The sequence below is a fragment of the Cupriavidus sp. 10L43_2 genome, from assembly GCF_056395265.1.
In genome coordinates this window covers 399,144-455,271 of the sequence record NZ_JBFTJE010000001.1, presented here as the reverse complement: position 1 = coordinate 455,271, position 56,128 = coordinate 399,144, and the positions used below count along the sequence as shown (strand labels likewise).

Genomic DNA, 56,128 nt, shown 5'->3' with positions numbered 1-56,128 from the left:
GCGCTGGAAGACATGGTGACCATGCTCGAGGGCGGCTATCGCACGCGGCTGTTTCCCTCGGGGCTGGCCGCTGCCGCGATGACCATCCTAGCCTACGTGCGGCCGGGACAACATGTGTTGCTGCCCGATTGCGTCTACGAGCCCGTGCGCAACCTGGCCAACGGCTTCCTCCGCCAGCACGGCATCGCCACTGATTTCTATGCGGCGGATGGGTCCGATCTCGACGCGAAGCTGCGGCCCGAAACGCGACTGGTCTATGTGGAAGCGCCCGGCTCGCTGGTCTATGAGATGTGCGACCTGCCGGCACTGGCCGCCCGTGCCCACGCCCATGGGGCGCTGGTTGCGGCGGACAACACCTGGGGTTCTGGCCTGCTGTACCGGCCGCTGGAACTCGGCGCCGATATCTCGCTGATGGCGGCCACCAAATATCTCGGCGGCCATTCCGACGTGATGATGGGCACCGTCTGCACCACCGAGGCGGCGTGGCCGGAACTGGCGACGATGGCCGATGCGTTCGGCATCACGGTGAGCCCGGACGACGCGTATCTGGTGCAACGCGGCATCCGCACGCTCGGCGCCCGTCTGGCACAGCATCAGCAGAGTGCCCTCGCAGTGGCCCACTGGCTGCTCGATCGCCCCGAAGTGGCCGACGTCTTCTGCCCTGCCCTGCCGCACGATCCCAACCATGCCCTCTGGCAACGCGACTGCCACGGCACCAACGGCCTGCTGTCGTTCACGTTGCGCTCGCAGGCACCGGTGGCGCCGGAGCGGTTTGTCGACAGTCTCAAGCTGTTCGGCATCGGCGCCTCGTGGGGCGGCTTCGAGAGCCTGGCCGTGCTGGCCGACATGCGCCGCGCGCGCAGCGTCACGGACTGGGCCGCCCATGGCACCGTGATCCGCCTGCACATCGGCCTGGAAGGCGTGCCCGACCTGCTGGCCGACCTCGACCAGGCCTTCGCCGCGATTGCCGATATAGCCGATCTACCCCTCACACATCAGGAGTCTTCCCATGCCCATCATCGGTGACTGGCTGCGCCAGCAATCCGGCCCGGCCCGCACCAGCGGGCAACTTCCCGTTGGCTCGATGGCCTCGGGGATGTCCGTCACGCTGCCCTATGTCGCGGTGCGCGGCGCACAACCGGGCCGCACGCTATGGCTGCACGGCCAGGTGCATGGCGACGAAATCAATGGCATGGTGGCCGCGCTGCGCTTCGCGCGCAGCCTCGATCCCGCCACCCTGCGCGGCAATGTCGTGGTGACGCCCACGGGCAATCCGCAAGCGCTGGACGCGCGCCGCAAGCGCAATCCCTACGACGAACTCGATCTCGACCAGACATATCCGGGTAACGCCGGTGGACTCGTCTCGGAACGTCTCGCCCATGCCCTGATGAGCGAAATCCGTGGCGTGGCGGACGTGCTGATCAACCTCCATACGATGAACCCGCTGTTCGACGCGCGGCCCTACACGGTCTACAAGGTGCATCCGGACAGCCGCGTCACCGAGGCCGATGTACTGGCCGCAATGGCGCCGTTTCATCCGCATGTTGCCTGCCAGCAGGACGTCGGCGGCAAGGGCGAACTTCCCGGCAATATCGCTGGCGCGCTCGACTATCAGTGCCTGGCCGCGGGCGTCTGCGCGTTCATGCTCGAACTGGGCAGCGGCAGCCGCTTCGAGGCCGACAACATCGCAGTGGCGGAAACCGGCTTCCACACACTGGCCGTGCAGATGGGCATCCTCGATGCCACGCCGGACAGACCGGCCAAGCCGGCTGCCACCAGCCTGCGACGCGTCAAGCGGCGCGGCTGGATCACGGCCGACGAAGGGGGCCTGTTCCTCCCGGCGGCGCGCGCGGGCGATCTGGTGCCGGAAGGCGCATCGATTGGCGACACGCTGAAGCTCGACGCGTCGCTCACACCCGTGAAGCCGCTATCACGCGATGGCGTGCTGATCGGCCTGCGTAGCGATCCCGTCGTCCATACCGGCGAGCGCCTGGCGTTCGTGGCCTGGGAATGGGACACGGTGTCGATTTCCTGACTTGCAGCGTCCCGCCATGCGGCGAAGTGAAGTTTTACTGGTTGACCGGAGTTTGATCATGTTTGCACGCGCGTTGCGCCTTCTCGTTCCCTTCCTTGCCGTCACCGCGCCGCTCGCCGCCCATGCGGCCTGGCCCGATGCATCGAAGCCAATCCGCGTAGTGGTGGGCTTCCCGCCGGGCGGCGGCGCCGATGCGCTCGCGCGCGCCATTGCGCCCGCGCTGTCGGAGCACCTCAAAGCCAATGTCATCATCGACAACCGTCCCGGCGCGGGCGGACTGATCGCCACGGATCTGGTCGCGAAGTCCGCGCCGGACGGCTATACGCTGTACGTCGCCACGCCGGGCTCGTTCACGATCTGGCCGAACCTGCGCAAGCTGAACTACGACCCGCAGAAGGACTTCGCACCGATCAGCGTGCTGGTCACGATGCCCAATGTGCTGGTCACAGGCGCCGATGCGCCCTACAAGGACGTACACGGCATGCTCGCGGCCCTGCGCAGCGCCAATGGCAAGTTCTCGTACGCGTCGGGTGGCAACGGCACCATCGGCCAGATCGCGGCCGAGCAGTTCAAGATGCTGACGGGGCTGCAGATGCAGCATGTGCCGTACAAGGGCACCACGCCCGCGCTGACCGATGTGATGGGTGGCATCGTGCCGATCACGTTCTCGGATCCCTCGGCAAAGCCGCTGATCGCCTCGGGAAAGCTGCGTGCGCTGGCCGTGACCACCGCCACGCGCTCGCCGCAGTTCCCCGGCGTGCCGACCGTCGCGGAATCGGGCGTTCCCGGTTATGACGTCACCAACTGGTACGGGCTGGTGGCGCCCGCCGGCACGCCGGCCGAGGTCATCGCGCAGTTGAACAAGGCACTCGTGAAAGTGATGGCCGATCCGGACATCCGACAGCGTCTGGCGGTTTCCGGCATGGACGCCACGTCGGACACGCCGCAGCAGTTCGCCAAGCTGCTGAATACGGAGCGCGCCAAATGGGGCGACCTGATCCGCAAGGCTGGCATCCAGGGCGATTGAGACCGTGACGATTCGCCGCTACCCGCAACTGGCGCATTGGGGCGCCTTCACGGCAGTCGTGGAAGACGGCCGGTTGATCCGCTGCGAGCCATTCGCGGCGGATCCCAACCCCTCGCCGTTGCTCGAATCGATCGCGCCGATGGTCTACTCGCCCACCCGCATTCGCACGCCGATGGTGCGGCGCGGCTGGCTCGACAAGCGCGAGGCTGCCGATGGCCACGCACGCGGACGCGATGATTTCGTCGAAGTGTCGTGGGATGTGGCGCTCGATCTCGTCGCCAGCGAGATTACGCGGGTCCGCGACGCCCATGGTCCGTCCGGCGTGTTCGGTGGATCGTACGGCTGGTCGTCGGCAGGCCGGCTGCACCATGCGCGTTCACTGATCCGCCGGTTTCATTTCAGCGGCGGCGGCTGTGTCGATCAGGTCGGCAACTACAGCTGGGGCACGGCGCAGTTCCTGTTACCGCATGTGATTGGCACTGACCGCCCGCTGACCGGCCGCGTGACCGCATGGCCCAGCCTGATCGCGAACACCGAGATCTTCATCGCCTTTGGCGGGCTGGCGCTCAAGAATGGCCAGGTCTCATCCGGCGGCGCGGCCGAGCACACGCAGGAAGGCTGGCTGCGCAAGCTGGCTGCCAGTGGCGCCACGGTCATCAACATCAGCCCCACCCGCGACGACTGCCCCGACTTTCTTGGCGCCGAATGGATTCCGATTCGCCCGAACACCGATGTTGCGCTGATGCTCGCGCTGGCCTACGAGTTGCGCCGCGCCGATGCGCACGACACGGCGTTCCTGCAGACGCACTGCAGCGGCTGGGCTGAACTCGAAGGCTATCTGCTCGGACACAGCGACGGCTCGCCAAAGACACCGGCCTGGGCCGCTGCCATCACTGGCATTCGCGCGGAGCGCATCGAACAACTGGCGACGCAGCTCGCGGGCAAGCGTAGCTACATCACCTGCAGCTTTGCCGTGCAACGCCAGCACCGCGGCGAGCAGCCGTACTGGATGGCCATTGCGCTGGCGGCCATGCTCGGCCAGATCGGCCTGCCCGGCGGCGGCTTCGGCTTCGGCCATGGGTCCATGAACGGCGTCGGCAATCCGCGCGTGGCCACACCGGGGCCGGAGATGCCGGTCGGGCGCAACCCGGCCCAGCTGGACATTCCCTGCGCGCGGCTCTCGGACATGCTGCTCCATCCGGGCACCCCCTATCGCTTCCGCGGCGAAACCCGCCACTACCCCGACGTGAAGCTGATTCACTGGGCCGGCGGCAATCCGTTTCATCATCACCAGCAGCTGTCGCGGCTGCGTGAGGCGTGGGCGCGGCCACAGACCGTCATCGTCCAGGACATCTGCTGGACTGCCACGGCGCGCCATGCGGACATCGTGCTGCCCGTCACCACGGCGCTCGAGCGCAACGACATTGGCGGATCGTCGCGCGATCGATACGTGCTGGCGATGCATCAGGCCATTGCGCCGCTGCATCAGGCGCGCAGCGATCTCGACATCTTTACCGATCTGTCGGACCGGCTGGGGTACCGCGAAGCCTTCACCGAGAACCGCGACGAGAACGGTTGGCTCGCCGCCATCTACGCGCGATGCCGGGACGCCCAAGCGCAGGCCGGCATCGATCTCCCGGAATTCGAGCAATTCTGGCGCACCGGCCACGTCGCGCTGCCGCCGCCGACGGAGGACTTCGTGCTGTTCGACGATTTCCGTCACGACCCCGCCGCGCATCCCTTGCGCACGCCGAGCGGCCGCATCGAACTCGCCAGCCCGACCCTCGGGACCCTGTCGGACGATTGCGGCACGCATCCGAACTGGCAACCGCCCGTGGAATGGCTTGGCGCCCCGGCGGCCGACACGTATCCGCTGCATCTCGTTTCCGTCCAGCCCGCCGATCGGCTGCACAGCCAGCTCGATCCTGCGCCGCTGGCGCAAGCCGGGAAGATTGCGGGGGCGGAGCGGATTACGCTCCATCCCGGGGATGCGGCGGCGCGCGGATTGCATCCCGGCATGCGGGTGCGCGTGCACAACGCGCGGGGCGCGCTTTCCGCCGGACTGGCGATCAGCGACGGCGTCACGCGCGGCGTGGCCGTGATGGCCACCGGCGCCTGGTACGACCCCGATCCGGATGGCGTGGACCGCGCCGGCGCCGCAAATACCCTCACGCTGGACATCGGCACATCAGACCTGACGCAGGGACCCAATGCCATGAGCTGCCTGGTGGAGGTGTCGCGGGATAGCTGAAGCGGCGGCGCCTCGTCAGTCCTGGATACTTCGTTGCCGTCGGCATTCCAGGCCCCCAGTTGTCGTTGACCGTCAATTCCTTGTCGGCCGAGTCGACGACGAACACAGCCAGCAGCTTCGCGGGCTTTGTCTTGCTTGCATTGCGGCTTACCGGATGACGTGAACCCGGCGTCTCGAAGAAGCTCTCCCCCGCCTTGTACACACGTTCCGGCTCGTCATTCACCTTGCTCGCAATGCTGCCCGAGACGACATATGCATAGATGAACGACGACTTGGCGTGGCGCAAGGCCGGTCGCCGCACAGGCGCGTTCGGTCGAGACGGCCTGGACGAGCCCTTGATCGTGGCGGCGCTGGACGCGCTGACCAGGGTGTGGGGCTAGCATCGGCGCACTGTTGCGGGATGCATTTCGCATCATGTGCTGCCGCGCGGCACGACCTCGAAGCCCAGGTCTTCCGTCATCGGTTGCGCGCGCTCGTCCTCCTGCCGGGACACGATCAGCTCCGCGCTACGGACGCCGATGCGATAACGAGGAAAACGCACCGTTGTGATGGGCGGCACCATATGTTGCATGAGGTCGTTGTCGTCCGACCCCGCGATGGCAATATCCCCCGGCACGCGCAAACCTCGGCGCGTGCACTCGAGGATGGCGCCGGCCGCAAGCACGTCACCGGCCAGGAACAGGGCCTGTACCGAGGTGTCCCGGCGCATAAGTTCCGCTAGTGCATGGCTGCCGTTTTCCAGGCCCTCGCCCACTTCCAGCACCATCGCCGGATCGACCTCGATGCCCGCCGCGCGCAGTCCGTCGAAAAAGCCGTCGCGCCGCTCGCGCAAGCGCTCGTTATCGCTGATGGGAAGACTGGCAAATCCAAACCTGCGATATCCCCGCGATAGCAGATGGTTCGCCATGGCCCGCCCCGCTTCCCGATTCGAGTAACTGACGGCCATATCGATCGGCTGCGTCGTCAGGTTGCCGGTTTCCACGCAGGGCACGCCGGCATCCTGGAGCAGGTGGCGGGCCGCTTCCGTATGCGTGGTGTTGTGCAGGATGAGGCCACATGGCCGCTGGGACAGGTAGGCCGAGATCAACGCTTCCTCGCGCTCCAGCGAATACCCGCTGTCCGAAATCATCAGGTGCAGGCCGTGGCGCTGCAGGACATCGGAGATGCCCTGGATCGTTTCCGCATACAGCGCGTTCCTGAGGCTGGGAACGATCAACCCGACCAGGCTGGTGCGCCGCGAAGCCAGGCTGCCGGCCACGCGATTGGGTACATAACGCACCGCGCGGATGACGGACTGCACCTGCTCGAGGGTCTCGGGCTTCACGAGGTGCGGCGCGCTGAGGACACGCGAGACGGTCATCGGCGAGACGCCGGCCAGGCGTGCCACCTCCTTCATGGAGAGTTGCCCCGTCGGCTGGGGCTGCGTTGGGTCAACTGGGGCAGACATTGAGATAGTGGACGTTAGACCGCTTGCGGCTTTCGCAGTGTAGCAGCAAGGTTTATCGGGAAATCACTTATATGGTAGCGCTACCAACTCTTCCTATGATAGCGCTACCATTCCCTATACACCGGAGCTTTCCATGAGTCGCAACCAGCGCTTCCGAGCCTTGTTCCAGGCCGGCGACCCCTTTGTCTGCATGGGTGCCTACGACGCGGTTACCGCGAAACTGGCCGAAGCGGCCGGCGCCAAGGCGTTGTTTGTCAGCGGCTTCGTCGCGTGTGGCGTCGAGGCTGGCGAACCGGATATGGGGGCGCTGTCCCAGCGCGACATGTTCGAGCACATCCGCCGTGTTTGCCGTGCCACCACCCTCCCCGTCTTTGCCGACGCCGACACCGGTTATGGCGGCATGCTCGATGTGCAGCGCACCATCCGGCTCTGGGAGGAGGCCGGCGCCTCTTGCCTGCACCTGGAAGACCAGTCGCTCCCGAAGAAATGTGGCCACTTCGCGGGCAAACAGCTCATCAGCCGTCACGAGATGGTGCAGAAGCTGCGCGCCATGGTCGATGCACGGCAGGATCCCGATTTCTTCATCGTCGGGCGGACCGACGCCATCGCGGTCAATGGCCTGGATGACGCCATCGCGCGCCTGATCGCCTATGCGGAGGCCGGGGCAGACGGACTCTATGCCGATGCGGTCGAAAGCACGGAGCAGATGCGGGAGATCAGCCGCCAGCTCAAGCCGCTTGGCAAGCCGCTGTTGTTCAACATGGTCACGTCGGGCAAGAGCCCTCGTCTCACGCTGAAACAGATTGGGGAACTCGGCTTCGGGTTCGCACTGTGTCCCGTCGAGCCGCTGCTGGCGATGCACAAGGCCGTGAAGGACATGATGGAAACGTTCCTGCGCAGCGGCGGCGACGTGAGCGCCATCGCCCACATGCTCACGCCATTCGAGGAATACAACGATTTTGTTGGCTTGCACGAGGCAATCGCGCAAGAAGCTCGCTACACCGAGGGCTAAAGCCCCATCGACCGAGGAGACAATGTATGAAGAATGCCCTGATGCCAGCCGTGCTCGCGGGCGCGATGCTCGTCAACTTTGCTCCCGGCGTTGCGGCCCAGGAGTGGCAACCCACGAAGCCCATCCGGATGGTGATTCCGTCCACCCCCGGCGGTGGCACAGACTTTATCGGACGCACCCTCAGCGCCAGGCTATCCGAAGTCCCTGGGTGGCGGGTGGTGCCCGAAAACCGCCCGGGCGCGGCCGGCACCCTTGGGTTGGCCGAGGCCGCGCGCGCGCAGCCGGACGGATATGAGCTGGTCATTGGCCAGACCGCCAACGTCGCGCTGGCGCCCTGGTTGATGAAGCTGACGTTCGACCCGGTAAAAGACCTGACGCCGATCGCCTTTGCCGTGGAAGCGCCGATGGTGCTGCTCGTCAACGCTTCGTCGCCGTACAAGACCTGGGCCGAGCTTGCGGCTGCCGCGAAAGCAAGCGGCAAGCCAGTTTCCTTCGCGACATCCGGCACCGGCAGCGTAGCGCACGTGGCCGGGGTGATGTTGCAGAACACGGCGGGCATCAAGCTTCAGCACGTGCCGTACAAGGGCTCGTCACCCGCCATTGCCGACCTGATGGGCGGGCATGTCGACCTCGCGGGAACGTCGGTGGCATCGGCCATCAGCCTTGTCCAGTCCGGCAAGGTGCGCGCGCTCGCCGTGACATCGCAGAAACGCAGCCAGGTCCTGCCAAACGTGCCGGCGCTGGCCGAACTCGGCTACCCGAATTTCCATCAGGTCGAGTGGTACGGCGTGTTCGCGCCACCAAACCTGCCGCCGGCGATTGCGGAACGCCTCAACAAGGAGATCAACAGGGTGCTGCAGGACCCGGACGTGCGCAACACCATTGTGGTCCAGGGCCAGGAACCGCGAACGGAAACCCGCGCGGCATTCGGCGCGTTGGTGCGGAACGACAGTACGAAAGCGAAGGAGATCGTCTCGCAAGCCGGCATCAAACTCGAATGAACACGGCACTGCCGTGGCCGCGCCCAGGCTTGGATCCGTTCATCGTGATGAACGGCGCAGGTAACACTACGAGCGGCCGTCCGGTCAATCCCTGCAGTAGCCTTCGCCCTGGCGAACCGTCAGACAGTTCTTCTTCCCGGCGAGCCATTTCATGCCAGTCCCGGCGCCGTTGGTGGCGCGAATGATCTCTTTGGTCCCGTCGCGCTCGAATTCGATCGCGCCGTCGGCATACCGGCCCTCGAACTGGCGCGGGCCATCGAGGTTCTGCACGGTGACGTCGTACTTGCCATGGCCGCCGGCAAGCTCGAGTAACGTGCCTTCGGGGCCGGTCCACTTGCCGAGCCATTCATCGGTGCGCGGTGCGCTGGCCGTAGCTGGCGTGTCTGCCGTCTTCTGTGAAGACGCGTTGCGGTCCGAGCATCCTGCCACGGACACGATGGCGATCAGCAATGCGGCGAGGGATAGATGGGTTGTCTTCATCAGTCGATTGACGTGGGAATGCATGCGCGAATTCTCGCACGGCTGAAAACGAGATGATGCGCGTCTACCACTTGCGGGCGAGCCATCTGACACTGTATATTTATACAGTAGTCACGACACCCCGGAAAACTGGCCGCCCAAGCCCAGCCCGAGCGTCGTCTCCGCTTTCCCCCCACATCGAAAGGCAATCATGTTCGTGGACCGCACCGAAATCATCAACGCCGCCAAGACACTGCGCGCCAGCCAGGAAGAATCCAGGTACAGCAAGCTCGTCGCGCTCGCGAACAAGCAGCTCAAGGCTATGCAGGCAGCGATCCAGAAGGGCAAGGAAGAATTCGAGACCACTCTGGTACTCGATATCAACGAAGACAATCCGCAGGCAGTGGTGGAACCACGCGCGCAACGGCTGGCCGACGACCTCCGGGCACAGGGCTACACCGCAATGGTTACCACGTTTGCGGACGCCAGCACCGACCGCAAGGACTGGATGCCCAATATCACGATCGTCATCGGCCTGGGCGACATGGGCGCCGAAGCCGATAACGCGATCGCCGAAAGCACGGTGACCGAGGAAACCGAAGCAATGTCCTGACAGTTGCCGGGCGATGCAGGATGCCTGTTCCCTGCTGCTTCGATCCCAGTTCTTACGCCTGCATGCCTCCTGCTCTTCTCGGCTTGACGGGATAAAAAACGGCGCCAATCGATGGCGCCGTGAGTACTGCATGGTTCTGCGATTATCGGATCAGAACCGATGACGCATGCCGAGAAACACCCCAACGCTGTCGTCATGTCCGCCGTACGGGCCGTTCATGCTCGCGCTGACCTTGTTGTAGGTCGCCGCGAGGTAGGTGTCGGTCCGTTTGGAGAAGAAGTAGTCGCCAACGAGGAATGCGGACAGCTTGTGGCCGCTCCCTCCCGCCGCGTTGACGTTGTTGGCGGCATCGTAGATTGCGGCCGCCTTCACGACCACGGCTTGCGTGACCTGGTACGTGGTGCCGAACTGGAACACGTGGTCCGTTCTTGCGGCCGTGCCAGTGCCGATGTTGGTGATACCCGGGTTGGCGTAGAACTGCGCATTGGTGCCGTAGGTCGGCGCGAAGTCCTGGCTGGCGGATGGGGCGAACGCTGCATCCCGCCGCGTGTAAAGGTAGTAGCTGTGGAGCGTAACGGGACCCATCACGTATGACGCGCCAACGCCGGCGTTGGTCTGCTTGTTCCTGGCGGGATCTCGCGCCTGCTGGCCCACCAGACCCAGACCGAGCGGCCCGCGGGTATAGCCCACGCCCGCCGCATAGGTCGAACCCGCCGATGCACCGCCTGCAAGTTCGCCAGCCGAGTAGGCCGCCTCCACCTTCAGCGGTCCCACGACCTGCTGATATTTGAGCGAGTTGTCGAGCCGCGAGCCTTCCAGCAACTGCACCCAGACATCACTCGCGCCGGTATTGCCCCAGCCAATGGTGTCGAACGGGAGCAGGATATCGAACGGCACGCTGTACTGGCGGCCGAGCGTGATCTGCCCGTAGTCTGCATTGAGCCCGACCCAGGCCTGACGGCCGAACAACCGCCCGCCCTGCAGCGACACCCCGGCGTCCGGGCTAAACCCCGACTCCAGCCTGAAGACCGCAGAAGTACCGCCCCCAAGGTCCTCGCTGCCCAGAATCCCCCAACGCGATCCGTTGAAGAAGCCCGGCACGACGCCCACAGCGCCGCCACTGCCCGTGGCGCGCCCCGCCGCGTTCGTCGCAGCCACCTGATGCGATTGATAGGCAATCGCCGTATCGATCAGTCCGTATAGCGTGACCGATGTCTGAGCATGCGCGGCGCCCGCAACCGTCAGCATGATGCCAAATGTGGAAATCTTCTTCATGACGTCAGCCCACCCGTCGTGCTGGCCTTTGTCATGGCTCCCTTGCCGTCCATTCCGTCTCCTCCTCTTGTTTTACCGCCCTTGAATTGGTTTCCAATGTAAATTACATGATGGACATCGTCAACTATATGGGCGTGGCAATCTGTCGCTTGCCGTGGACAATGCAGTTAGAATCGTTGACAGATTCAACTAACGGGAGCCTTCGCCAATGAGCGCAACGAAACGCAACGCCGGTGCCGCGCCGCGGATCATTACCGACCTGCTTTCCTCACGTCTGCACAACCTGGCAGGCCTCTCCGCCGCGAGCGCATCGTTGCGCGTGCAGCGCAAGTTCGGGCTGACACTGCTGGAATGGCGATCGATTGGCATGCTCGGCGCGCACGCACCGCTTTCCTTGAAGGAGCTCGCACGACGCGCCGCATTGGACAAGAGCTATGCCAGCCGCACCGTATCGGGTCTAATCGAGCGCGGACTGATCGTCAGCGAGCGTAGCGATACCGATGCCCGCGCGGTGCTGCTGAGCCTGACCAAGGCCGGCGATGCGCTCTACCGAAAGGTGATCGTTGACGCCAACGCGCGTAACGAGCGGCTGCTGAGTCCGCTCAGCGCCGAGCAGCGCAAACAGTTGATGGAAATGCTGTCGATGCTCACCACCAGCGCGCGCGACGTGCTGGATGAAGAGCGGCGGGCCGCTGCGGGAGAGGCCATCGACGAAGCGGAGACCCCGGCGCCGGCGGCTGACGCCGCCACGGAACAGGGTGGCGGCGCCGACCTCGATCTCGCCGAAATCCGCTCGCTGGTATCGCGCCTCAACCGGCTCGTGGGTGGCTCAGGCGGCGTGTAATACGGCGCGTAGCGGGTTCAGGCCGCTACGCAACACCCGGCTGTGCAACGGTCGACCGAGCACGGCTTCGCATTGCTTCGCAACCGCCAGCATGCCGTCCAGATCGATGCCGGTTCGGACGCCCATCGCGTCAAGCAGCGCCACCCAGTCCTCGGTGCACACGTTTCCGGTATGTCCGCCCCCGTACTGTACCTTGGCGGGATGACCGCCCACGCCGCCCATCGCGCAATCGAAGTGAGTCACCCCGGCTTCCAGCGCGGCAACATAGTTGACCAGGCCAGTGCCACGTGTGTCATGGAAATGCGCAATCGGGGTAACGTCCGGGAAGGCCTTCCGCATGGCGCGGAACAACGCACGCACGGTTAGGGGCGTCGCCATGCCGGTCGTGTCGCCGAGCGTCACGAACCTGACACCGGCATCGCGAAACCGCCCCACATCGCGCAGGACTTCCTGCGGATCGACATGGCCCTCGAACGGGCAGCCGAACGCGACCGAGATCGTGCCGATCATGCGGAAGCGCCCGCGCGCCGCATCTGCCATCGCGCGAATGTTCAACCACTGATCGTCCCGGCTGCGCTTGAGGTTGCGCTCCGAGTGCGACGACGAGGCCGACACCAGCAGGCTCACCTCGGTGGCCCCGAAACCGGCCTCCAGGTCCGCGAGCGCGCGTTGCACCGCGTGGCCGTTAGCGCATGTCGCCTTGTACATCACGCCTTCTCGGCGTGGCAGCGTACGCAGTAGCTCGGTAGCATCCGCAAACTGCGGCACGACCTTCGGATTCGAGTACGAGGTGGCCTCCACGCGGGGAAAGCCGATGGCCGCAAATCGATCGACGAGGGCCACCTTGGTTTCGGTGGACACAAAATCGGGCTCATGCTGCAACCCATCGCGGGCAAAGCACTCACAGAGGACGACTTCGGCAGTCATGGATGTCTCCGGCGCGGGATTCATGGGTTCGACGGGTGAAACAACGCGATGGCGTGCTCGCGCAGCTTGTTCTTCTGCACCTTGCCGCTGGCGGTCATGCCGATGCGCTCGAAGTCCGTCACGATGGCGGCGTAGCGCGGGGTACGGAAATTTGCCATGCGCGGCCTGGCCCATGCCAGCAACGTCTCGGCATCCAGCGTCGCGCCGGCCTTGAGCGTGACGAACGCGGCCGGCACTTCGCCCAGCCTCGCGTCGGGCACCCCCACCACCTGGGCTGAAGCCACGGCGGGATGGGACAGCAGGGCCTGTTCCACTTCGGCAGGCGCCACGTTCTCACCGCCGACACGGAACACGTCCTTGAGCCGGCCGACCAGCCGCAGGCGTCCATCGGTGCGCAACGCCCCAAGATCACCGGTGCGCAGCCAGCCGTCCGCGGTGAATACCTTGGCGTTCGCCTCGGGCTGGTTGTAGTAGCCCCGCATGACGCCCCAGCCCTTGACCTGGATCTCGCCCACCTCGTCGACGCCACAGACGACGCCCGACGCCTCATCGATGATCCGCACCGCCACGCCTTCATGCGGGAGCGCGAACCCACCCACGCGAAGCGCTGCATCGTCGCGCCAGTCATTGATCACGACGTTGGGCGACGCCTCCGACAGCCCATACGCCCAGCAAATCGTCTCGATGCCCATCTCGTCGATGATGCGCTGCATCGTGTCGGCGCCTGCCGCGGCCCATCCACCGCGCAGATGCAAACGCGAGCGGTCGAACGACGGGTGGGAGATCAGCATCTGGAACAACGTCTCATTGCCCGAGATGAACGTGCAGCGCTCCCGCTCCATCATCGCCAGCGCGGCGCCGGCATCGAACGTCGGCAGGGTGGCGATGCTCGCGCCCGCGCACAGCGCGCAAAGGAGCGACAGCGTGGAGCCGGCCACATGAAAGAACGGCCGACAGTTGAAATAGCAATCCGATGCTTCGATGCCAAGCCGCTGCCCGACAGCCGAGGCGTTGCGCAGCATATTGTCGTGCGTGAGCATCACGCCCTTCGGGTACGCCGTGGTGCCCGACGTGAACTGGATCAGCAGCAGGTCATCCGGCGTCACGGCGCGCATGGCATCCGCGAGCGCTTCATCGCTCAGGGCATCGCCGGCGGCGAGAAATGCCTCCCAGCCGATCCCAGCGTGCGGCACATCGTTGCCGACCACCACCACGTCGCCGAGCAGTGGCAGCGCCTGCCCCGGCAGTTCATGGTCGACAGCGGGTTCCACCTCGCGGAGGAAACCCATGAAATCGATCTTCAGGAAGCGGTCCGCCAGGATCAGCAGCCGCACATCGGACTGGCGCAGGCAGTACTCGATTTCCGCAGCCTTGAAGCGGGTGTTGACCGGCACGGTCACGGCACCGATCAGCGCTGCGCCGTAGAAGCTCGCCACCCAATTCACATCGTTACCGCACAGCAGGCCGACGAATTCTCCGCGCTTCACGCCGCGCGCCAGCAGCGCCTTGGCAACGCGGCGCGATTGCCCTTCGAGGTCGCGCCACGTGGCGGCCCCGTCAGGCGTGACCAACGCGCGCCGCGCCCCACCCAAGCTGGCCTGCTGCGCCAACACTGCTGCCAATGTGCGAGGTTCCCACGTCATGCTCTACCTCCAAATCCACCAATTCCCGCCCGCCAGTCGGAGCGGGCCAGGTTCTCTTCGATTGCCAGAAGTTCTTCCGCCAGCGCACCGCGCGGGCCCAGCTCGATGCCGCGATCGATGCAGCGTTTGGCCAGGCGCATGCCCAGCGGCGGTGCCTTGGCGATGCTTGCCGCCATGGCGGCCACTTCGGCGTCCAGGCTCTCAGGCGCGACAACGCGCGTGACGAGGCCGACGTCCTGCGCTTCCGCCGCCGTCAGTCGTCGTCCGGTGAACATCATGTCCTTGGCCAGCCGCTTGCCGACGATGCGCGCCAGTCGCTGGGTTGCACCCACGGTGCCCCACTGCGCCTCAGGCGTCCAGAAGGTAGCGTCGGGCGTGGCCACAGCCAGGTCGCAGGCGGCAGCAATCTCCACGCCAGAACCGGCCGCCGAGCCGGCTACCACCGCGATCGCTGGCATCGGCAGGCGTTCCAACGCGTCGTAGGCAAAGAATCCACGCATGCGGCGGGCCAGCACCTGCGCTTCATCCATCGTCTTGCGCTCCTTGAGGTCGGCGCCGGCGCAGAACGCCGGACCGGCAGCGCGCACCAGCACCACGCGCACGTCCGGATCGGCGGCAGCCGCCGTGGCGGCAGCCTGCAACCCCTCGCACATGGCCAGGTTCAGCGCATTGCGGCTATCCGGCCGGTTCAGCGTGATGGTGGCAACGCCGCCTTCCACCGCGTAGAGCACGGCGGGGGCTGTGCCCGTTTCGTTCGATTCAGTCATGGTTATCTCGATACGCCTCGGTTTGGCTACGCCTTAGATGGCCTTGGCTTCGCGCAGGGCCTTCACGCGTTGGGCGTCCATGCCCAGCCAGTCGCGCAGCACGTCGCCCGTATGCTCGCCAAGCAGCGGGGGCCGTCCCACCTCGGGGTTGTCCCAGCCGTCGAAGCGCAGCGGCACTGGCAGCGCCTGAAACGTGCCGATGACAGGATGATCGAATTCCGCCACCATGCCCCGCGCTTGCACATGGGGATCGGACAGGACTTCATCCACCGACTTGATCGGGCCGGCGGGCACACCCGCGTTGTCCATGGCCTCGCACAGCGCGGCACCCTCACACGCCGCGATGGCCTCGGTCAGCCGCTGCATCACTTCATCGCGCCGGCGCACGCGGCCCGCGTTCGTCTGGAGTTCCGGATCGGCGCCCCATGTCTCGAGTTTCAGCACCTGGCAGAGCGGCACCCAGTGCTGGTCGCTCGCCGTAATATGGAGCCAGCGGCCGCACGCAGCCTGGAAACTCGCCGATGGCACGCGGCCGGGGTGCTCCGTGCCCATGCGCGGCGGCACTTCGTGCAGCGTGAACCAACGCGCCGCCGCCAGCGTGAGCAGGCTGACCTGTGCGTCGAACATCGAAAGATCGATGTGACAGCCCTGCCCTGACGCACTGCGGCCTTGCAGCGCCGAGAGCACGGCGATGGCGGCCCACAGGCCGGACGTCAGGTCTGCCATCGGCAAGCCGGGCTTCACGGGCCCACCGCCGCGCTCGCCGGTCAGGCTCATCAGCCCGCCCATCGCCTGGAACACGGTGTCGTAGCCCTTGCGCGCGGCGTAGGGGCCGGTCTGCCCGAACCCGGTACAGGAAAGATAGACCAGCTTCGGATTGATCTCGCGCAGCGTCTCGGGGCCGAGTCCATAGCGCTTGAGCGTGCCGACCGGGAAGTTCTCGATCACCACATCGACCTTGGCCGCCAGATCCCGCACGATCTGTTGCCCCGCCTCATTGCGCAGGTTGATCGTGATCGACTGCTTGCTCCGATTGAACGCCATGAAGTAGGCGCTTTCGCTCCCCCCCCCGGCCTCCACCTGCGGTTCGAAACTGCGGGTCTCGTCACCGGCGCCGGGCTGCTCGACCTTGATCACCGTGGCACCGAGTTCCGCAAGGATCATCGAGGCGAACGGGCAGGCCAGCACCCGCGAGAGGTCGAGAATCGTGATGTGTTCGAGTGGCTTGTTCATGGCGCGCTACCGCTCCGTCCGCACAAAGCTGCGCATGCGCTTGTTGGCTTCGCGCCCGACCTCCAGACCCGCTTCCAGCGGCAGGTCCACCACGCGGTGGAACGTCTGCTTGGTGGTGGCCATGGCCGCACGACTGACCTCTGCCAGACGACTGGCCAGCGCCATGGTCTCCTCCATCAGCAGGTGGTCGTCATGCACGGCGTTGACCATGCCCAGCGCGACAGCGCGCTCCGCATCGATCGATTCGCCGGTGGCCACGAGGTGAAATGCCGCCTTGCGGCCAATCTGCCGCGTCAGATTGGGCAGGACGATCGCGGCCACGATGCCATGCTTCACTTCCGGATAGCCGATGCGGGCCGAGCGCGCGGCGAGGGCCAGATCGCATGCAATGGCCAGCCCTGCACCACCGCCCATCGCGAAGCCGTTGATGGCGGCAATCACCGGCTTGCTCATCCGCGAGACGCTGAGATGCAACTGCATCGTCAGCGCGGCGCGCTCTTCCACGCGCGACATCTGGTCCGAGGTCAGGTCCTTGAACTCGCCGATGTCGGCACCGGCGCAGAAGGCCGAGCCATTGCCCGTGAGCACGACGACGTGCACGGCATCATCGGCTTCGGCCGCCGCCAACGCCTCCACCAGCCCACGCGTCAGGGCATTGTTCAGCGCGTTGCGCTTTTCCGGGCGGTTCATGCGCAGCACGCGCACCTGGCCGACATCCTCAATCTGCAGTTCGCTCATGTCCCCACCTCTCTACTTCCATTGATTTGCCATACGCGCCATCGCTTCGCGCGTCTCTGCCGCAATGCGTTCGACCAACACGCCGGCGGGCACTAGCCCATCGATCAGCGCGGCGCTCTGGCCCGCCTCGACCTTGCCCTGCTCGACATCGCCATCCAGGGCGGCCATCTTGAGCGACCGGCTGCCGAACAGCGCCTCCAGCGCCTCGCGCGGCTGACCTGCCCGCTCCGCCGCCTCGTATTCGTCGGTGAACGCATTGCGCACCGCGCGAATCGGCAGGCCCCGCCAGCCCACGAGCGTGGTATCGCCCACCCCGGCCGCCAGCACCTTCTCCTTGTAGGCGTCGTGCAGCGAGGCCTCGGGGGTCAGGAGGAAGCGGGTGCCCATCTGCACGGCATCCGCGCCGAGGCAAAGCATGGCCGCAACGCCCGCGCCATCGGCAATCCCGCCGCCGGCCACGATCGGCAAGTCAACGGCACGCGCAATCAATCGCACCAGCACCAGCGTGCTCGTACCGCTGGGCGGCGGATGTCCACCCGCCTCGCCGCCCACCACGACCAGCCCATCGACGCCGGCGGACGCCGCCTTGCGCGCATGGTCGGGATGCGCCACCACGTGTAGCCACTTGACCCCGGCGGCCTTGAAGCGGTCGATGTGTTCGCGCGGACTGCCTTGTGACGCGATGAGGATCGGCACGCCTTCGTCCAGCACGATCTGCAGATGYTCGGCCGCCCGTTTGTTGTACAGGGCGACGTTGACCGCGAACGGCGCATCGGTGATCTCGCGCACTTCGCGAATCGCACGGCGCAGGTCGTCGGGCCGCATCGGGCCAGCCGCGATCACGCCCAGGCCGCCGGCCTTCGACACCGCCCCGACGAGCGGAGAACTCGACGACGCCCAGCTCATGCCCGCCTGGACGATGGGGTAGCGGATCCCAAGCAATTCGGTGATTCGCGTCTTGATGCTCATCTGTTGATTCCTCTGCAAAAGCGGTTACTCCGCGGTGATGCCTGCTGCCTTGATCACCGGCCCCCATCGCCCCTGCTCGGACTTGATCACCGCGCGGTAGGCGTCGGGGGTGCTGGACTGTGCGATACCGCCCTGCTCGGCAAACTTCTCGATGAGGTCGGGGGTACGCAATGCGGCGGTGACGGCATCGACGATCTTGCGGGACACATCGTCGGGCAGGCCACGTGGCGCGACGATGCCGTACGCCCCTGCGGCAAGCACCTTCGGCAAGCCGGCTTCGGCCGCCGTGGGCACATCGGGAAGCGCCGCGAGCCGCTTGGTGTCCGTCACCATCAGCGCGCGAAGCTTGCCGCCCTTGATCAGGTGCGCGACCGCCGGGACTTCGGCGATGAACATGTCCACCTGTCCGCCCATCAGGTCCTGCACGGCGGGCGCGCCGCCCTTGTATGGCACGTGGCGCAGGCGGATGCCCGCTTCGCGCTGGAATAGCGCGCCAACCACGTGCGTGCTGCTACCCACGCCCGCAGACGCAACGGTGAACTTCTCCGGCTCGCGCTTGGCCGCTGCCTGCAGATCCGCGACCGATTTGAAGGGAGAGCTGGCATTGACCACCAGCAGGTTCGGGGTGGAGACCATCGTGCTCAGGTAGGCCACGTCCTTGAGCGGGTCGAATGGCATCTTGGGAGAAATGAACGGTGCGTAGACCATCGCGCCCGTACCGGCCATGCCCAGCGTATAGCCGTCTGCCGTGGCACGCGTCACGCCCGAGATACCCACGAGCCCCCCGGCGCCGGGCCGGTTCTCCACGACGATCGTCTGCCCGATCCGCGTGGTCATGGACTTGGCGAGCGTGCGCGCCATCACGTCAGCCGGCCCGCCGGCCGCGAACGGCACCACCAGAACGATCGGCCGGTCCGGATAGGCCGCCTGCGCAGGGCTGACCGTCAACAGGGCAGCCGTCCACAGCGAGTACATCATCAGGCGCAACATCATGCCTCCTTTATTAGAACTGCCTGGATATTTGTGGACATAGTATTTTATATCGTTGAGTTTGTCCACTATATGGTTGTACGCATCTCGCTCTATACTTCATCCGTCGTTTCACTCCGCACTGAACTATGGAATACGCTCCTGGCATCAGCCAGCTTGCTGGGCTGCTGGCCGACCCCGGCCGTGCGGCCATGTTGTGGGCGTTGATGGATGGCAGCGCGCGGCCGGCCGGCGAACTGGCGATGATTGCCGGGCTGTCGGCCTCGTCCACCAGCGGCCATCTCGCCCGCATGTCCGAAGGCGGCCTGCTCGCCGTGGAGACGCGTGGGCGCAATCGCTATTACCGGCTGGCCACGCCGGAAATTGGTGTGGCCATCGAGGCGCTTGCGTCGGCGTCGCTGGCCAGCCAGCCGCCGCGCGTGCGTGTCGTGCCGGTCTCCCGCACGGCGCCGCCGGCGCTGCGGCAGGCTCGCACCTGTTATGACCATCTGGCTGGGGAACTTGCGGTGGGTCTTTTCGAACGAATGTCCGATGCGGGCTGGCTGATCGTGTCGGGCAGCGCCGTCGACCTCAGCGCCCCCGGCGCGGAGGCGATGGGGCAGCTTGGCATCGACCTGGGCGCCACCCGCCGCAAGCGCCGGCAGTTCGCCTGCACCTGCCCGGACTGGAGCGAACGCAAGCCCCATCTGGGCGGGGCGCTCGGCGCGGCGCTGCTCGACAGCCTGCTGGCACGCGGGTGGATTGAGCGTACGGACACGTCGCGCGCCCTGCGCGTGACGCCTCGCGGCCAGCGCGAAATCGTGAACGTGGCAGCCTGACGGATATGAATACCGAAGCCAGAGGAGGAGCAGATGGCAATTGAACTGGACGACGACGCGCAAGACGCCATCAGCCGGCTATTCGCGCTGATTAACCTCGGCGACAGCGCCCAGACCAGCCGGCAGTTTTCGCTGTTCGAGGAAGCGCTGGAAGACGCCGAGGAAGACGAGATCGATGCCGCCGGCCTGCTGTGGCAGGTCAAGGACATCATCGATTGGGAATCCGGCTTTTATGTCGACTGGAAAGACGCCGAGTCCTTTATCGGCTGCCTGAACCAGCTTTGCGAGCGGATCGACCTCGAGGTGGACTGGGGCACCGAGGACACCGAGGACGAAGACTTCCTGGAGGGCACGAGCGTGCCCGAGCTGATGGAGATCGTCGCCACGCAGCTACGCATGGCCGGCTACACGCTCTGGAACTGGGATACCGGCGGCGACGCCTACGGCGGCTGGATCACGCGCAGCGAAGACGACGAAGAGATACTCGAGATCGCCGACACGCTCGGCTTCGACATCCGTCCCGGCGACCAGCCCTACTGACCGACCGGCTCGCCTGGAAACTCAGTCGAGCCCGATCACCACCGCGCCGCCGTCACCGTCCGGGGTATCGGCGATGTCGGCGCTGTCCGATCCATCCGTGCCCCCCAGCGCCTTGGCGCGCGGTGCCGGGCGCCGGGTCTCCGGCACGCCCAGCGTTTCCTCGAGCACAGTGAGGAAGGCCCGCACGCTCGGCGGCATCAGCTTGCGCGCGGGCATCAGCACGTACACCTTCAGCGGCGACGACGTATAGCCGGGCAGCACGCGCACCAGTTGGCCGTGCACCAGATGCTCGTGCACGAAGCGGGGCGACATGCGCGCCACGCCCAGCCCATCCAGCGCGGCCTTGAGCCGGACTTCAGCGTTATGCGTGGAGATGCGCGGCGAGACGTCCATGGCGAAGGTTTCCACCCCATCGCGCAGGAATTCCCATTGCACATCGTCGAGGTTGCCGAGCGTCGGCCAGCCCTTCAGGTCCTGCGGCGCGCGCGGCAGGCCGTGCTCGCGGATCAGCGCGGGCGCCGCATAGAACGCACGCTCGATCAGCACCACGCGCTTGCTCGCGAACGAGCTGTCGTGGAGGTTGGTGTCGGTCATGACGAAGGCGAGGTCATAGCCGTGGCGAATCAGGTCGGGCTGGTCCCAGCTCATGTCCAGTTCCACATGCAGCGACGGGTGCAGCTTAAGTAACCTGGAGAGCGAGGCGGACAGGTGCTGCGAACCCACCTCGTAAGGCGTGGCGATGCGCAGCGTGCCGCTGACCTCGGCACTCACCGAGGCGGCCTCGGCGCTGATCTCGCGCAACTCGCCAAACAGGGGCGCCACGCGGTCATAGAGCTGCTGGCCGCGCTGGGTCACGCGCACGCGCCGCGTGGTCCGCTCGAACAGGCGCACACCAAGCTGGGTTTCCAGCCGGGCAACCGCCGCGCTGGCCGATGACTTGGGCACTTCCGCCAGTTCGGCGCCCTGCGTGAAGCCGCCCCCTTCCACCACGCGGCAGAAGATTTCCCAGTCTTTCCAGTCGATCGATTTCATGCAGACACCTTCGTCACCCACGCCGTGTGGGCGAGGCGGAATTGTCCCACAGCCCGGACAATCCCGCTGCCGACGTTCACGCCGATAGCCGCCGCGCCGGGCGGCGCGCACGGCATTTGATGCAGGTCATCGTGCGGGAAAACATTGATTGGGAATTGTTCTTGTTACCGCGTACGATTCCGGCATCCGCCCCGGATGGGGCTTCTTGCGGGAGCTGCAATGCTGAAAGTGGCCGTACTTCTCATCGCCGGTGCGTTTTCCACGGGGGCCTTCGCGGGCGCCAAGTGCGACAAGCATCCGAAGTCCGAATGGATGCCCGAGGCCGACGCCAAGGCCAAGATCGCGGCCCAGGGCTACAACATCAAGAAGTTCAAGGTGGACGGCAACTGCTACGAGATCTATGGCACCACCAAGGACGGCAAGAAGGCCGAGATCTACTTCGACACGAAGACGCTCGACATCGTGAAGTCCGAGATCGAGAAGTAAGCATGTCGGTGCCGGCCGGCCAGCTGCGCCATACCACCACGCTCCGCGTCTGGGACGTGGTGGTGCGGCTCACGCACTGGAGCGTGGCGGCCATCGTCTGCTACGACCTCATCGACGATTCCGGCGACCAGATGCACCGCGTGCTGGGCTACGTGGCCGCCGGACTTGTGCTGTTTCGCATTCTCTGGGGCTTCATCGGCAGCGAACACGCGCGCTTCCGCGCCTGGCTGCCGCGCCCCGCCGGCGTGCTGGCCCATGCCCGGGCCATGGCCCGGCGCCGCACGCCGCGCTTCATCAGCCACACCCCGCTCGGCGCGGTGATGATGCTGGCGATGTGGACCCTGATCCTGCTGCTCGCCGTCACCGGCTGGCTCTCCCGCCTCGACCCGTTCTGGGGCGAGGACTGGCCCATCGACATCCATCGCTGGCTCTCCAACACGCTGCTCGGGCTGGTGGTGGTGCACGCGCTGGTGGCCATCGTTACCAGCGTGGCCGGCAAGGAAAACCTGATTGGCGCGATGATTACCGGCCGCAAGCCGCGCAGCCTCGACTAGCCGGGGGTTGCCGCGCCGGCGCCGCCCGTGGCATAGTAGCCCCGTCATACCGCATCACCCGCCATACCCGTTTTACCCGCGTTATCGGGAGAGACTGTGCCTGCCGCCCGGCAGGCCGGCGCCGAAGGAGCAACCGCCCCGGAAACTCTCAGGCCAAAGGACCGGTAACGCCATTGCACTCTGAAGAACCCCGGCTCGCGTCAGCCGACGGTACCGAAGGAGCAAGCGATGCGCCCGCGCGCATCGTGAATCTCTCAGGTCAAGGACAGAGGGGGCGTGCGTCGCGCATGGTGCGCCACGTACCCCCCATCCACGACGTCCTGGAAGACCTGACAACATGAAGACAATCGCTGTCATCGGCGGTGGCATCACCGGCGTGACGACCGCTTACGCCCTCGCCAAACGTGGTTTCGCGGTCACACTGCTCGAGCGCCATCGCTACGCCGCCATGGAAACCTCGTTCGCCAATGGCGGCCAGCTCTCCGCGTCGAACGCCGAGGTCTGGACCCACCGCTCCACGCTGGTCAAGGGCATCAAGTGGATGCTCCGCAACGACGCGCCGCTGCTCGTGAACCCCCGCCCCACCTGGCACAAGCTGAGCTGGTTCGCCGCGTTCATCGCCGCCATGCCGCACTACCGGGCCAACACGATCGAGACCGCCCGCCTGGCCATCGCCGCCCGCGCGCACCTGTTCGGCTGGGCCGAGGCGGAAGGCATCGACTTCGACCTCAAGCGGCAGGGCATCCTCCATATCTACCGGGACAAGGCCGGCTTCGACCATGCCGGCGAGGTCTCCAGGCTGTTGGCCGAAGGCGGCCTGCCGCGCCGCGCGGTCACGCCCGAGGAAATGCGTGCGATCGAGCCGACGCTGGCCGGCCAGTACTACGGCGGTTACTACACCGAGAGCGACGCCACCGGCGACATCCACAAGTTCACCTCCGGCCTGGCCGCGGCGGCCCAGCGGCTGGGCGTGGTCACGCGCTACAGCCAGGACGTGCAGTCGGTCAACTCGGACGGCCGCACGGCCACCATCGCCGTCCGCGACGGTAATCAGACAAGTTCGACAACCTTCGACGCCGTAGTGATCTGCGCCGGCGTGGCCAGCCGGCAGTTCGCCACGCAACTGGGCGACCGCGTGAACATCTACCCGGTGAAGGGCTATTCGATCACGGTGAACTTGCCCGACGCCGCCAGTCAGGCTGCGGCGCCCACGGTCAGCCTGCTCGACGACGAGACCAAGCTCGTGACCAGCCGGCTCGGCGTGGACCGTTTCCGCGTGGCCGGCACGGCCGAGTTCAACGGCATCGACCGCGACATCCGCGCGGACCGCATCCGGCCGCTGATCGACTGGGTCAACACCTGCTTCCCCGGCGTGAGCACGCGCAGCGTGGTGCCGTGGGCAGGGCTGCGGCCGATGATGCCGAACATGATGCCGCGCGTGGGGCGCGGCCGGCAGGCCAACGTGTTCTACAACACGGGGCACGGGCATCTGGGGTGGACGTTGTCGGCGATGACGGCCGAGATGGTGGGCGATGTCATCCGGCTGGCGGCGGTACCGCGTGCTTTCTCCCCTCTCCCGCTTGCGGGAGAGGGGTTGGGGGAGAGGGCCGGCGTGACCGGACGCGATATCGCTGCCTGAACCGCCAGCCCTCTCCCCCGCCCCTCTCCCTGAGGGAGAGGGGCGACAACCATCGCGCCAACGAAAAAGGCCCCGCTTGCGCGGGGCCTTTTTCTTCAATCTTGGTGCCCAGGAGAGGACTCGAACCTCCACAGTGTTGCCACCGCTAGGACCTGAACCTAGTGCGTCTACCAATTCCGCCACCTGGGCAAGGTGAGCGGCGCATTCTACAGGAGCTTGCGGATTTTGCAAGCCCCTGCGCGTGCCACTATGCCTGCAGGCCCATGTAGATCTTCCCGTCCTGGACGAAGCGATTGCGCCCGGCGCGCTTGGCCTGGTACATCGCGCTGTCCGCGCGGTGCAACAGCGGCTCCAGCCGTGGCGCGTCCGGCACCGTACAGGCCGCGCCCACGCTAATCGTGACGAAGGGCTGCACTGGCGTGCCGTTGTGCGGGATCTCCAGGTCGCGCACCGCCGCCACCATGCGGCGCGCCACGTTGCGCGTCTCGTCCTGCGAGGCGTCCGGCAGCACCACCGCGAATTCCTCGCCGCCCAGCCGCGCGCAGAACTGCTCGCCCACCAGCACGCTGGTCAGCGCGGTCGCCACCCGGCGCAGGCAATCGTCGCCGCAGGGGTGGCCGTACAGGTCGTTGTATTGCTTGAAGAGGTCCACATCGAGAATCAGCAGCCCGATCGGCTCGCCCGCCTCGTAGGCCCGGGTCACGGCCAGCAGCGACTCGCGCTGGAAGAAACGCCGGTTGGGGATGCCGGTCAGCGCGTCGATGTCGAGGTCCGCCTCCACGCGCGAGAGCTTCGCCTCGGTCTGGCCGAGCTGGGCCGTCAGCGCCAGTTCGCGCGACTGGTAGCGGCTGATGTCGCGCATGAAGACCAGCGTGCCGATGCGCTTGCCGTCCAGCCGCATCACCGGCTCCGCCGTCACCTCGTAGTGCGCGCCCTGGGGAATGTAGGGGATGGCGCCGACGTCGGCCCCCGCCTCGCGCGGCTGGCGCAGCGCCTCGTCCCATACGGCCGGCATCGGCTGCCCCCGGCGCAGGTCGGGCACCAGCCGCAGGGCGGCCGGGTTGAACTCGACGAGCCGCCCCTTCGCGTCGACGATCACGCAGCCGTCGCCAATCGTGTCGAACACGCGCAGCCGCGCGTAGTGGCCGATGTCGTCCAGATGGGTACGCAGCGCACAGATCCAGACCACCACCGTCATCAGGGAAAACGTGGCCGGGGTCAGGTCGCCGCCGAGCGGGCTGGTCCAGCGCTGCAGGTAGGCCATGTGGGTGAGCAGCGGCAAGGTGAGGCTGCTGGCCACGATGGCCCGGCCCCGCCGGGTCAGCGCCGCATTGGGCACCTCGGCCGTGAGCAGGAAAACCAGGCTTAGCAGCAGCATGAAGTAGGTCCACGCCGCCACCACCACGTAGCCGGGGCCATGGTGGAAGATCGCGCCCGGCGAGACGCCGGCCGGCATCATGTCGATGCGCGTCCAGATCAGGTGATGCCGCTCGTTGGTCAGCACCAGCACCACCGACGCCACGGCGGCCAGCACCGGCAGCCACAGGCGCGACCACGGCACCACGTAGCGCGGCCGGCTCAGGTGGATCATCGCCACCAGCCAGCCGATGGGCACCATCACGATGCCCGCGTACTGGGCCTTGGCCCAGAAGATGCGCCCGTCCAGATCGGTCGAGCTGACTTCGAGCAGCCGGCCGCCGCTCCAGATGGCCACGCCGCCGGCCAGCACGAGGAAAGCCTTGATCGTGGGATCGTCGCGGCGCGGCCAGGTGGCGATAACCATGCCCACGCTGCACACCACGGCTATGGTCAGGCAAAGGACAAGAGGGTACGAGGGCATGAGAACGGCGGGGAACCTGATAATAGCCGCCGCGCCCGACATGGCGGAGGCGCCCCATTATAGGGGCTAGCCGGGGCGCCACCCCATCGCCCTCACTTACTTGGAGCGGCTGCGGTCCCCGCCGCGCGAGTCCATGATGATCATGGTGCGGTCCAGCACGCCGGCGTCATCGAAATAGACGCTGAAGTGCGCCGGCAGGTTGCCGGCCATGTACATCCGATAGCTCCATGCCTCGCGCTTCATCAGGGCGAAGTACTGCACCGGCTCGCGCGGGAGGCCGAAGCGCTCGGCGATGTCGCGCTTGGTCCAGATCCCGGGGCGCGCCTCGTAGATCTCCTTCTCGGTCAGGGTCTGGCGGAAGCCGGCCAGCTTGCCGGCGGCGTCGAAGTCGGCCGCGTAGACCTCGAAGCCGTAGGGCTGCTTGGAATAGATCCAGCGCTGGGTGCCGTCGGCCAGTTGGTAGGTCTCGGTCGGGTTGCCGAATGTCTCGCGTACCGAGCTTTGCGGGCTGCCGAGCATCGACTGGGCGGTCTGCACCGGCTGGAGCGTGGCGCAGCCGCCGAGGACCACGGCGGCCAGGGCGGCAAGGAGGGCGACGCGGACGGCGCGCCCGGAAATCGGGTTGGGCATGGCATGTCTCCAGAGTCCATGCCAAGCATAGCCCAGCCGGCCGAACTCAGCGTTGCGGCTGCGGCCAGCCCGCGCGGACGATCTCCCGGTCGTCGATCGGCCAGTGCAGCGCGGCGGCCACCACCCCGAGCGCCATCGCCCCCATCCACACCAGGTCGTAGGAGCGCGTGGCCTCGAACACCACCCCGCCCAGCCAGACCCCGAGGAACGAGCCAAGCTGATGGCCGAAGAACACGAAGCCGAACAGCGTGGTGATGTAGCGCACGCCGAAGACCTGCGAGACGATGCCGCTGGTCAGCGGCACGGTGCCGAGCCAGAGGAAGCCCATCACCGCCGCAAACCCGTAAAGCGTGGCGGCGCTGAGGGGCAGCAGCACGAACAGCGCCATCGCCGCCGTTCGTACTAAATAGATACCGGCCAGCAGATACTTGCGCGAATGCCGCCCGCCCAGCACGCCGAACCAGTACGTCCCGGCGATATTGGCCAGCGCGATGATCGCCAGCGCCGCCATGCCTTCGGACGGCTGCATGCCCTTGTCCCGCAGGTAGGCCGGCAGGTGATTGGCGATAAAAGCCAGCTGAAAGCCACATGCGAGGAAGCCGAGGTTGAGCAGCCAGAAGCCCGAATGGCGGAAGGCCTCGCGCACCGCCCCGAGCAGCGGAGGCTGGGCGCCCCCGGCACCGGCACCGCTGGCGGGGTGCGTCCGATCCTGGAATGGCAGCGCCAGCGGGAGCATGGCGGCGGCGGTCACGGCCAGGATGACCAGCGCGCCGCGCCAGCCGGCCTGGAGGATCATCACCTGCGCGCCCGGCACCAGCAGGAACTGGCCGATGCCACCCATCGCTCCGGCGAGCCCCAGCGCCCGGCTGCGCTGCGCCGGCGCGATCATCCGGCTCAAGGCGCCGTAGACCACGCCGAAGGTGGTGCCGGACAGCGCCACGCCCACGCACAGCCCCGCCGACCAGACGAAGGCCGCCGGCGTGGCCGCCTGTGCCATCAGGAACAGGCCGACCGCGTACAGCGACAGCCCGGCCAGCATCACCCGGGCGGAGCCGAAGCGGTCCGCCACCATGCCCGTGAAGGGCTGGGCCAGCCCCCAGGTCAGGTTCTGCACGGCCATGGCGAAGGCGAAGGTCTCGCGCGTCCAGCCCCGGTCCGTGATGATCGGCAGCATGAACAGGCCCTGCACGTGGCGCGCACCGAGCGCCAGCCCCATCACCAGCCCGCCGGCCAGCAGCAGGAACCAGGCGGTGCGCCACCAGGGTGGCGAACCGGTCGGCAATGCGCCGGCGGCATGGGAGGCGGGGCGTTGGGTCATGTCGGGAGGATGGGACGATCGGGTTGGGAGATCGCTCTATTTCAGGCGATCGGGGGCGCAGGCTCAAGCGACATTTCCGCCCTCCTGCCATGCGTGGTGGTCATGGCAGCGGGGGCCGAGCCGTGCTTTAATCCCAACACCTTCCCCACCCATCCCGCCATGTCCGTCCCGCTCGCCCGGCTGTTCCCGCTCGATCTGCTCAAGGGCTTCGTGGCCGTGGGCCGGCGCATGAGCATCACCCAGGCAGCGGACGACCTGTGCCTGACGCAGTCCGCCGTCAGCCGGCAGATCCGCGCGCTGGAAGACCACCTCCAGGTTCGGCTGTTCGTGCGCCAGCATCGCGGCGTGGCCTTCACGCTCGAAGGCGAGCGGCTGTTCCGCAGCGCCGATGGTGCCGTGCAGCAACTCCAGGACGTGGCCGGCGAACTGCGCAAGCGCGATGGCCGCCAGCCGGTGACCGTGACGGCCAGCATCGGCGTGGCGGGGCTGTGGCTGCTGCCGCGCCTGGGCAGCCTGCAGCGCGCCCATCCGCAGTTGGACGTGCGGCTCTCCGCCAGCAACCAGATCAGCGACCTGCGCGCGGACGGCATCGACCTCGCCATCCGCTATTGCCGCGAGGCCGACGCCCCGGCGGACGCGATCCGCCTGTTCGACGAGACCATCGCCCCGGTCGCCCATCCCTCGCTCGGCGCGCACCGGCTGACCGCCGTGGAAGACCTCGCCCAGTTGCCCCTGCTGGAATTCGATGACCCGCGCCCGTGGCTGCACTGGCGCAGCTGGCTCGGCGCGCACGGCTACCGGCAGGCCAGCCGGCGCGGCATCCTGCGATTCAACCAATATGACCAGATGATTCACGCGGCGCTGGCCGGCCAGGGCGTGGCTCTCGGGCGGCTGGAACTGATCCAGCCGCTGATCGCGGGCGGGCAACTGGCGGTCGTCGATATGCCCGGCGCCGCGCTGGCCAGCCCCAACGCCTTCTGGCTGATCCACGCCACCGACCACCCACGCGAAGACGTGGCGCGCGTGGCCGCCTGGATTCGCGCCGAGGCGGCCCGGGTGGCGCCCGCCTCAGCGCAGCGGCAGGCTGTGCCAGCGCCACCGGGGCCGTAACGGCTGCATCGGCGGGGCAGTCACCCGGCACACGGTCACGGCGCCATGGCCCAGCGCGGTCAGGAAATAGGTGGCGTCCTCGGTCACGCGGTGCCGCTGGCCAGCCGTCAGCACGATATCCGGCGAGCGCCGCGGCCGGGCGCCTTCCAGCGTCAGCCACAGCGTGCCCCCGGCGCAGGCCAGTTCGGCCCCGGCGCGCAAGGCCATGGGCAGGCARTCATTCTCGATCATCAGGGTGTAGGTCATCATGGGCTCCGGCAACGCTTTTATCGTCGCCGACCGGCCGGGCCGGTGCCATGAGGGTTGCGGCGCGCTGGCATGACTTTCGCGCCGACTTTTACGCTGACTTTCGCGCACCGGCTGTCAACTTCCGGCTGGAGATGCCGATAGAATGCGGTGTCGGCGCGCATTCCGCGCCGTCTTGCCACCGATTGCCATGGACCCGATTTCGTTCGAATTTGTCACCGTCGAGGAAGCCAGGAAGATTCTCGACGGCGAGGTGCCGACTACCGGCACCGTGGACTGGCGCGACGCCCGCCAGCCGCCGGACCCGGCCACGCAGGCGCTGACGCCCGCCGCGCTGAAGTGGCTCGCGCAGCTACCGCGCGAGGTGCGCCCCTTCGAGCTGTTCCACACCTATCCGCGCATCGCCAACCAGCTTGCCGCGCTGGCTGGCCAGCAGGGCTACCCCACCCCGGTCACGCTCTTCCTGGCCGACCTGCTGATCGACAAGCGCGGGGGCCGGCAAGGCTTTCCGGGCGGCATCGCCCCGGAACTGTCGCGGCTGCAGGAGCACCTGCTCCAGTCCGCCGACCCGCCCGGCGCCGATCCCACCCTAGCCCTATAGCTGATCCTCCACCGGCAGCACGCGCAGGATGCCGATGCCCATGTGCTGCCACACGCTCATGCCGGGCTCGCTGTCCACGGTGGAGAGCTGCCCCTTCTCGCGCGTGGTCCAGGTCATGGACTCCCCGCCGCCCTCGCTCTTGCGCAGTTCCACCTTGTAGGCGATGTCGAGCAGCCCGTCATCCATGCTCTTGACCAGCCGTTCGGCCAGCGCGGGGCTGTCCAGCACCACGCCCATCTCCGTATTGAGCTTGATCGAGCGCGGATCCAGGTTCAGGGAGCCGATGAACAGCAGCCGCCGGTCCACCACATAGGTCTTGGCGTGCAGGCTGGCGCGGCTGGAGGCGAACATCCGGCTCTTGCGCGCCTGGCTGCGCGCCAGTTCGGCGTTGGCGGTGGGCTTCAGTTCATAGAGGTCGATGCCGGCCCGCAGCAGCGCCTTGCGCCGCGGCGCGTAGCCGGCGTGCACGGCGGCCACGTCCGTGGCGGCGAACGAGTTGGTCAGCACGCGGATCTTCACCCCCCGCTTGGCGATGCCGGCCAGCCAGGCCATGTTCTCGTCGTCGGGCACGAAATAGGGCGACACCAGCACCAGCTCGCGCTCCGCCTTTTCCATCATCGCGCGCAACTGCGGAATGGCGTGGGAGGTGGGGTCGTCGGGGTCTTCCTCCACCTTTTCGGCCTTGTCCGAGATGACGCGCGCCCCGCCCCAGTAGCCGGGCAGATGGCCCAGCTCGATGCCGCGCACCAGCCCCGAGTCAAGCAGCTCCTGCACGAACTCGCTGGCGCGCACCTGGTCTCCGCGCGCCTCGATGGCCTTGCGGAAGGCCCGCAACTCGTCCGGCGCCTCCTTGCCCTCGGGCACCAGCGTGGCCACCGGGTAGGCGCTCTCGCTGTTCCAGTATTCGTCGAACACGGCGCTCGCGGCCGGCACGGCGGGGCCGGCCACCATCACGTCCAGATCGCTGAAATCCATGTCCGGCTTGGCCGAGAAATAGGCGTCGCCGATATTGCGCCCGCCGACGATGGTGACGAGGTTATCCACCGTCATCTGCTTGTTGTGCATGCGGCGGTTAAGCCGGCCGAAATCAAACGCCAGTTCGAACCAGCGCGCGCGGCGGCTGGCGAACGGGTTGAAGATGCGCACTTCGATATTGGGATGGGAATCGACCGCCGCCCAGGTCTTGTCCTGCTTCTCGGTGTGGATGTCATCCATCAGGATGCGCACGCGCACGCCCCGGTCGGCCGCGTCGATCAGGTCGCCCATCAGCACGCTGCCGGTTTGGTCGATGTCGAAGATGTAGTACTGGATGTCCAGCGTCTTCTGGGCGGCTCGCGCCAGCGCCATGCGGGCGGCCAGCGCGTCCGGCCCGGCGCCGAGCGGGTAGAAGACCGACTTTCCGGGGTTCTGCGCCAGCCGGGGCGCCAGGGTGCGGGCCAGCAGCGTGCCGCTGGTGTCCTTGGCCGCGTAGCTGGGGGTGCGGCCGGCATTGGCAGGCAGGCTGGCGCAGCCGGCCAGCACGGCCAGGCAGAACGAGGCCAGCAGCAGCGCCGCCAGCGAGCGGCCGCGCCGCCAGCCGGTCCAGTCCGGCCCGCCCACCCCGTCCATCCAGAGCCTCAGCATCGGCGCCATGGTCCGCTCTCCTAGAAGATCCCCGTCAGGCCATCTTGCTGCATTGCGGGATCGGCTCTGCGTCCGATCCCTTTTCATCTTCCTTCCACCTTATACCGCCGCCTCCGCCTGCGGGAGGGTGCACGCGCGGTAGTAGCCGCGCACGATCTGCTGGGCCACCGGCAGGCGCGCGCTCACGGGCACCGGGAACCGTACGATGGCGTCCACCCGCTCCGCGTCCACGGGATCGAACAGCACGCGCGGCTCGAACTGCGACAGGTCCACGAAGCGCATGTCGCCGTAGCGGCGCAGCGTGCGGCCGGCCTCTTCCATGAACGGCTCGCACGCCTGGCGCGCCACGGCCAGCAGCTGCGCCTCCACCACGTCCGGGTCCATGCCCACCGCCAGCGGAATGCGCACCATGTCCAGCGTGTACTTGCCGGCCTGCGAATGGTTGCGCACGGCCGTGGTCATCAGCAGGCTGTTCGGCACCTGCACCGTGAAACCCGTGTACTGGCGCGTGGGCGCCACCTCCACCAGCGTGGTCGACATGACATCCATGTCGATGACCTCCCCGCCGAACGGCCCGATCTCGACCAGATCGCCCAGCTGGTAGGGGCGCGTGATCATTCGCATGAACGCGCCCAGGAAACACATCACCAGTTCCTTGCCGACCAGGATCAGGGCCGCCGCGAACGCCGCCAGCGAAATGGCCACGCTCTTCAGCTCCGACACCCAGATGCCGAGCAACAGCAGGAACATCACCGCCGCCACCACGTTGCGCGACGCCACGGTCCAGGCGCGATAGGCGCCCCGGTTGTCCGCCTGCAGCCGCCCCGAGAAGAAGCGGTTGATCAGCTTGACCACCAGCGTGCCGGCCAGGACCACCACCATGCTGGCAACCACGTTGATCAGGAGACTGTCGTTGGCGTTGAAGTGCATGGGGGCGTCCGGGGCACGCGCCGATGGGGTCTGTAACACATTGTTGCAAACCGCGGCGCGGGGGCGGCGCCAGCTAATCCGATGCCGATGCCGCCCACCCGGATTCTATCCACACGCCACTGTGCCGGGCGCGCGATGGCGCCGACAGGGGTCGGCGTCTGGTTTGCGTGTAGGCGTTTTCTTAGGTGCGCCAGCCCAGTCCGAGCGCCTTCTGCAGCGAGACGTAGTCCTTGAGCAGGTTGGCATCGCCCGAAATCCGGTCCTGCTGGGCCACCACGCGGGTGCGCTCCACGTCCAGCCATTCGAGCATGCTGGCGGTGCCCGCCCGGTAGCGCTGCTGCTGGAGCGTGGAGGCGCGCTCGGCGGACGCCTCCACGCGGCGCAGCACCACCACGTTGTCGCGCTGGTGCCCGTAGCGGGAGAGCGCCACGTCGGCGTCGCGCAGCGCCTTGAGCACCACGCTTTCGTAGCTGGCCTCGGCCTCGTCCCGGCCGGCCTCGGCGTTATCGACACTCGCCGCCACCCGGCCAAAATCGAGGATGTTCCATTGCAGGCGCGGCAGCGTCAGCCACGTGCCGTTCTCCTTGCGGACGAGGTGGCCGGGGTCCATCGCACTGAAGCCGAGCGAGCCCAGCAGCGATACCTTCGGGAACCAGTCCGCCTTGCGCTCGCCGATCTGCGCCGTGCGCGAGGCCAGCCGGCGTTCGGCCACGCGGATGTCCGGCCGGGCCTTGAGCAGCGTGGCGGGATCGCCCACGGCCACGGTCTCCGGCAGCACCGGCAGGTCGCGCGAGGGACCCAGCGCGGTGTCGAGCGTGCCGGGCGGGCGGCCGGTCAGCAGTGCAAGTTGATCGAACGATTCGATCAAACCCGCTTCCACCGGCGCGATGCGGGCGCGCGTGTTCTCCAGTTGCGTCAGCAGCCGTTCCACTTCCAGTTCGGAGGCCACGCCGCGCGCGCGGCGCTGGCGGGTCAGGTCGAGCATGTCGGCTTCCAGCGTCTCCGACGCGCGCAGATGGGCCAGGCTGGCCTGCTGCTCGCGCAGCGTGACGTAGGCCTGCGCCACTTCGGCGGCCAGTTGCACGTGGGCGTCGGCCAGATCGGCATCGGCGGCCTCGGCCTCGGCGGATGCCGCTTCGATGGCGCGGCGCGTGCCGCCGAACAGGTCGAGTTCCCAACTGGCATCGAACCCGGCAATATAGAGCGACAGCGGCCCCCGGCCGCCGCCACCCCCACCTTCCCCGCCGAACGAGGCGAGGTCCGGCTCGCGCGTGCGCAGCATGGCGGCGCTGGCGTTCACCTTCGGCATCAGGTTGGCGCGATTGCCGGCCAGCCCGGCGCGGGCTTGCCGCACGCGGGCGCGCGAGGCGCGGATGTCCGGGCTGTCACGCAGCGCGGTTTCGATCAGGTTGGCCAGCAGCGGGTCGCCCAGCGCGCGCCACCAGTCGGCCACGTCAGGCTGGCGAGCCTCGGCCAGTTTCGGTGCGTGCGGGAAGGTGCCGGCCGCCACCGCATTGCCGGCCACTTCCGGGGCGGTGCGGTAGTCGGGGCCCACGGTGCAGCCGGCGGCGGCCAGGGCGGCAACAAGGAGAATCAGCGCCGGCCGGGCGGCGCGAAGGGGTGCGTACATATTAGGTACCGCTTTATTTATCGATTTAGTGACCGGCTTCGACCGGGGCTGCGCCCGGACGAGGCGCCTTCAGCAGCAGCGCCAGCGGCACGCAGCACAGCAGCGCCAGCCCGAGGGCGTAGAAGGTTTCCGAGAACGTCATCACCGCAGCCTGCCGGGCGATCTCGCCGGACAACTGCGCCACGGCCTGCAGGCTGGCGTGGGCGTAGTCGCCGCCCTGCGCCACGAAGCTGGCGATGCTGGCGGACATATGCTCCTGCCCGATCGAACTATTGGCCGTGACCGATTCGCGGATCACCGCGTCGTGGTAGGCGTTGCGGCGGTCGATCAGCGTGCCGAGCAGCGCCAGCCCGATCGAGCCGCCCAGGTTGCGGGCCATGTTGTAGAGCCCGGCGGCATCGCCAGCCTCATGGGTGGCCACGGCCGCCATCGACGCCTGATTCAGCGGCATCATCGCCAAAATCTGCCCGAAGCCGCGCAGGATCTGCGACAGCGTGAAGTCATGCCCCACGCTGTCCGTCGTCAGGCTGATGTCGAGCATGCAGCTGCCGAAGAAGCACACCAGCCCGGTGATGACCAGCCAGCGGCTGTCCACCTTGCCGAGCAGGCGCGGCAGCACCGGCATCATCAGGAACGCCGGCAGCCCGGACAGCAGCATGATCCCGCCGGCCTGCTCGGCGTTGTAGCCGGCAATCGTCGCCAGGAACTGCGGCAGCAGGTAGGACACGCCGTACAGCCCCGCCCCGACCACCGAGACGATCAGAATCACGCTCGCGTAATTCTTGTTCAGCAGCAGGCGCAGCCGCACGATGGGCGTCTTGGCCGTGAACTGGGCGACGAACATCATCCCCAGCCCGATGGCCGACAGCGCGGAGAGGTAGACGATAGTCGCCGACTCGAACCACTGCTCGCGCTGGCCCTCCTCAAGCACCACGGTCAGCGAACTGAGGCCGATGGCCAGCCCGATAATGCCGAGCCAGTCCGCCTTGATGAACGCCGACAGGTCCGCGCGTTCCTGCTTGAGCCCGAAGTACAGCAGCGGCACCAGCACGGCGGTCACCGGCAGGTTCAGGAAGAAACACCAGCGCCAGTTCACGTTCTCGGCCAGCCAGCCGCCCACCACGGGGCCCAGCAGCGGCCCGAGCAGCACGATCAGGCCGAACATCGACATGCCGATCGGCATCTGGTGGCGCGGCAGCCGGGTGCGGACGATGGTCTGCGCGGTGGGGATCATCGCCCCGCCGGCAAAGCCCTGGCCGATCCGGCCGATGACCATCTCCGGCAGCGAATGGGACATGCCGCACATCATCGAGAACGCCGTGAACAGCAGCGCGTTCCACATCAGGAAGCGGCGCAGCCCGAACACCCGCGTCAGCCACGCGGTGAGCGGGATGATGACGATCTCGGCCATCAGGTAGCCGGTGGAGACCCACGTGCCCTCGGTGCCGGCCGCGCCGATCTGGCCCTGGATCTGTGGCAGCGCCGAGTTGGTGATGGAGATGTCGAGCGTGGCCAGCAGCGCGCCGAGCGAGCCGGCGGCCACGGCGATCCAGTCGGCGGCGGTGGCGTTGGCGGGCTTGTCGTTCGGTGGCGTGGCGGGGGCAGCCCCGGCGGGGAGCGCCGCTTCAGCCATGGCGGGCCTCGCCGGCGCGGGCTTGCACCGGATGCATGTCGCGCGTATCGACATCCACCACCACGGAGAGGCCCGGCATCAGCACCGCGCGCGCCTCCGGCGTCACATCGACATGAATCCGCACCGGCACGCGCTGGACGATCTTGGTGAAGTTGCCGGTGGCGTTCTGCGCCGGCAGCAGCGCGAACTGCGAGCCGGTGCCGGGCGAGAGGCTGTCCACCACGCCGTGGAGGTCTTCACCGGGCAGTGCATCCACGTGCAGCGTCACGCGCTGGCCGGGACGCATGCGCCCGACCTGCGTTTCCTTGAAATTGGCGGTCAGGTAGAGGTCCTGCACCGGCACCACGGTCAGCAGGCGCGTGCCGGGCTGGGCGAACTGGCCCACGCGCACGCCCTTGTCGGCCACGCGGCCGGCGTTGGTGGCGCGAACCACGGTGTCGTCCAGGTCGAGCCGGGCCTGCCGCGCGCTGGCCTGTCCCACCTCCAGTTGCGCCTGCGCCTGCTGGAGCCGCGCCTGCAGCGTCACCACCTGGCTCTGCTCCACGCGCAGCGCGGCCTCGTTGGCAGCCAGCGTGGTACCGGCGCGGGTCTGGGCGTTGCGCAGTTCGGCGGTGCGTTCCTCGGTCTCGGCACCGGACTTCACCAGCGGCGCGTAGCGCTCCACCTGCGAGGCGGCGTAGCGGGCGTTGGCGCGCGCGCCTTCCACCTCGGCGCCGGCCTGGGCGATGCGGGCCTTCTGCTGGGCGAGGTCGGCCTCGGCCCGCGCCACGTCCGCCTGGCGCGAGGCCACGGTGGCCTGCGCCTCATCGAAGGCAGCCTGGTACTGGCGATTGTCCAGCCGCACCAGCGCCTGGCCGGCGATGACCTGCTGGTTGTCGCGCACGAAGACTTCGGCCACGTAGCCGCTCACCTTCGGCGCCACCGTCACGCTGTCCGCCTGGAGGTAGGCATCGTCGGTGCTTTCGATAAAGCGGCCTACCAGCCACCAGCGCACACCGAACACCACGGCGGCCAGCAGCGCGAGCGCGCCCAGGGCGAGCAGCACGGTGCGGCGGCGGGAGACGGCACGCGGCTTGCGCGTGGAAGATCCAGTGGATGCAGGGAGGCCGGCAGCCGGATGGGCGGCGGCAGAAGATTGGGGGGCGGACATGGGGGCGCGGGGCTTCGACAGCACTATTGAGGGCGATCGCGCAATTATTCCACTTGGAATAAATGTGTCAACTGATATATTTCTGCCTGCCCACGGACTGAGGAAAACGCAACATGGCCCGACACAAGCCCGCAACCGAAGGCGGCTACCAGCGCGGCGAGGAAACGCGCGCGCGGATCATCGACGCCGCGCTGCGGCTCTTTGGCGCGCACGGTTTCGACGGGGCCTCCACGCGCGACATCGCCCGCGAGGCCGGGGTCAACGCGCCCGCGCTCCAGTACTACTTCGACAATAAGGAAGGCGTGTACCTGGCGTGCATCGACTACTTCGTGGACCGCGCCTGGGGCCTGCTGGCCGATGTGGTGATCGCCGCCGAGGCCGTCGTGGCCCGTCCGGACGCCACCGACGCCGAGTTGATCGATGCCTACCTGGGCCTGCAACTGCGCTTCACCACCTTCCTGCATGAATGCCCGGACACCGACCACTGGCGCCAGTTCATGGCGCGCGAGCGCGCCGGGCTCGGGCCGCCGGCCGCGTTCGAGCGCATCGACGCGGGCATCAACCGCCGCATTTTCGCGGTGACGTCGCAGGTGATCGGGCGCCTGACCGGTCAGCCGGCCACGGACGAGGCGACGCGCATCCGCACCATCGCCATCGACAGCCAGGTGGCGGCCTTCAAGGTCATGCGCCGCCACGTGCTCAAGGCGCTGCACTGGGAGTCCTTTGGTGAAGCCGAGACCGCCCGGGTGCAGGAAGTGATCCGCGAGCAGACGCAAACGTTGTTCGAAGCGCTCGTTGCGCAGCGCAATGCAAAGGATCTACGAGGCTAGAGCGTTTACTCTAATCCTCGACGTGGCAGGACGGAACCTTTATGGTTATGTATAAAAATCAATGACTTAGATCGTCACACCATCCAGCCTGCCGGGGCAAATCGCCCACTTTTCGAAGGAAATACGATGGCGCGGCGCAAAAAGTCCTTGCTTGTCTATCTAGTAGTAGATAATATTCGAGCCATGGACAGCGCTGCATCACCCGGCAAACAGAAACAAGCCCCGCGATGCAGTCCCCGTCCACGCAGTACAAGTAGTCGATCAGTACCGGAAGGCGGTCTTTTTTTTAGCGCTGAATATCTACCTACCAGTAGATAGCAACCAAGAAAAAACCCCGCCACAACGCAGTACCGACGGCCCCGCGATCCACCTCCAACCGAGATCGCCCGGCCCAAACGAAGACAAGGAGCCACACCATGAACGCCAAGACCATCCTTACCGCCGCCGCCCTCGCCGCCGCCTTCGTCACTGGCGCTGCGCAAGCCGCTCCCGCCAACAAGACCGGCGAAGTCTACGGTTACAGCTACCGCGTGAACGACGCCCGCAACGCCTTCACCGATGGCGCCCGCGCCAGCGGCGTGAACGAACCGCGCAACCCGTATGTCGATGGTGCCCGCGTTGGCAAGGCTGACCCGTTCACCGACGGTGCCCGCACCGTTGCCGGCCTGGATCGTACCGGTGTCTCGGCCAGCCCGGCCCGCACCGCCGACCCGTACCTGGACGGCGCCCGCCAAGGCAAGTTCGACACGTTCAGCGAAGGCGCCCGCACGGTAGCCGGCCTGGATCGTACCGGTGTCTCGGCCAGCCCGGCCCGCACCGCTGATCCGTACCTGGATGGCGCCCGCCAAGGCAAGTTCGACCCGTTCACCGAAGGCGCCAACGCCTGAGTCCCGCCCGATGACGGCGGATTGGAAGTACGTCAGACAAACGGAGCAGTAGCCTCGGGGCTCCCCGAGGCGGGCTCCGGGTTGTCATTCCTGGAGTCCATCATGACTTTCCGTAACAGTGCAGTACTCGTAGGCGGCTGGGTGGCCGTCGTCGTGGCGAGCGGTTCCGCCGCCGCCGTGGTCGCGCAGACGCTGATCTGAGCGCCAGCGTGATTTGCTCCCCTCTCCCTCTGGGAGAGGGGAAAAAGGCATCAGCCCTGCAAGACGCCGAGAAATGCCGGCAGCGCGTAGGGCTTGCGCAGCGTGACCGCGTTTGGCAAGGCGGCACGCTGCACGGGCGTGAGCACCACGTCGTAGCCGCTCACGAAGATCACCCGCAGCGCCGGTTGCAGCCGGCAGGCATCCATCGCCAGGTCCACGCCCGAGGCGCCGGACAGGCCCACATCGGTCAGCAGCACATCGACCGGCCCTTCGCGCAGCACGGCCATCGCTTCGGCATCGGTGCTCGCTTCCACCACACTTAGTCCGAACGTCCGCATCAGCTCCGCGGTGCTGGCGCGCACCAGCGCGTCGTCCTCGACGAAGAGGATGCGTTGCGGTGCCAGTTGCACCACGGGTGGCATCTCCGGCATCGCCAGTTCCGGCGAAGCCAGTGCCTCCGCCGGCGCCGGCCCCAGTTCGGCCCCGCCGCTCACCAGCACGTGGCGCACCTTGCGCGCGAGCGCTTCGCGCGTGTACGGCTTGCTGAGCAGTTCGATGCCCTCGTCGAGCCGCCCGCTGTGGACGATGGCGTTGTCCGTATAGCCCGAGGTGAACAGCACCGCGATGCCGGGCAGCCGCTCGCGCACCTTGCGCGCCATTTCCGTGCTGCGCAGCGGGCCGGGCATGACCACGTCGCTGAACAGCAGGTCCACCGGCACGCCGCTTTCGACGATGGCCAGCGCGCTCAGCGCGTCGCGCGCCTTCAGCACGCGGTAGCCCAGGCTGGCCAGCATCTCCACCACGGTCGCGCGGACGTCCTCGTCATCCTCCACCACCAGCACGGTCTCCGTGCCGCCGCCCGCCGGGCCGGCCTCGACATCGGTCTCGAGGTCTTCCTCCTCGCGCACGCGCGGCAGGTAAAGCCGCACCGTGGTGCCCTGCCCCGACTCGCTGTAGATCTTCACATGCCCGCCGGACTGCCTGACGAAGCCGTACACCATGCTCAGGCCCAGCCCGGTGCCCTGCCCCTCGGGTTTGGTGGTGAAGAACGGCTCGAACACCTGCGCCTGGATCTCGGGCGACATGCCCGTGCCGGTATCGGTCACCGCCACCATCACATACTGGCCGCGCGCCACGTCGGCATTGCGGCGCGCGTAGTCATCGTCAAGCACCGCGTTGCCGGCCTCGATGGTCAGCCGGCCGTGGCCGCTCATCGCGTCCCGCGCGTTGATCGCCAGGTTCAGCAGCGCGTTTTCCACCTGGAACGGGTCCACCAGCGTATTCCACAGGCCGCCCGCCACCACGGTCTCGATCTCGATGCCATCGCCGAGCGCCCGCCGCAGCATGTCGTCCAGCCCGCGGATAAAGCGGCCCAGGTTCACCACCTTCGGCGCCAGCGGCTGGCGCCGGCCGAAGGCCAGCAGTTGGGACGCCAGCTTGGCCCCGCGCGCCACCCCGGCCAGCGCGTTGCGCACGCGTGCCTCGGGGCGCTCGTTGCCGGACACATCGCGCGCCAGCAGTTGCAGGTTGCCGCCAATCACCTGGAGCAGGTTGTTGAAGTCGTGCGCCACGCCGCCGGTCAGCTTGCCGATGGCTTCCATCTTCTGCGCCATGCGCAGCGCCTCGTCGGCATGGCGCAGCGCCTCGGCCGCTTCCTTGTCGCTGGTGACGTCGCGGCCCACGCCGTGGATGCGGCCCGTGGCGGGGTCCACCGTGAGCGTCCACGCCACCCAGCGCAGCCCGCCATCGGCCCGCGCCATGCGGCATTCGTAGCGCACCGCCGTGCCATCGTGGCGCAGCGCGATCATCTGCTCGGTCACGGCCACGAGGTCGTCCGGGTGGACGAAAGCCATGCACGAGCGGCCCAGCAGCGCGCTGTCCGCATAGCCGAGCGTGCGCCGCCAGGACGGGCTGAAGCGCTCCAGCACGCCGTCGAAGCTGGCCACCATCAACAGGTCTTCGCTCAGTTCCCAGAGGCGGTCCCGGTCTGCCACGGTCTCCGCTACGCGGCGTTCGAGCGAGTCGTTCAGCTCGCGCAGCGCCTCCTGCGCCCGGGTGCGCATGGCGATTTCCTCGCGCAGGCGGCGTTCGGTGGTGCGGCGCAGGTGCGACAACTGGAGATTGCTGGCCACACGCGCCAGCAACTCGCGCGAGGTGAACGGCTTGGTCAGGTAGTCGTCCGCGCCGGTGGCCAGGCCGCTGACGCGCGCTTCCTCGCCCGCGCGGGCGGAGAGCAGCACCACGGGGGTCTCGCGCAGCGCCGCGTCGGCGCGCACGGCCTGCACCAGGCCGAAGCCGTCCAGGCGCGGCATCATCACGTCCGAGACGATCAGATCCGGCGCGCGCGTGCGGGCCATGTCCAGCGCCTCCTGGCCATCGGCGGCCACCTCCACCGTGTGGCCGGCCCCGCCCAGGATGCGGCGCATGTATTCGCGCAGGTCGGCGTTGTCATCGACGATCATCACATGTCCGCGCACCGCGCCGGGCACCGCTTCCTGCGGGGGGGTGAGCATGGCGAGCGCCGCAGCCGGCATCACCTCCGCCTCGGGGGTCCAGCGCCGCGCGGCTTCCACGTAGGCCAGCGCCTGCTGGCTGGCGTGGGTCGACAGGTTTGACGCAGCCCCGGGCGCGGCGGGCTGCGGCGCGGCCGCCCGGGCCGTGCGCGGCAGGGTGACCACGAAGCGCGTGCCTTCGCCCAGCTCGCTTTCCACGCGGATCACGCCGTCGTGCAGGCGCACCAGTTCCAGTACCAGCGCCAGGCCGATGCCGCTGCCCTCGATCGACCGGCCCACCGCGCCGGACACCCGGTGGAAACGCTCGAACAGCCGGGGCAGCTCATCGCCCGCAATGCCGATGCCGGTGTCGCGGATGCTCAGTTCCACGCCGCCGTCCTCCGCCTCGCGCACCGCCACCGCAATCGCCCCGGTGTAGGTGAACTTGAACGCGTTGGAGAGCAGGTTCAGGACGATGGTCTCCCACATGTCGCGGTCCACCGCCACCGGGAAGCCCAGCGGCGCGCATTCCACCACCAGCTGCAGGCCGGCGCCCTCGATGGCCGAGCGGAACAGCGAGGCCAGTTCGGCCGTGAACGCGGGCAGGTCGGTGGGCTGGGGATGCTTCTGCACCCGGCCGGCCTCGATCCGCGAGAAATCGAGCAGTGCATTGACCAGTTTCAGCAGCCGCAGGCCGTTGCGGTGGGTGATCTCCACCAACTGGCGATCGGCGTCGTCAGGGCTGGCGGTCTCGTCCGCACGGTTCAGCAGTTCCTCGAGCGGCCCGAGCATCAGCGTCAGCGGCGTGCGGAACTCATGGCTGATATTCGAGAAGAAGGTGGTCTTGGCGCGGTCGATCTCGGCCAGCGCCTCGGCGCGGCGGCGCTCTTCCTCGTAGGCGTGCGCGTAGCTGATGGCCTGGCCGATCTGGCCCGCCACGAGGTCGAGGAAGGCGCGGTAGCGGTCGCCAAACAGCCGGCACGGGTTCAGGCCCACCACCAGCACGCCGCTGCGCGTGGTCTCGCCCGAAGGCGTGACCGGCACCACGGCCGCGTGGCGCGGCGTGAACTGCCAGGCGCCGCCGGGCAGCGTCGCCCCCCCGAAGCGCGTGGACAGGTCTTCCACCAGCATCACCTCGCCCTGCGCCAGCACCTCGGCAAACGGCCAGGGGCCGCCGCCGGTGCGGATCTCGGCCGGCGCGGCCGGGTGGCCCACCTCGATGCCATGGTGGCCGCACAGCGTGGCCGTGCCGGCGCCGCGCTCGCCCAGATAGAGCAGCGCGAAGGGAATGTCATAGGGATTGGCGCCCAGCGCGCGCAGGCTCAGCGCGCAGGCTTCGTCCCAGGAACGGGCATTGGTGGCCGACGAGGCCAGTTCGCGCAGCAGCTTCAGCTGGCGCTCGGCCACCACGCGCTCGGTGTCGTCGCTGTTGGCGCAGATGATGCCGCCCGTGCCGCCGTGGTCGTCGGGCACAGGGCTGTAGGAGAAGGTGTAGTAGGTCTCCTCCGGGTAGCCGTTGCGCTCCATGATGAGCAGCTTCTGCTCGACGAAGCTGCCCTCGCTGCCCTCCATGGCCGTGGTCAGCATCGGCCCGATCTCGTGCCAGATCTCGCTCCAGACGCGCTCGGTCGGCTCGCCCAGCGACGCCGGATGCTTGCCGCCGATGATCGCCTTGTACGGGTCGTTATAGAAGAAGCGCAGATCGGCGCCCCAGCCCACCCAGATCGGCTGGCGGGACGTCAGCATGATGCGGATGGCCGTCTTCAGGCTTTGCGGCCACGTCTCGGGCGTGCCCAGCGGCGTGCGCGACCAGTCGAAGTCGCGGATCAGTGCGCCCATCTCCCCGCCACCCGCGAGGAAGGCAGGGGCGATGCCCTCGGCATGCAGCGGCGGCACATTGCCCACCGTGTTCTTCATGGAACCTCCGGATTCCGGCATGTATCTTTTTCTTCACTTTCTCGGCATGCGCCGCATGGTGCATTGTCAGCGTGCGGGCGCTTCTATAGTCTGCCGGGAAACACTGCGTCAGAAAACCACCCTTGCCGACTATGGAAGCCACGGCCTCCCCATACCTGATCGCCATCCTGCTCACCGCCACGCTGACCATCATCTGCGTGGCCGTGCACTACGAAGCCCTGCGCCTGATCTCGGCCATGCACCCGCGCCACTGGAGCGGCAAGGTCAACATCGGCGTGATGATCCTGCTCATCATCCTGGCCCACGTGCTGGAAGCCGTGCTGTTCAGCACCGGCTACTGGCTCGGGGCGGACGTGTTCGGTATCGGCGAACTCAAGGGCCTGCACGATCATGGGGCAGCGGCCTATGTCTATTTCTCGCTGGAAACCTTCACCACGCAGAGTATCGGCGACGTCATCCCGATGGGCCAGTTGCGGCTGCTGGCGTCGGTGCAGCCGCTGGTGGGGCTGATGCTGATCGGCTGGTCCACCTCCTTTACGTTCCTGGTGATGCGGCGCGACTGGCGTACGGACGAACTGGCTGACCGCGACTAAGATGCGGCCACGGTGACTGGATGGTAGGCAACGGGGGCCGCCGGTGAAATCGGCGTCCTTCCTACACGCTTGTGGGATTCGAGGAAGTTGCGCGGGCGGCGCGCCGGTGAAAAGATGATTTGCCGTCATGCGAACCACAACAATCAACGGGAGGACCCTGACGTGTCCAGACATCCGGAAGCCCACACACCACCGCTGGCCTGGTGGCTCGCCGCGCTGCTGCTCGCGCTGGCCCTGCTGCACGCGCCGGCCGCCCGGGCGCAGACGCCCGCGCCGCTGGCCGAATGGCAGTACTCGGTGGGCGTGCCGCTGGTGGAAATGTTCCAGGGCCAGCCCGAGGGCTGGAAATTCCGGCTCGGCGCGGCCATGACCGTGCGGCCGCGCTACGACGGCGCGCACGACTACTACGTCTTCGGCGGGCCGACCATCGACATCCGCTACGCCGACAAGTTTTTCGCCTCCACCGGCGAAGGGCTGGGCTGGAACATCGTCTCCAATGACCACTGGCGCGCGGGCATCGCCCTGACCTACGACCTGGGCCGCCGCGAGAAGAAGGACCACGACAACCTGGCCGGCATGGGCAATATCGGCATGGCGGCGGAGACCAAGATGTTTGTCGACTACGTGGTGTCGAAGTCGTTCCCGCTGGTGATCCGGGCCAACGCGCGGCGCCAGTTCGGCGGCGCCAACGGCTGGATTGGCGACCTGGGCGCCTATATGCCGCTGCCGGGCAGCTCCGAGAAATTCTTCTGGTTCGCCGGCCCGACCATGACCGTGGCCGATTCGGCCTACATGGGCCGCTGGTTCGGCGTGACGCCCGAGCAGGCGGCACGCTCCGGCCACCCGGAATACCGTGCCAGCGGCGGGATCAAGTCCTATGGCGGCGGCGTCTCGGCCATCTGGTTCATCAACAAGCACTGGTTCGCCACGGCGGACTTCGGGGTATCGGCGCTGGTCGGCGATGCGAAGAACAGCCCGATCGTGCAGCGCACGACCAACCTGACCGGGGATATTTCGGTGGTTTATCAGTTCTGAGCGAGGGGAGGCGCCTGCCCTCTCCCCCGGCCCCTCTCCCGGGGGGAGAGGGGAGGAACACCCTCGGTTTGCTCCCCACTCCCGCCTGCTGGATACGTGGGTTTGCTCCCCTCTCCCGCCTGCGGGAGAGGGGCCGGGGGAGAGGGGCAGCGCGTCAGACGAAGTCAGCCCGCCCGGCGCAGGTAGCCCTCCACCACGCGGCGCAGGCCCGGCAGCTTGCCGGTGAAGAAATGCCCGGCGGCCGGCAGGACCACCACCGGCAGTTCCTGCGGCCGGGCCCAGTCGAAGACATTGATCAGCGGCACGCGCTCGTCGCGCTCGCCATGCACCACCAGCGTGTGGGCCGGCACGGGCGGGGTGTCGTAGCGGAGCGTCTCGGACAGCGCGCCAGCCGGCATGCCGGTCAGGATCAGATGCTGGATCGATTCCACAGCCGAATCTCCCGCCTCGGTCAGGCGCGCCACCATCAGCGTCTGCACGAAAGCGCCGAACGAGAACCCGGCCAGCGCCACTGGCAGGCCCGGATATTCGGCCTGCAGATGGCGCAGCACGGCTTCCACATCGGTGGACTCGCCGGGGCCGCCATCGTAGGCCCCTTCGCTCCGCCCCACGCCCCGGTAGTTCGGCCGCATCGTCACGAAACCATGGGCCTGGAGCGTGCGCGCCAGCAGTTGGGGGATCTTGTGCTCGGCGGTGCCGCCCTGCCCCGGGTGGGGGTGCGCGACCACGGCAATGCCGACGGGCGGGCCGGCGGGAGTGTCCAGCAGGGTTTCGATCTGGCCGGCGGGGCCGGCAATGAATAGGGAGGTGGAAGCGGACGTGGTGTAGGCGGAAGACATAAAGCGGGGGCGACGGATGGATGTGCATCCGCAGCATACCCGGTCCCGCCGGGAACGATCAATGGTGCTGACTGGACTTGACCACTGACGCGATCTCCTGGCGCCGCACGCTGACCACGTCGTCCAGCTCCAGGCCTTCGGCCACGACCAGCATTTCGGCACCGCGCGTGATGGCATGAATCACGCCGTACCACAGCTCCGGTCCGGCCACCGCCGTCAGGCGGACGCTGAACTCGGTTTCCATATCCTGGCTGCAAACCGTCACCAGGTCGCCGACCTCGGGCATGGCGGCCTTCTCCGCCAGCAGGGATTCCCGGGCCGCCACCGTCAGTGGCATCTGCGCAATGCCGCGCGCAAACCTCGCTTGCATGGCTGTCTCTCCTGCGCGTTGTTTTCCCTACAAGAATATATAGGCGTGTCCCGAAAAGGCACGGTAAACCGTCACGCGCCGGACATAAGCGATGCGGACGCCGCCCCCCGGCGGGTGCCCGGCGCCTTCCCGGCGCCTCTCAGGTGGCGTGTCAGACGGCGCCGGATTGTGCCCTGCGCCATGGCATCCATAATGGAAGGATCATACGATCCAGGAGAACCATCATGCAGACCAACCTCCATGTCGTGCCGCACGGCACCGGTTGGGACGTGATCCATGAGGGCGCCCGCTACGCCGAGTCGCACCATGCCACGCAGGATGAGGCCATCCAGGCCGGCACCGGACTGGCCCGGCGCCAGAAAGTGGAGTTGCTGATCCATGGCGTCGACGGCAAGATCCGCGCACGCGACAGCTACGGCCATGATCCGAGGGAGGTGGCTGGCTAGGCCGGCTGGAAGGTTCCCTGCGTCCCGCAGCACGCGCGGGGCAGCGTCACAGTGAACACCGTGCTACCCGAGGCCGTCGACGAGGCGGCCTCGACGCTTCCGCCGTGCAACGCGGCCAGCTCCCGCGAGATATAGAGCCCCAGGCCCAGCCCCTCGGCGCTGTCTCCGCCGCCCGAGCGGAACGCTTCGAAGACATGCGGCAGGGTCGCCCCATCGATCACGCCGCCATTGGTCACCGTCACCGTCAGGCGCTCGGCGGCCGTGCCGTCCACGGCCACCACCACCGGCACCGCCGGGTCCCCATGATGCAGGGCGTTGCTGACGAGGTTCGACAGCACCTGCGAGATCAGGTCCGGATCGATGGTCGCCAGCGTATCTCCCACGGTTTCCAGTACCACGCGCTCCTTGCCGTGAGACGCCTCGCATTCATCGACGATGGCCGCGCAGATCGCGCGCAGGTCTTCCTGGCGCGGCTCCAGCTTGACGCGCCCGCCGTGCAGCCGCGCCACGTGCAGCAGCTGGTCCACCATGCGTGCCATGCGCTGGCTGCTGCGCGAGATGCGGTCGGTGGCCGGCTTGAGCTTCTCCTCGCCCCCGAACCGCCCCAGGAACGACGCCGACGCGATGATCGCCGACAGCGGCGTACGCAGGTCGTGCGCGAGCACCGCCATCAGCATCTCGTTGGTCTTGAGCAGTTGCTGGGCGGTTTCGAGTTGCTCGGCCAGTTGCTGCTTCTGCTGGGCCAATTGCACGAATACATCGACCTTGGCCGCCAGCACGCGCGCGTCGATCGGCTTGAACAGGAAGTCGACCGCGCCGGTGGCGTAGCCGCGGAACGCCCGCGCGCTGTCCTCCCCGGCCGCCGTCAGGAACAGGATGGGGATATGGCTGGTGCGCTTGCTGCCGCGCATCAGTTCGGCCAGCTCGAAGCCGTCCATCTCGGGCATGTGCACGTCGAGGATGGCCAGCCCGAAGTCGTGCTCGAGCAGCAGTTCCAGCGCCTGCGCGCCGGAATTGGCGTGGACGATCTGTACATCGGGCTTGGCCAGCACGGCATCGAGGGCCGTGAGGTTGGCGGCGATGTCGTCGACGGCGAGGATCTTGATCGGAGCTTGCATGGTCAGGGTCATTCAGAAAACTGGGCCAGGCGTTGGCCGATTTGTTCCAGTGTCAGCACGCGGTCTGCCGCGCCACGGTCGATGGCCTCCTGCGGCATGGTTTCCACGGCGGCACTGCCGGGCGACTGCACCCACGCCCGGCCACCCGCCGCGCGGATCATCGCCAGGCCGCGCGCGCCATCGTCGTTGGCGCCCGAGAGCAGCACGCCGAGCACCCGGGCGCGCCACGCCACCGCCGCCGACTCGAACAGCACGTCGATGGAAGGCCGCGAGAAACGCACCGGCGGCTCTACGGAGAGCGCCAGTTCGACGTCCTCCGGCGCCTCCGGCACCCGCTCCACGAGCAGGTGGTAGTCCGGCGGCGCCAGGTAGACGTGGCCCGGCCGCACCGGCATCTTGTCCTCGGCCTCGCACACGGGCAGCGCGCAGCGCGCGCCGAACAGCTCGGGCAGCAGGCTGGGCTGGTTCGGATGCTGGTGCATCACGATCAGCAGCGCCGGCCGGAAGCCCGCCGGCACCATCGGCAGCAGCACGGACAACGCCTCGACGCCACCGGCCGACGCGCCGATCACCACGGCGTCGCACCCTTGCGTATCCATCAGCCCTGCCATCGCGCCTCCTTCACAGCTTGCGGTACAGCCGCTCGCGCGGCACCAGTGGCTCGAAATCCCCGGCGTGGGCGCTGAAGTGCAGGCTCTCCTTGCTCCCCAGCCCCAGGAAGCCGCGCCGCGCCAGCGCGTCGTGGAACAGGCCGATGGCGCGGTCCTGCAGCGCGCGGTCGAAATAGATCAGCACATTGCGGCACGAAATCAGCTGGGCCTCCTGGAACACGCTGTCGGTGGCCAGGCTGTGGTCGGCAAACACCGACTGGCGGATCAGCCCGGCGCTGAACTTGGCCTTCCCATAGGCTGCATGATAGTAGTCCGAGAGCGAGCGCCGCCCGCCCGCCGCCAGGTAGTTGGCGCCGAACGCCCGCAGGCGCCCCGCATCGTACACACCCGCCCGGGCGATGGCCAGCGCGTCGGGGTTGATGTCCGTGGCGTAGAACACCGTGCGCTCGGCCAGCCCCTCCTCCTCGAACAGGATGGCCAGCGACCACAATTCCTCGCCGCTGCTGCACCCGGCCACCCAGACATTGATCGACGGATAGGTCTGGAGCACCGGCACCACATGCTCGCGGATGGCGCGGAAGTAGGACGGGTCCCGGAACATCTCGCTGACCTGCACCGTCAGGTACTGCAGCATGCGCGCAAACAGTGCCGGGTCGCGCAGCATGCGGTCCTGGAGTTGCGACAGCGTCGCAAAGCCCAGATCGTGCAGCGCCTGCTGCAACCGCCGCCGCACCGAGGCCCGCGCGTAGTGCCGGAAATCGTGCTGGTACTTGCGGAAGATCGCCTCCAGCAGCAGTTCCAGTTCGATTTCGAAATTGGCGTCGGGCAGCGCCGTCTCGCCGTGATCCACCACCGGCACGGGCAGCGGTAACGACAGCGGCGGCAGCGGCGCGGTGTCCGGGGTCTTCAACTTTCGTGGAGCCATACGCGGCACAGGGACAGCAGTTGATCCACATCAATCGGCTTGGCGATGTAGTCGTTCGCCCCGGCGCGAAGGCACGCCTCGCGGTCGGACGGCATCGCCTTGGCGGTCAGCGCGATGATCGGCAGCCGCCCGTACTCGGGCATCTGGCGGATATGGCGCATGGCCGTGATGCCGTCCATCTCCGGCATCATGATGTCCATCAGGACGAGGTCCACGTCCTTGTGGCGCGCCAGCATGTCCAGCGCCTCGCGCCCGCTGCGGGCGATCTCCACGGTGGCCCCGAGCGGCTCGATCACCTTGGACAGCGCGAAGATGTTGCGCGCGTCGTCCTCCACCAGCAGCAGCTTGCGGCCGTCGAAGGCGTCGTCGCGGCTGCGCGCGGCGCGCAGYATGCGCTGCTGCTCGGGTGGCAACTGGGACTCCACGCTGTGCAGGAACAGCGTCACTTCGTCCAGCAGCCGGTCCGGCGAACGCGCGCCCTTGATGATGATCGACTTCGAATAGCGGCGCAGGCGCTGCTCGTCCTCGGCCGATAGCTGCCGCCCGGTGTAGACGATGACCGGCGGCATCTGCGCGGCGCCATCGCTGGCCATGTGGGCGAGCAGGTCGTGGCCGGTGCCGTCCGGCAGCACCATGTCCATCACCACGCAGTCGAACGCGGCGCCGGCCAGCGCCTCGCGCGCGCCGGCCACGGTGCCGGCGGTGACGATCTCGGCCTGGACCGATTGCAGCAACGCGCGAATGCTCTCGCGCAGCGCCGGGTCATCCTCGATCACCAGCACGCGGCGCTGGCCCGGCGCCATGCGCGCCTCCAGCCCCCGCATCACCTCGGCCAGCTTGTTGCGCTCGCTCGGCTTGAAGGTGTAGCCGATGGCGCCGCGATGCAGCGCGGCCTCGGCATGGTCGCTGACCGAGATCAGGTGCGTGGGGATGTGGCGCGTGGCCGGGTCGTGCTTGAGCCAGTCCAGCAGCGTCAGGCCCGACTGGTCCGGCAGCGCCACGTCGAGCAGGATGCCGCAGGGCTGGTGGTGGCGCGCCAGTTCCAGCCCGTGGCTCGACGTGGTGGCGTGGATGCAGTCGAAATCCAGCTCGTGGGCCAGGTCGTAGAGGATGCCGGCGAAGTCGATATCGTCTTCCACGACCAGGATCAGGCGATTGCCGCGCGTGCGGTGGTCGCGGTCGTCGGCAATCGGCTGCGGATAGCCGGACGGCGATGGGCCTGGCCCGGCTTCGGACGCCTCCGGGGCCGGAATCGGCGCGGGCCGTGCCATGGGCGGCAGCGGCATGGCCTGCGACGGTGGGGCCTGGACCTGCTCGGGGGCGGCCGGCGGCGTGACCAGCCCGGCCTGCGTGGCGGCATCCGCCACCAGCGTGCGCGGTACGGTCAGGGAGAACACGCTGCCCTGCCCCGGCTCGCTCGCCACGGCGATCACGCCGCCCAGCAGCCGCGCCAGCTCGCGCGAGATCGACAAGCCCAGCCCGGTACCGCCGTAGCGGCGGCTGGTGGTGCCGTCGGCCTGCTGGAAGGCCTCGAAAATGACCTGCTGCTTGTCACGCGGAATGCCGATGCCGGTGTCGCGCACCTCGAAGCGGATCGCATCGTCGCCCTGCGCGACCAGCGCCAGCGTGACCGAGCCCTTCTCCGTGAACTTGAAGGCATTGGATAGCAGATTCTTGAGGATTTGCTGCAGGCGCTGGCTGTCCGTGACGATGGCGTCAGGCAGGCCCGGCATCCGCTCCACGCGGAAGGCCACGCCCTTCTGCTCGCCCACATGGTCGAACATCTGCGAAATCCGGGCGGTGAAGGCGTCCAGTTCCACCGGCTCCGGCTCGATGGTCAGGTGGCCGGCCTCGATCTTGGAGAGGTCGAGGATGTCGTTGATCAGGTTCAGCAGGTCGGTATTGGCCGCGTGGATGGTGGCCGCGTAGCGGACCTGCTCGCCGGTCAGCGTGCCGTCCTTGTTCTCCTGCAGCAGCTTCGCCAGGATCAGCGCGCTGTTCAGCGGCGTGCGCAGCTCGTGCGACATRTTCGCCAGGAACTCGCTCTTGTACTGGTTCGAGCGCTCCAGCGCCCGGGCGTTGGCGGCCAGTTCGGCCTGGAAGGCGAGCATCTCGCGCTTCTGCGTCTCCAGCCGCTGGGTGTGCTCCTCCAGCTGGACGTTGGTCTGTTCGAGTTCCGCCTGCTGGGTTTCCAGCCGCGCCTGGGAGTCCATCAGCGCACGGCCGCGCTCCTCCAGTTCCTCGTTGGAGACGCGCAGCTCCTCCTGCTGGACCTGCAATTCCTCGCTCTGGCGCTGGGTTTCGCCGAGCAGGTGCTCCAGCCGGCCCCGGTAGCTCGCGGCGCGCAGCGTCATGCCGACTGGCTCACCGATGCGCTCAAGCAGTTCCACCACATCGGCAGTCCCGCGCCGGGACGTGATAAAGCCCAGTTCGATCACCCCGACGACCTCGCCCTCGGCGGTCAGCGGCGCGGCCACGATCTCGGTGGGAGTCGTGCGGCCCAGCGCGGAGGCCACCGGCAGGTAGTCGGGCGGCAGCCCGCCCACGGCGATCACCCGGTTCTCGGTCACGGCCTGGCCGGCCAGCGTCTCGCCGGGGGCGAGGGTGGCCGGCGCGCGGTCAGCATCGGCCAATGCCCAGGTGGCCAGCCGGTGCAGGCGGCCGTCGTCGCACTGATAGACCACGCCTACGCGGGCGTCGAGCGCCGACGCCAGCGCACGCACCAGCGCATCGCCGACATTGCCGGCCGATTGCGCCGAGCGCACCTCCTGGTGAATCTTCACCTGGGCCTGCTGCACCCACATCAGCCGCTGGATGGCGCCCTGGCCCACCAGGTAGCGGTAGATCACCACGGCCAGGAACCAGTTCACCAGGAAGCCGATGGACCGGTTGGTGATGGCGATGATGGGCGCGGCGCCGGGCGGCGAGACCACGTAGCCCACCGCCAGCAGCAGCGAACTGACCGCCGCCACGATCAGCGGCAGGYGCGGGTTGTCCGCGTAGATCGACAGGCAAATCGGGATCAGATAGAACAGCCACGCGGCCAGGCCGAGGGGCGTGAACGCATCCGCCGCGAAGACCACGGCAAGCGAGACGGGCACCAGGATCGTGCCAAACAGGAAGCGTTGCAGGGAAGTCGGTTGCATACCGGCAGGATCGATGGGATGAAAGCGGGCGGGCGCGGCGGCAGGCGTCCCGGCCCCCCGCCGGCATGGATGCCGGCCAGGGCGCCTTATCGTACCTTGCGACGGGCGCCGTGGCTGTCGGTGTCGCGCCGACAATTGCTGCACCGCAGCGCCGCTACAATCGGCCGATCGCCGCCTTGCCGGCACCCCCGGATCCGCCAATGTTCCCGGACGACCCCGCCGCCCACGCCTTGGCCCATGTGGCCGCGCGCAGCCACGGCGCGCCGCTGCACCCAGACTGGCGCGTCACGCTCAATTTCCACCCGGACCGGCTCCACGCCGGCGTGCCGCTGCTCGCGGCCATGGCCGCCGACGGCGTCTATCGCTCCCAGTTCGAGACCGGCACCAGCAACGGCGGGCTGACCGCCCACCCCGGCGGGGACCGCTGGCACTGGGAAAGCCGGATGTTCGGCCAGGCCTACGACGCGGCGCCGCCAGCCGACCGCCCCAAGTACGGCGCGCTCAACCATCGCCATCGGCCCGAAGGGGGCTCGCCGCGCTTCGGCGCCTGCCACCTGCGGCTGGCGGCGGACGTGCTGGCGCGGACCACCTTCTGTTACCCGGACAGCGTGTTCGATCCGGTGCATTTCGGCGTGGCCGGACGGCTGGATCTGGTAGACCGGCTGCGCGCCGCGCCGCCGGACGATCCGCTCGACCACTATATAGAAGCGCATGTACACGGCCCGCTGGTGCTGGCGCGCGACGTGGAGGCGCTCGTGCTCGATCCGTCGTTCCGGGGCACCGAGACCGAGACGCTGGCCCGCGCCCTGCCCTGCGCCGTCGAATGGCACGCGGGATTCTCGGCGAATGCCGATGACTTGCGGGCCGAACGCGACTATCGCGACTATCGCGGCGCCCACATCGCCGAACTGGCCACGACGCTGGCCGGGAGTGAGCCGCTCACCCCGGCCCGGATCGGCGCAGCCGCCCGCGCGGGCCGCCACGATCCCCAGTTGCTGAAGAAGGTCTGGCACTGCCTGGCGCGCTTCGGGAATCGGAATTAGTCACATCACCAGCAGCACCACCCCGCAGATACCCAGCGCCGCCGTCCAGATCCAGTCGAGATTGACCCAGCCGGTCCGCAGGAAGGCCACGCCGACGCGGTCGTAGACCAGCAGCGCCACGGCGCAGATGGCGGCGAGCATCGTTGCCGTGTGCAGGCCCAGCGCCAGCATGGCCGGGCCGAGCGCGTCGGCGGCGTCGAACTGGGTGGCGCCCGGCGTGGCGCAGATCGGCATCAGCGCCGGCACCAGCATCAGCCCGGCCCCGTGCATGCCGGCCATCAGGAACGACCACGCCGCCAGCCCCAGCATGCCAGCCCGCATGCCCACGCGCGGCCGCATGCGGTGCCCGCGCACCATGTGCCAGATCGCCCAACCCAGCAGCACCGCCCCGGCCACCCGCGCGAAGCCGGTGTGCGGCAGCACGCTGCCCAGCCAGAGTGCCACGCCCACGGCCAGCGCCACCGCCGCCGCGTGGCCGAGCGCAATCGGCACCAGCGACCACAGCACCACGCGGCGCTGGCCCCGATGCAGGCCCAGCGCCACGGCGAACAGCCATCCCATGGCCGGGTTCAGGCCGTGGAACAGGCCCAGCGCGGCAATCGTCAGCCAGGGCCACCAGGCAGTCCATGTCGCCGCCCAGGTTGGCGTCCACGTCAGCATGCGCGGCCCCCGCGAAGGCTAGGGAAAGCAGTAGGAATCCGAGGAGCAGTCGCCGCCCTGCAGGCGCACCTGGTGCGGACGATGGCTCTTGGGCCAATCGAGGAAGAAGCGCGGATCGAAGGCGATGCCCCCGTCGGGCGCGGCATCGAGCTTGACCATCCAGCCGTCCAGCCCCTCGGGGTAGAACTGCGGATCGACCGCGCCATAGAGAGAATTGGTGAAATAGACGCGCCGGCCGTCCCGGCTGACCTCCACCATCTGCGGGCCGCCGTTCAGGCTGCGGCCCGGCGCGCCCGGATGCCCGGCCCGCGAGACGATGCCGCCGATCCGCACCTTGCCGGTCAGCTTCGGGGCGAAGGGGTCGGAGACGTCGTACTGGAGCAAATCCCCTGTGCCCCAGCAGGACACGTAGAGGAAACGGTCGTCCATCGACAGGTCGATGTCCGTGACCAGCGGCGGCACCGCGCCAAACCCCTTGAGCATCGGCGGAAGCTGGTCCGGGTCGGCCGGCTCGGCGGGGATGTCGATGATCTTCTTCACCGCCCATTTGTCGCCATCGCGGTACCAGGTCCAGATCGACGAGGACAGGTCCTTCAGGCACAGCACGCAGTTGACGAAGCCGTACGCCTTGGTCGGGTCGTGCGCGGGGCGCAGTTCGAAGACCAGCTGGTAGTCCGGGCCGAAATCGATCTCCTGAAGATGCTTGCGCCCCGTGAAATCCCAGAAATGGAGCTTCCGGCCGTAGCGCGCGCCGAGCAGGATGTCGGCGACCAGGCCGTCCTCGATCATGTCCGGCGTGCCCCACTCGCTTGTCACGAGCGTGTCATAGCCCAGGTGCCACCATCCGTCATAGGCGAAATGCTGGGGACCGCGCTCCACCTCCCATTGGCCGAGCGGGTCGAAGCTCTGGGCGTCCAGCATGGCGATGCCGCCCGGCCCCTTGCCCTCGGCATTGCCCAGCGCCGTCACATAGATGCCGCCCGGGCCGCAATGCACCGTGTGGGGGCGGCTGTAGCCGGTGCGCTCGGCCAGTTCCTCGGGCTCGATCACCCGGCTGATGACGGGCTGGCGCGGGTCCGGGCCGGTATCGAGGATATAGATACGAGAGGAACGCAGGCCCGGCACCACGAGGTAGCGCCGTTCCATATGAGGATGCGGCGCGTTGGGACACAGGCAGGACGAGCAGGCATTCCACCCGAAATGATGCAGTTCGTCGCCGGCATGGGTCATGGTCACCTGCCCGACGATCTGCGCGTACGTGGCCGAGTCGGGGTCCACGTCCACCACGGCGATGCCGTCCGGCTGCTGGCGCCCGGGGTCGAACATCGCCACGTAGGCCAGGGTCTCGGGCGGCGCCTTGGCGGCCAGCCGCGGAGACGGGTAAAAGCTCGGGTCGGGCTTCCAGGTGGCCATGATTCGCCTCCGGTGGACTGCGGGCTTGAACTATAGGACATGGCCGGCCCATGTGACGCCCATGATCCTTGGGTTCAGACGGCCTATCCCAAGGTGTTATGGCGGGTATCGACCCTTTCTCTGCACCATAGGCGTTCTCCTAATTTGCTGAAATCGCGGATCGAAAAGACTGACACCTATCGCCTTTATTGATCAATACGATATGACTTGTCGTAGTCGTTCTGCGATAGTGCTTTCAACACCCCCTGCCCACAAAGGAATTGTCATGAACAAGCTTACGACCGCTTTCGGCGCGCCCGTCGTCGATAACCAGAACATTCAGACCGCTGGTCCGCGCGGACCGGCCCTGTTGCAGGACGTATGGTTCCTGGAAAAGCTGGCCCACTTCGACCGCGAGGTCATCCCCGAGCGCCGCATGCACGCCAAGGGCTCGGGCGCCTATGGCACGTTCACGGTCACGCATGACATCACCCAGTACACGCGCGCCAAGCTGTTCTCCGAAATCGGCAAGAAAACCGAGCTGTTCCTGCGCTTCTCGTCGGTGGCTGGCGAGCGCGGCGCGGCCGATGCCGAGCGGGATATCCGTGGTTT

General features: G+C 67.6%; 51 protein-coding genes, 1 tRNA gene, 1 pseudogene and 1 riboswitch (2 of these 54 only partly in view). Of the genes and pseudogenes, 22 read left to right on the top strand and 31 right to left on the bottom strand.

What is annotated here, in order from left to right:
• The 4 genes in view from metC to AC1DEL_RS01965 are tightly spaced (at most 58 nt apart) and all read left to right on the top strand, a layout consistent with a single transcriptional unit that may run on beyond the window.
• Nucleotides 1-1,026 carry the 3' portion of a cystathionine beta-lyase gene (gene metC, locus AC1DEL_RS01980; protein WP_092293601.1) on the top strand. It extends 198 nt beyond the left edge of the window, so the window shows 1,026 of its 1,224 coding nt (coding positions 199-1,224); its start codon lies beyond the left edge, outside the window; its stop codon occupies nt 1,024-1,026.
• Complete coding sequence (locus AC1DEL_RS01975) at nt 1,010-2,035, top strand: M14 family metallopeptidase (protein ID WP_441591330.1); 1,026 nt, start codon at nt 1,010-1,012, stop codon at nt 2,033-2,035. The genes metC and AC1DEL_RS01975 overlap by 17 nt, the downstream gene beginning before the upstream one ends.
• A gap of 58 nt (nt 2,036-2,093) precedes the next feature.
• Nucleotides 2,094-3,062 carry a Bug family tripartite tricarboxylate transporter substrate binding protein gene (locus tag AC1DEL_RS01970; protein WP_441591329.1) on the top strand — a complete coding sequence of 323 codons (969 nt, stop codon included), beginning with the start codon at nt 2,094-2,096 and terminating at the stop codon, nt 3,060-3,062.
• Nucleotides 3,063-3,066: 4 nt separating this feature from the next.
• Entirely contained in the window at nt 3,067-5,313 is a 2,247-nt protein-coding gene (locus AC1DEL_RS01965) for a molybdopterin-dependent oxidoreductase (protein ID WP_477125036.1), read from the top strand.
• A 67-nt stretch (nt 5,314-5,380) separates the two neighbouring features.
• Here the strand turns inward: AC1DEL_RS01965 and AC1DEL_RS01960 are convergent.
• Both AC1DEL_RS01960 and AC1DEL_RS01955 read right to left on the bottom strand, forming a co-directional pair.
• A pseudogene (locus AC1DEL_RS01960) lies at nt 5,381-5,593 on the bottom strand (cupin domain-containing protein); the annotation flags it as partial.
• Nucleotides 5,594-5,725: 132 nt separating this feature from the next.
• The gene (locus AC1DEL_RS01955) at nt 5,726-6,709 is read right to left on the bottom strand and encodes a LacI family DNA-binding transcriptional regulator (RefSeq protein ID WP_454758048.1); all 984 of its coding nucleotides are present in this window, start codon (nt 6,707-6,709) and stop codon (nt 5,726-5,728) included.
• 184 nt (nt 6,710-6,893) lie between these two features.
• On the opposite strand from AC1DEL_RS01955, the gene AC1DEL_RS01950 reads away from it, so the two are divergent.
• Together AC1DEL_RS01950 and AC1DEL_RS01945 are read left to right on the top strand one after the other, a co-directional pair.
• Nucleotides 6,894-7,772, top strand: a complete 879-nt coding sequence (locus AC1DEL_RS01950; RefSeq protein WP_441591327.1) for an isocitrate lyase/PEP mutase family protein — start codon at nt 6,894-6,896, stop codon at nt 7,770-7,772.
• Nucleotides 7,773-7,798: 26 nt separating this feature from the next.
• The gene (locus AC1DEL_RS01945) at nt 7,799-8,773 is read left to right on the top strand and encodes a Bug family tripartite tricarboxylate transporter substrate binding protein (protein WP_255370772.1); all 975 of its coding nucleotides are present in this window, start codon (nt 7,799-7,801) and stop codon (nt 8,771-8,773) included.
• Nucleotides 8,774-8,857: 84 nt separating this feature from the next.
• Here AC1DEL_RS01945 and AC1DEL_RS01940 read toward each other — a convergent pair whose 3' ends face one another.
• A complete protein-coding gene (locus AC1DEL_RS01940) occupies nt 8,858-9,277 on the bottom strand; it encodes a hypothetical protein (RefSeq protein WP_477125037.1) in 420 nt (139 codons plus the stop codon).
• A 166-nt stretch (nt 9,278-9,443) separates the two neighbouring features.
• On the opposite strand from AC1DEL_RS01940, the gene AC1DEL_RS01935 reads away from it, so the two are divergent.
• A complete protein-coding gene (locus AC1DEL_RS01935) occupies nt 9,444-9,845 on the top strand; it encodes a hypothetical protein (protein ID WP_441591325.1) in 402 nt (133 codons plus the stop codon).
• A gap of 150 nt (nt 9,846-9,995) precedes the next feature.
• Here AC1DEL_RS01935 and AC1DEL_RS01930 read toward each other — a convergent pair whose 3' ends face one another.
• Entirely contained in the window at nt 9,996-11,120 is a 1,125-nt protein-coding gene (locus AC1DEL_RS01930) for a porin (protein WP_092293615.1), read from the bottom strand.
• Nucleotides 11,121-11,328: 208 nt separating this feature from the next.
• Between AC1DEL_RS01930 and AC1DEL_RS01925 the strand changes: the two genes are divergently transcribed.
• Nucleotides 11,329-11,964 (top strand): MarR family winged helix-turn-helix transcriptional regulator, encoded by a 636-nt coding sequence (locus tag AC1DEL_RS01925; protein ID WP_477125038.1) that lies wholly within the window; start codon nt 11,329-11,331, stop codon nt 11,962-11,964.
• Here the strand turns inward: AC1DEL_RS01925 and AC1DEL_RS01920 are convergent.
• Genes AC1DEL_RS01920 through AC1DEL_RS01890 form a run of 7 tightly spaced genes read right to left on the bottom strand, consistent with a single transcriptional unit; the run spans nt 11,950 to nt 19,234 of the window.
• Nucleotides 11,950-12,891: a hydroxymethylglutaryl-CoA lyase gene (locus AC1DEL_RS01920; RefSeq protein ID WP_477113589.1), complete on the bottom strand. Its 942-nt coding sequence runs from the start codon at nt 12,889-12,891 to the stop codon at nt 11,950-11,952. The two genes, AC1DEL_RS01925 and AC1DEL_RS01920, sit on opposite strands and share 15 nt — an antisense overlap.
• Before the next feature lie 20 nt (nt 12,892-12,911).
• A complete protein-coding gene (locus tag AC1DEL_RS01915) occupies nt 12,912-14,534 on the bottom strand; it encodes an AMP-binding protein (protein WP_477125039.1) in 1,623 nt (540 codons plus the stop codon).
• A complete protein-coding gene (locus AC1DEL_RS01910; protein ID WP_477125040.1) occupies nt 14,531-15,301 on the bottom strand; it encodes an enoyl-CoA hydratase/isomerase family protein in 771 nt (256 codons plus the stop codon). The genes AC1DEL_RS01915 and AC1DEL_RS01910 overlap by 4 nt, the downstream gene beginning before the upstream one ends.
• 33 nt (nt 15,302-15,334) lie before the next feature.
• Nucleotides 15,335-16,534 carry a CaiB/BaiF CoA transferase family protein gene (locus AC1DEL_RS01905; RefSeq protein ID WP_477125041.1) on the bottom strand — a complete coding sequence of 400 codons (1,200 nt, stop codon included), beginning with the start codon at nt 16,532-16,534 and terminating at the stop codon, nt 15,335-15,337.
• 6 nt (nt 16,535-16,540) lie between these two features.
• Nucleotides 16,541-17,272, bottom strand: a complete 732-nt coding sequence (locus tag AC1DEL_RS01900) for an enoyl-CoA hydratase/isomerase family protein (protein ID WP_092293628.1) — start codon at nt 17,270-17,272, stop codon at nt 16,541-16,543.
• Nucleotides 17,273-17,284: 12 nt separating this feature from the next.
• Nucleotides 17,285-18,241 (bottom strand): NAD(P)H-dependent flavin oxidoreductase, encoded by a 957-nt coding sequence (locus AC1DEL_RS01895; RefSeq protein ID WP_477125042.1) that lies wholly within the window; start codon nt 18,239-18,241, stop codon nt 17,285-17,287.
• Between the two features lie 24 nt (nt 18,242-18,265).
• Nucleotides 18,266-19,234 (bottom strand): Bug family tripartite tricarboxylate transporter substrate binding protein, encoded by a 969-nt coding sequence (locus tag AC1DEL_RS01890; RefSeq protein ID WP_477125043.1) that lies wholly within the window; start codon nt 19,232-19,234, stop codon nt 18,266-18,268.
• A 125-nt stretch (nt 19,235-19,359) separates the two neighbouring features.
• Here AC1DEL_RS01890 and AC1DEL_RS01885 point away from each other — a divergent pair, with 125 nt between their 5' ends.
• Both AC1DEL_RS01885 and AC1DEL_RS01880 read left to right on the top strand, forming a co-directional pair.
• Complete coding sequence (locus AC1DEL_RS01885) at nt 19,360-20,049, top strand: ArsR/SmtB family transcription factor (RefSeq protein WP_477125044.1); 690 nt, start codon at nt 19,360-19,362, stop codon at nt 20,047-20,049.
• Between the two features lie 33 nt (nt 20,050-20,082).
• Nucleotides 20,083-20,589, top strand: a complete 507-nt coding sequence (locus AC1DEL_RS01880; protein WP_092293637.1) for a DUF6630 family protein — start codon at nt 20,083-20,085, stop codon at nt 20,587-20,589.
• 21 nt (nt 20,590-20,610) lie between these two features.
• Here AC1DEL_RS01880 and AC1DEL_RS01875 read toward each other — a convergent pair whose 3' ends face one another.
• Entirely contained in the window at nt 20,611-21,621 is a 1,011-nt protein-coding gene (locus AC1DEL_RS01875; protein WP_092293639.1) for a LysR family transcriptional regulator, read from the bottom strand.
• Between the two features lie 219 nt (nt 21,622-21,840).
• Between AC1DEL_RS01875 and AC1DEL_RS01870 the strand changes: the two genes are divergently transcribed.
• The 3 genes from AC1DEL_RS01870 (at nt 21,841) to AC1DEL_RS01860 (ending at nt 24,300) form a co-directional block, all read left to right on the top strand.
• Entirely contained in the window at nt 21,841-22,107 is a 267-nt protein-coding gene (locus AC1DEL_RS01870) for a PepSY domain-containing protein (RefSeq protein ID WP_092293641.1), read from the top strand.
• 2 nt (nt 22,108-22,109) lie between these two features.
• Complete coding sequence (locus AC1DEL_RS01865) at nt 22,110-22,661, top strand: cytochrome b/b6 domain-containing protein (RefSeq protein WP_477125045.1); 552 nt, start codon at nt 22,110-22,112, stop codon at nt 22,659-22,661.
• A 75-nt stretch (nt 22,662-22,736) separates the two neighbouring features.
• Nucleotides 22,737-22,835, top strand: a riboswitch (glycine riboswitch).
• Nucleotides 22,836-22,998: 163 nt separating this feature from the next.
• Entirely contained in the window at nt 22,999-24,300 is a 1,302-nt protein-coding gene (locus AC1DEL_RS01860; protein ID WP_477125046.1) for a D-amino acid dehydrogenase, read from the top strand.
• A gap of 102 nt (nt 24,301-24,402) precedes the next feature.
• On the opposite strand, the gene AC1DEL_RS01855 is transcribed toward AC1DEL_RS01860, so the two are convergent.
• The 4 genes from AC1DEL_RS01855 to AC1DEL_RS01840 form a co-directional block, all read right to left on the bottom strand.
• A tRNA-Leu gene (locus tag AC1DEL_RS01855) sits at nt 24,403-24,489 on the bottom strand.
• A gap of 58 nt (nt 24,490-24,547) precedes the next feature.
• Nucleotides 24,548-26,140, bottom strand: coding sequence for a histidine kinase N-terminal 7TM domain-containing protein (locus AC1DEL_RS01850; RefSeq protein WP_477105138.1), 1,593 nt, complete (start codon nt 26,138-26,140; stop codon nt 24,548-24,550).
• A 96-nt stretch (nt 26,141-26,236) separates the two neighbouring features.
• The gene (locus tag AC1DEL_RS01845) at nt 26,237-26,770 is read right to left on the bottom strand and encodes a hypothetical protein (RefSeq protein WP_441644937.1); all 534 of its coding nucleotides are present in this window, start codon (nt 26,768-26,770) and stop codon (nt 26,237-26,239) included.
• Nucleotides 26,771-26,816: 46 nt separating this feature from the next.
• Nucleotides 26,817-28,088 carry an MFS transporter gene (locus AC1DEL_RS01840; protein WP_092293650.1) on the bottom strand — a complete coding sequence of 424 codons (1,272 nt, stop codon included), beginning with the start codon at nt 28,086-28,088 and terminating at the stop codon, nt 26,817-26,819.
• Between the two features lie 159 nt (nt 28,089-28,247).
• On the opposite strand from AC1DEL_RS01840, the gene AC1DEL_RS01835 reads away from it, so the two are divergent.
• The gene (locus tag AC1DEL_RS01835; protein ID WP_477125047.1) at nt 28,248-29,198 is read left to right on the top strand and encodes a LysR substrate-binding domain-containing protein; all 951 of its coding nucleotides are present in this window, start codon (nt 28,248-28,250) and stop codon (nt 29,196-29,198) included.
• On the opposite strand, the gene AC1DEL_RS01830 is transcribed toward AC1DEL_RS01835, so the two are convergent.
• Entirely contained in the window at nt 29,157-29,447 is a 291-nt protein-coding gene (locus AC1DEL_RS01830; protein WP_477125048.1) for a DUF2917 domain-containing protein, read from the bottom strand. The two genes, AC1DEL_RS01835 and AC1DEL_RS01830, sit on opposite strands and share 42 nt — an antisense overlap.
• 187 nt (nt 29,448-29,634) lie before the next feature.
• Between AC1DEL_RS01830 and AC1DEL_RS01825 the strand changes: the two genes are divergently transcribed.
• A complete protein-coding gene (locus tag AC1DEL_RS01825) occupies nt 29,635-30,045 on the top strand; it encodes a hypothetical protein (RefSeq protein WP_477125049.1) in 411 nt (136 codons plus the stop codon).
• On the opposite strand, the gene AC1DEL_RS01820 is transcribed toward AC1DEL_RS01825, so the two are convergent.
• The 5 genes from AC1DEL_RS01820 to AC1DEL_RS01800 form a co-directional block, all read right to left on the bottom strand.
• Nucleotides 30,040-31,668 (bottom strand): phospholipase D family protein, encoded by a 1,629-nt coding sequence (locus AC1DEL_RS01820; RefSeq protein WP_477125144.1) that lies wholly within the window; start codon nt 31,666-31,668, stop codon nt 30,040-30,042. The genes AC1DEL_RS01825 and AC1DEL_RS01820 overlap by 6 nt on opposite strands.
• Before the next feature lie 99 nt (nt 31,669-31,767).
• Nucleotides 31,768-32,598 carry a mechanosensitive ion channel domain-containing protein gene (locus tag AC1DEL_RS01815; RefSeq protein WP_092293656.1) on the bottom strand — a complete coding sequence of 277 codons (831 nt, stop codon included), beginning with the start codon at nt 32,596-32,598 and terminating at the stop codon, nt 31,768-31,770.
• Between the two features lie 181 nt (nt 32,599-32,779).
• Nucleotides 32,780-34,228 (bottom strand): efflux transporter outer membrane subunit, encoded by a 1,449-nt coding sequence (locus AC1DEL_RS01810; protein WP_441644934.1) that lies wholly within the window; start codon nt 34,226-34,228, stop codon nt 32,780-32,782.
• 25 nt (nt 34,229-34,253) lie between these two features.
• Nucleotides 34,254-35,861, bottom strand: coding sequence for an MDR family MFS transporter (locus AC1DEL_RS01805; RefSeq protein ID WP_477125050.1), 1,608 nt, complete (start codon nt 35,859-35,861; stop codon nt 34,254-34,256).
• Nucleotides 35,854-37,011, bottom strand: coding sequence for an HlyD family secretion protein (locus AC1DEL_RS01800; protein WP_092293662.1), 1,158 nt, complete (start codon nt 37,009-37,011; stop codon nt 35,854-35,856). The genes AC1DEL_RS01805 and AC1DEL_RS01800 overlap by 8 nt, the downstream gene beginning before the upstream one ends.
• A gap of 113 nt (nt 37,012-37,124) precedes the next feature.
• Between AC1DEL_RS01800 and AC1DEL_RS01795 the strand changes: the two genes are divergently transcribed.
• A complete protein-coding gene (locus AC1DEL_RS01795; RefSeq protein ID WP_477125051.1) occupies nt 37,125-37,841 on the top strand; it encodes a CerR family C-terminal domain-containing protein in 717 nt (238 codons plus the stop codon).
• 416 nt (nt 37,842-38,257) lie between these two features.
• Entirely contained in the window at nt 38,258-38,728 is a 471-nt protein-coding gene (locus tag AC1DEL_RS01790; RefSeq protein WP_441591309.1) for a copper resistance protein CopQ, read from the top strand.
• Nucleotides 38,729-38,979: 251 nt separating this feature from the next.
• Here the strand turns inward: AC1DEL_RS01790 and AC1DEL_RS01785 are convergent, their stop codons facing one another.
• Nucleotides 38,980-43,338 carry a response regulator gene (locus AC1DEL_RS01785; RefSeq protein ID WP_477125052.1) on the bottom strand — a complete coding sequence of 1,453 codons (4,359 nt, stop codon included), beginning with the start codon at nt 43,336-43,338 and terminating at the stop codon, nt 38,980-38,982.
• 131 nt (nt 43,339-43,469) lie between these two features.
• On the opposite strand from AC1DEL_RS01785, the gene AC1DEL_RS01780 reads away from it, so the two are divergent.
• Both AC1DEL_RS01780 and AC1DEL_RS01775 read left to right on the top strand, forming a co-directional pair.
• Nucleotides 43,470-43,931 (top strand): ion channel, encoded by a 462-nt coding sequence (locus tag AC1DEL_RS01780; RefSeq protein WP_477125145.1) that lies wholly within the window; start codon nt 43,470-43,472, stop codon nt 43,929-43,931.
• Between the two features lie 162 nt (nt 43,932-44,093).
• On the top strand, nt 44,094-44,966 hold the full coding sequence (locus AC1DEL_RS01775; RefSeq protein ID WP_477125053.1) for a MipA/OmpV family protein: 873 nt from the start codon (nt 44,094-44,096) through the stop codon (nt 44,964-44,966).
• Nucleotides 44,967-45,130: 164 nt separating this feature from the next.
• Here AC1DEL_RS01775 and AC1DEL_RS01770 read toward each other — a convergent pair whose 3' ends face one another.
• Entirely contained in the window at nt 45,131-45,805 is a 675-nt protein-coding gene (locus AC1DEL_RS01770) for an alpha/beta hydrolase (RefSeq protein ID WP_092293672.1), read from the bottom strand.
• Between the two features lie 58 nt (nt 45,806-45,863).
• Nucleotides 45,864-46,175: a hypothetical protein gene (locus AC1DEL_RS01765; protein ID WP_477125054.1), complete on the bottom strand. Its 312-nt coding sequence runs from the start codon at nt 46,173-46,175 to the stop codon at nt 45,864-45,866.
• A 224-nt stretch (nt 46,176-46,399) separates the two neighbouring features.
• Between AC1DEL_RS01765 and AC1DEL_RS01760 the strand changes: the two genes are divergently transcribed.
• Nucleotides 46,400-46,621: a DUF2188 domain-containing protein gene (locus tag AC1DEL_RS01760; RefSeq protein WP_092293676.1), complete on the top strand. Its 222-nt coding sequence runs from the start codon at nt 46,400-46,402 to the stop codon at nt 46,619-46,621.
• Here the strand turns inward: AC1DEL_RS01760 and AC1DEL_RS01755 are convergent.
• From AC1DEL_RS01755 to AC1DEL_RS01740, 4 genes are read right to left on the bottom strand one after another with little or no spacing between them, the layout of a single operon-like run.
• Nucleotides 46,618-47,739: a hybrid sensor histidine kinase/response regulator gene (locus tag AC1DEL_RS01755; RefSeq protein ID WP_477125055.1), complete on the bottom strand. Its 1,122-nt coding sequence runs from the start codon at nt 47,737-47,739 to the stop codon at nt 46,618-46,620. The two genes, AC1DEL_RS01760 and AC1DEL_RS01755, sit on opposite strands and share 4 nt — an antisense overlap.
• A gap of 8 nt (nt 47,740-47,747) precedes the next feature.
• Nucleotides 47,748-48,350, bottom strand: a complete 603-nt coding sequence (locus AC1DEL_RS01750) for a chemotaxis protein CheB (RefSeq protein ID WP_255370777.1) — start codon at nt 48,348-48,350, stop codon at nt 47,748-47,750.
• A 10-nt stretch (nt 48,351-48,360) separates the two neighbouring features.
• Nucleotides 48,361-49,275 (bottom strand): CheR family methyltransferase, encoded by a 915-nt coding sequence (locus tag AC1DEL_RS01745; protein WP_092293678.1) that lies wholly within the window; start codon nt 49,273-49,275, stop codon nt 48,361-48,363.
• Nucleotides 49,257-52,421 carry a response regulator gene (locus tag AC1DEL_RS01740; RefSeq protein WP_477159057.1) on the bottom strand — a complete coding sequence of 1,055 codons (3,165 nt, stop codon included), beginning with the start codon at nt 52,419-52,421 and terminating at the stop codon, nt 49,257-49,259. Before AC1DEL_RS01740 ends, AC1DEL_RS01745 begins: the two co-directional genes overlap by 19 nt.
• 200 nt (nt 52,422-52,621) lie before the next feature.
• On the opposite strand from AC1DEL_RS01740, the gene AC1DEL_RS01735 reads away from it, so the two are divergent.
• Entirely contained in the window at nt 52,622-53,464 is an 843-nt protein-coding gene (locus tag AC1DEL_RS01735) for a DUF3626 domain-containing protein (protein ID WP_441644568.1), read from the top strand.
• On the opposite strand, the gene AC1DEL_RS01730 is transcribed toward AC1DEL_RS01735, so the two are convergent.
• Both AC1DEL_RS01730 and AC1DEL_RS01725 read right to left on the bottom strand, forming a co-directional pair.
• Nucleotides 53,465-54,124 carry a hypothetical protein gene (locus AC1DEL_RS01730; RefSeq protein WP_092293684.1) on the bottom strand — a complete coding sequence of 220 codons (660 nt, stop codon included), beginning with the start codon at nt 54,122-54,124 and terminating at the stop codon, nt 53,465-53,467.
• 18 nt (nt 54,125-54,142) lie between these two features.
• A complete protein-coding gene (locus AC1DEL_RS01725; protein ID WP_441644566.1) occupies nt 54,143-55,537 on the bottom strand; it encodes a selenium-binding family protein in 1,395 nt (464 codons plus the stop codon).
• Nucleotides 55,538-55,802: 265 nt separating this feature from the next.
• On the opposite strand from AC1DEL_RS01725, the gene AC1DEL_RS01720 reads away from it, so the two are divergent.
• A protein-coding gene (locus AC1DEL_RS01720; RefSeq protein ID WP_092293688.1) for a catalase crosses the window boundary here: on the top strand, nt 55,803-56,128 show its start. 1,123 nt of this gene lie beyond the right edge of the window; only the first 326 of its 1,449 coding nucleotides appear in the window; it begins with the start codon at nt 55,803-55,805; the stop codon falls past the right edge of the window.

Coding starts and splice junctions, on each gene's coding strand:
- AC1DEL_RS01975 (WP_441591330.1), top strand. CDS start 1,010: ATGCCCATCATCGGTGACTGGCTGCGCCAGCAATCCGGCCCGGCCCGC.
- AC1DEL_RS01970 (WP_441591329.1), top strand. CDS start 2,094: ATGTTTGCACGCGCGTTGCGCCTTCTCGTTCCCTTCCTTGCCGTCACC.
- AC1DEL_RS01955 (WP_454758048.1), bottom strand. CDS start 6,709: ATGAAGGAGGTGGCACGCCTGGCCGGCGTCTCGCCGATGACCGTCTCG.
- AC1DEL_RS01950 (WP_441591327.1), top strand. CDS start 6,894: ATGAGTCGCAACCAGCGCTTCCGAGCCTTGTTCCAGGCCGGCGACCCC.
- AC1DEL_RS01945 (WP_255370772.1), top strand. CDS start 7,799: ATGAAGAATGCCCTGATGCCAGCCGTGCTCGCGGGCGCGATGCTCGTC.
- AC1DEL_RS01940 (WP_477125037.1), bottom strand. CDS start 9,277: ATGCATTCCCACGTCAATCGACTGATGAAGACAACCCATCTATCCCTC.
- AC1DEL_RS01935 (WP_441591325.1), top strand. CDS start 9,444: ATGTTCGTGGACCGCACCGAAATCATCAACGCCGCCAAGACACTGCGC.
- AC1DEL_RS01930 (WP_092293615.1), bottom strand. CDS start 11,120: ATGAAGAAGATTTCCACATTTGGCATCATGCTGACGGTTGCGGGCGCC.
- AC1DEL_RS01925 (WP_477125038.1), top strand. CDS start 11,329: ATGAGCGCAACGAAACGCAACGCCGGTGCCGCGCCGCGGATCATTACC.
- AC1DEL_RS01920 (WP_477113589.1), bottom strand. CDS start 12,891: ATGACTGCCGAAGTCGTCCTCTGTGAGTGCTTTGCCCGCGATGGGTTG.
- AC1DEL_RS01915 (WP_477125039.1), bottom strand. CDS start 14,534: ATGACGTGGGAACCTCGCACATTGGCAGCAGTGTTGGCGCAGCAGGCC.
- AC1DEL_RS01910 (WP_477125040.1), bottom strand. CDS start 15,301: ATGACTGAATCGAACGAAACGGGCACAGCCCCCGCCGTGCTCTACGCG.
- AC1DEL_RS01905 (WP_477125041.1), bottom strand. CDS start 16,534: ATGAACAAGCCACTCGAACACATCACGATTCTCGACCTCTCGCGGGTG.
- AC1DEL_RS01900 (WP_092293628.1), bottom strand. CDS start 17,272: ATGAGCGAACTGCAGATTGAGGATGTCGGCCAGGTGCGCGTGCTGCGC.
- AC1DEL_RS01890 (WP_477125043.1), bottom strand. CDS start 19,234: ATGATGTTGCGCCTGATGATGTACTCGCTGTGGACGGCTGCCCTGTTG.
- AC1DEL_RS01885 (WP_477125044.1), top strand. CDS start 19,360: ATGGAATACGCTCCTGGCATCAGCCAGCTTGCTGGGCTGCTGGCCGAC.
- AC1DEL_RS01880 (WP_092293637.1), top strand. CDS start 20,083: ATGGCAATTGAACTGGACGACGACGCGCAAGACGCCATCAGCCGGCTA.
- AC1DEL_RS01875 (WP_092293639.1), bottom strand. CDS start 21,621: ATGAAATCGATCGACTGGAAAGACTGGGAAATCTTCTGCCGCGTGGTG.
- AC1DEL_RS01870 (WP_092293641.1), top strand. CDS start 21,841: ATGCTGAAAGTGGCCGTACTTCTCATCGCCGGTGCGTTTTCCACGGGG.
- AC1DEL_RS01865 (WP_477125045.1), top strand. CDS start 22,110: ATGTCGGTGCCGGCCGGCCAGCTGCGCCATACCACCACGCTCCGCGTC.
- AC1DEL_RS01860 (WP_477125046.1), top strand. CDS start 22,999: ATGAAGACAATCGCTGTCATCGGCGGTGGCATCACCGGCGTGACGACC.
- AC1DEL_RS01850 (WP_477105138.1), bottom strand. CDS start 26,140: ATGCCCTCGTACCCTCTTGTCCTTTGCCTGACCATAGCCGTGGTGTGC.
- AC1DEL_RS01845 (WP_441644937.1), bottom strand. CDS start 26,770: ATGCCCAACCCGATTTCCGGGCGCGCCGTCCGCGTCGCCCTCCTTGCC.
- AC1DEL_RS01840 (WP_092293650.1), bottom strand. CDS start 28,088: ATGACCCAACGCCCCGCCTCCCATGCCGCCGGCGCATTGCCGACCGGT.
- AC1DEL_RS01835 (WP_477125047.1), top strand. CDS start 28,248: ATGTCCGTCCCGCTCGCCCGGCTGTTCCCGCTCGATCTGCTCAAGGGC.
- AC1DEL_RS01825 (WP_477125049.1), top strand. CDS start 29,635: ATGGACCCGATTTCGTTCGAATTTGTCACCGTCGAGGAAGCCAGGAAG.
- AC1DEL_RS01820 (WP_477125144.1), bottom strand. CDS start 31,668: ATGCTGAGGCTCTGGATGGACGGGGTGGGCGGGCCGGACTGGACCGGC.
- AC1DEL_RS01815 (WP_092293656.1), bottom strand. CDS start 32,598: ATGCACTTCAACGCCAACGACAGTCTCCTGATCAACGTGGTTGCCAGC.
- AC1DEL_RS01810 (WP_441644934.1), bottom strand. CDS start 34,228: ATGTACGCACCCCTTCGCGCCGCCCGGCCGGCGCTGATTCTCCTTGTT.
- AC1DEL_RS01805 (WP_477125050.1), bottom strand. CDS start 35,861: ATGGCTGAAGCGGCGCTCCCCGCCGGGGCTGCCCCCGCCACGCCACCG.
- AC1DEL_RS01800 (WP_092293662.1), bottom strand. CDS start 37,011: ATGTCCGCCCCCCAATCTTCTGCCGCCGCCCATCCGGCTGCCGGCCTC.
- AC1DEL_RS01795 (WP_477125051.1), top strand. CDS start 37,125: ATGGCCCGACACAAGCCCGCAACCGAAGGCGGCTACCAGCGCGGCGAG.
- AC1DEL_RS01790 (WP_441591309.1), top strand. CDS start 38,258: ATGAACGCCAAGACCATCCTTACCGCCGCCGCCCTCGCCGCCGCCTTC.
- AC1DEL_RS01785 (WP_477125052.1), bottom strand. CDS start 43,338: ATGAAGAACACGGTGGGCAATGTGCCGCCGCTGCATGCCGAGGGCATC.
- AC1DEL_RS01780 (WP_477125145.1), top strand. CDS start 43,470: ATGGAAGCCACGGCCTCCCCATACCTGATCGCCATCCTGCTCACCGCC.
- AC1DEL_RS01770 (WP_092293672.1), bottom strand. CDS start 45,805: ATGTCTTCCGCCTACACCACGTCCGCTTCCACCTCCCTATTCATTGCC.
- AC1DEL_RS01765 (WP_477125054.1), bottom strand. CDS start 46,175: ATGCAAGCGAGGTTTGCGCGCGGCATTGCGCAGATGCCACTGACGGTG.
- AC1DEL_RS01760 (WP_092293676.1), top strand. CDS start 46,400: ATGCAGACCAACCTCCATGTCGTGCCGCACGGCACCGGTTGGGACGTG.
- AC1DEL_RS01755 (WP_477125055.1), bottom strand. CDS start 47,739: ATGCAAGCTCCGATCAAGATCCTCGCCGTCGACGACATCGCCGCCAAC.
- AC1DEL_RS01750 (WP_255370777.1), bottom strand. CDS start 48,350: ATGGCAGGGCTGATGGATACGCAAGGGTGCGACGCCGTGGTGATCGGC.
- AC1DEL_RS01745 (WP_092293678.1), bottom strand. CDS start 49,275: ATGGCTCCACGAAAGTTGAAGACCCCGGACACCGCGCCGCTGCCGCCG.
- AC1DEL_RS01735 (WP_441644568.1), top strand. CDS start 52,622: ATGTTCCCGGACGACCCCGCCGCCCACGCCTTGGCCCATGTGGCCGCG.
- AC1DEL_RS01730 (WP_092293684.1), bottom strand. CDS start 54,124: ATGCTGACGTGGACGCCAACCTGGGCGGCGACATGGACTGCCTGGTGG.
- AC1DEL_RS01725 (WP_441644566.1), bottom strand. CDS start 55,537: ATGGCCACCTGGAAGCCCGACCCGAGCTTTTACCCGTCTCCGCGGCTG.